Raw genomic sequence first — 55,611 nt, 5'->3', positions numbered from 1 at the left:
GGCGAGGTGTCGGGCAAGAGGATACCGAATTCATCGCCACCAAAACGACCGGCCAGGTCGCTGGTGCGGATGGTCCGGGCCAGCAGGCCGGAAAATTGCCGCAGCATCTCGTCCCCGGCCTGATGACCGAAGCGATCGTTGACCAGCTTGAAGTTGTCCAGGTCGATCATCACCAGGCTGGCCGTGGCGCCACTGCGCTTGCAGCGGGCGAATTCGCGCTGCAGCAGCTGATCCCAGTGGGTGCGGTTATGCAGGCCGGTCATGCCATCCTGCTTGCTGATCAGCTCCAGCTCCTGCTGGCGCCGCGACAGCTGCCGCGCCAGGCGAAAGCTCACCAGGCCCAGGGCCCAGGGATAGGCGACGATCATCGGCAGGCAGGCATAGATCTGCGCGGTGGAGGTCTCGAGGGCGACCGGATGGCGCAGCACCACCAGGCCGACCAGGATGCCCGCCAGCTGCGCGAGCAGACCCCGGCGCCAGAACGCCAGGCCCCCGGCGCCGAGCATGTTCATACCGGTCATGGCGAGCAGGGTCACGCTGGGCAGGAGATTGAAGCCCATGCTCGCCGCCCAGAAGCCGGCCGAGCCGCAATCCAGCAGCAGATTGCCCAGCTCGGCGCGATAGGGATCGCGCGCGCGGACGGCGCGCCAGTAGGCGAGCGGCGACCAGCACAGCGCATTGGCCAGCAGCAGCAGCCATAGGCCGATGGACACCGGCTGGGTAAGCTGCACCGAGACGATGCAACTGAGGCTGAGCAACAGACCTATCGCACGGGGTAGCCAGAGCCGCCGGGCAAAACTGCGGCCACGGGTGAGCACATCTGGCATTGACAATCCCCACTGCGACGGACGATGAGAGGTCGCGCATTATCAGTGGATAAGGGCAAAACGCCAGCGACCCGCGACTTGAGCGTCGTTTTTCGAAAGTTGCGACGCGCCTCAACACTGCCAGAAGGAAACATCGGGTGACACGCACAACGGACGAACAGCCTTGAACCTCGGCCTGACCGGCCTCATCCAATGGTCAGGCCCGTCAAAAAGAGGAAGCCGCATGCAAGTCCAAGTCAACAGTGATCACAACATCGAAAGCAGTGCCGGTTTGCAGAATTGGGTGGCGTCCGTGGTGGAAGACCGCCTGGATCGCTTCGACGAACTCCTGACCCGTGTCGAGGTGCACCTCAACGACGAAAACGCCGGCAAATCGGGTGCTCAGGACAAGCGGTGCCAAATGGAGGCCCGTATCAAGGGGCACCAGCCGCTCTCGGTAACTCACAAGGCCGATTCCCTCGACCTGGCAGTGGAAGGTGCAGCGGACAAGCTGCTGCGAGCCATTACCCACCTGTCCGGCAAACTGGAGAAAAAGCGTCTTTCCAGCGGCGAACTCAATGACCCCCTGGCCCTGGAGGACTCCGAGGAGTTCAAGGACTCCCTGCGGCAGGACGAATTCCTCGAAAGAGAGCAACTGGCTCACGATCACGAGTTGAAATAGGGCAACCTCTGGTTTCCGCGTTCAACCGAGGCCGCTCCCTAAGCGGCCTCGCTCTTTTTCACCCCGGCACAAGGATGCCTCATGCCCTCCCCCTTTCGCGTCGCCCTGATCGGTTACGGCTTCGTCGGTCAGACCTTCCATGGTCCCCTGCTGGGGTCGATTCCCGGTCTCAGCCTGGAGCTGGTGGCCTCACGGGATGCCGCGCGCGTACAGGCCGACCTGCCCAAGGTGCGCGTCACTGCGGACTACCTGGCCGCGGTGCAGGATCCGGCCATCGACCTGGTGGTGATCGCCTCACCCAACCAGACCCATGCGCCCCTCGCCAGCGCCGCCCTGGCCGCCGGCAAGCACGTGGTGGTCGACAAGCCCTTTACCGTTACCCTCGCCGAAGCCAGGCAACTGGCCGCGGAAGCCGAACAGGCCGGCCGGTTGCTGTCGGTGTTCCAGAATCGCCGCTGGGACAGTGATTTTCTAGGGCTGCAGGCGGTACTCGCCAGTGGCGCCCTGGGTGAGCTGACCAGCCTGGAATCGCGCATCGAGCGCTTTCGTCCCGAGGTACGCACGCGCTGGCGCGAAGCGGCACTCCCCGGCAGTGGCCTCTGGTTCGACCTCGGCCCCCACCTGCTGGATCAGGCGCTCTGCCTGTTCGGCCTGCCCGAGCGCCTGCAGGCGCAGCTGGTGCGGCAGCGCGCCGGCGCCCTCACCGACGACTGGTTCCAGGTGCAACTGGACTACGGCACCCGTCAAGTGACCCTGAGAGCCGGGATGCTGGCCGCAGGCGGTGTGCCGCGCTTTCTCGCCCAGGGTACTGCGGGCAGCTGGATCAAGCAGGGAGCGGATTGCCAGGAAGACGCGCTCAAGGCCGGCGTGCGCCCCGGTGGTCCAGACTGGGGCCAGGATCCGGATTCCGGCTGGCTCATCACCGGCGATGGCGAACGCCAGGCGTTGCCGACGCCGGCGGGCGATCACCGTCGCTACTACCTCGCCCTGGTCGAGGCCCTCGCCGGGCGCGCCGCCAATCCCGTCCCTCCGGCCCAGGCCTGCGCGCTGATGGCCCTGCTGGAAGCCGCCCAGCGCTCCTCGGCGGAAGGTCGGGCCCTGCTGCCCGAACTCACCGCCGCCGAACGCGCGTCCTACTGACCGGTCACCCACTGCGGACGCCGTCCCGCCAGGCGTTCGCCCAGCTGGCGCAGGGTGCGGGAGAGGCGTCGCTCGATCCATTCGTAACTCCCCCAGGCCAGCAGCAGGATCACCGGCAGACAGACCGCCAGGGTCTGGTAGGGGCTGAAACCCCACTGCTGGTGCAGCCAGTAGTCGCCCAGCCAGAGCACGATGACGTGCACCAGATAGACCGAATAGGACCAGTCCCCCAGCGCCTTGCACAGGCGCGAGCCGGCGAACCAGGGCTCGAGGATCACGCAGGCGCCCACCAGGACCGCACTGGGCACGCCCCAGGTCAGCAGGCGCCAGGGATGGTCGGCCGGAAAGGCCACCAGGCAGGTCAGGGCCGCCAGGGCCGCCGCCAGCGCCAGCGGCCGGGGTCCGCGCAGGGCGCCGCGGCGATAGAGCGCGGCCAGGCTCACGCCCAGCAGGAATTCGAAGATGATCGGATTGCGATAGAAGCTGCTGACAAAGGACTCGCGAGCCAGCACCAGGCTGACCAGGATCACCAGCAGGCTGACCACGCCGATGCGCCAGCGCTCGGCCACGCCAAAGGACAGGGCGAACAGCAGGTAGAACAGCATCTCGAAGTTGAGCGTCCAGCCCACCGGCAGGATCGGATAATGGCCGAAGCCCGCGGGGTTCTCGCTGGGAATGAAGAACAGCGAGAGCAGCAATTCACGGGCGGCGACGCCATAGATGGGCATCACGTCGCTGGCCAGATAGAGGATCAGCGCCGTCACCGCGGTGTACAGCCAATAGGCCGGGACGATACGGGCGATGCGGTGCCAGAGGAAGGTGCTGCGCCTGAGCGATCGGCCGGCGGTGGACAGGTAGATCACGAAGCCACTGAGCACGAAGAAGATATCGACCCCGACCTGTCCCCGGGTGGAGAGCAGATGACCGCCGAGGCTGTCGGCGTGGAAGTCGAAGAACACCTGCATGAAGTGATGAAAGACCACCAGCCAGGCGGCCAGGGCCCTGAGAGCCTGCAGTGAAACCAGCATTGTAGAACCTTTCCCTCCTCGTCCCGCCAGGCACGACCCAGCGCCGCGCCGTCATTGTGGACGGCATGGCGGGGTCGGGTGTTCCCGGGAAAAGGCTGGATTGCGCCGGATCACAGGCTGAACGGCTCGATGCCCGACCCGTTCAGCGGCAGTTCAGGCGGCGGACCTCATTGCAGGCTGAACCGCCAGGCGCGATGGATCTTGGGATTGCGCGCGAAGTCCGGATCCAGGGTGCTGGCGCTGATCTCTTCGACGCGATAACGCTCGGCGAGGCCTGCGTCCAACTCGAACTTGCGGAAGTTGTTGGAGAAGTACAGCACGCCATTGCGACTCAGGTGGGCCATGGCCGAGTCGATCAGGGCGACGTGATCGCGCTGGACGTCGAACACCCCTTCCAGACGCTTGGAGTTGGAGAAGGTCGGCGGATCGACGAAGATCAGATCATATTCGCCACGATCGTTTTCCAGCCAGTGCAGCACATCACCCTGCTCCAGGCGATGCCGCTCGGAGAAGCCGTTGAGGGCCAGGTTGCGCCGGGCCCAGTCCAGGTAGGTTCGCGACAGGTCGACGCTGGTGGTGCTGCGCGCCCCGCCTACTGCGGCCTGCACCGTGGCGGCACCGGTGTAGCAGAACAGGTTGAGGAATCTCTTGCCCTGGGCTTCCTGGCGCAGCCGCAGGCGCAGCGGACGGTGATCGAGGAACAGACCGGTATCCAGGTAATCGGTGAGATTGACCAGCAGCTTGGCACCCGCTTCTTCCACCTGCAGGAACTCACCCTGGGCGGCCTGGCGTTCGTACTGCTTGGTACCACTCTGTCGCTCGCGCCGCTTGACCACCACCATTGACGGATCGATGTCCAGCGCCTGGGGAATGGCCGCCAGGGCATCGAGCAGACGGGCCTGGGCCTTGTCCGGATCGATGGAGCGTGGCGGCGCGTATTCCTGCACGTGCACCCGATCGCCATAGAGATCCACCGCCACCGCATACTCGGGCATGTCGGCGTCATAGAGGCGATAGCACTGCACGCCCTGATTACGCGCCCACTTGCCGAGCTGCTTGAGATTCTTTTGCAGGCGATTGGCGAACATCTGTCCGCCTTCGCTGAGCTTGGCCGGCTCGGCCGCCTGGTCGGTGGTCGAACGCTCGCCGTTGCGGCTGCCAGTGACGAACTGACGGGTCTCGACCTCGAACATCAGCAGCTTGCAGGGCAAGGCGCCGTTCCAGAAGGCGTATTGCTTGTGGCTGCGTATGCCCATGCGCTTGCCCAGCTCGGGCGCGCCGGTGAAGACCCCCGCGCGCCAGCCAAGGCAGGCCTGACGCAGCCGCTCGCCGAGATTCTGATAGAGGTACAGCAGGCTGGCTTCATCGCCCAGGCGCTCGCCATAGGGCGGGTTGCAGATCACCAGGCCGGTCTGGCCCTTGTCCGGCCGCGGCTCGAAGCTGGCGACCTCGCCCTGGTAGACCTTGATCCACTCGGACAGCCCGGCCCGCTCGATGTTGTTGCGCGCCGGCTGGATCAGTCGCGGATCGGCTTCGTAGCCACGGATCCAGGTCGGCGCCTTGGCCAGACCCGCAGCGGCGCGGGCTTCAGCCTCCTGATGCAGCTGCTGCCAGAGCGCGGGCACGTGGCCCAGCCAGGCGGAGAAGCCCCAGCGCTCGCGGCGCAGGTTGGGGGCGATGTCCGCCGCCATCAGGCCGGCCTCGACCAGGAAGGTACCTACCCCGCACATGGGGTCGGCCAGCGCGCCGCCGGCCGCGGCCAGGGCCGGCCAGCCGGCGCGGATCAGCACCGCGGCCGCGAGGTTTTCCTTGAGCGGCGCGGCGCCCTGCTGCAGGCGATAACCACGCTGGTGCAGACTCTGACCGGAAAGATCCAGCGAGAGGATGGCCTGGCCGCGCTCCAGGTGCAGGTGGACGCGCAGATCCGGAGCGATCTTGTCCACCGTGGGCCGCTGCCCGGTGCGCTCGCGCAGGCGATCGACGATGGCGTCCTTGACCTTGAGGGCACCGAAATGGGTGTTGTCGATGCCGGCGCCCTGGCCACTGAAGCCCACCGCCAGGGTACCGTCGGGGGCCAGGTGTTCTTCCCATTCCACACCGTGCACGCCCAGGTACAGGCCCTGGGGATCTTCCACCGGGAAACGGGCGAGCACCAGCAGCACCCGGTTGGCCAGGCGCGACCAGAGGCACAGGCGGTAGGCGTCCGCGAGACTCGCCTCGCCGCGCACCGCCGCGGTCTGGCTGCGGGCTTCCTGCAGGCCGAGGCCCTGGGCCTCTTCCAGCAGCAGGGTCTCGAGCCCCTTGGGACAGGTGAGGATGAGTTGTTGCATCGCGGACATCGTTGAATCCATAGGTTAGCGCGAGGAGCTTTCTGCCTTTGGTCGGATTGACCGCCAAGGACAGCTCCTCGCGAGAAGGTTTGACTGCGTCTCAACAAGCCGCAGTGACGGCATTCCAGCGGCGGTTTATCGCCATTTCATTTCGATTTGATTACGGCTTATAGCGAAAAGGTCGTTCCCAGCCGGAGCCCCTTTGGTTAGTAATTGACCACCCGCAGCGCGAAGGTGCGGGGCGGATGTCAGGACGCCGGCTCTGGCATCCAGGCCTGCAACGGGCCATGGACAATCTGCAAGTCAACCTACGAGGGCACTACCCTATGAGAAGACTCAAGCGTGATCCAATGGAACGAGCTTTCCAGCGTGGTTATCAGCACGGCATTGTGGGCAAATCGCGGGACCTCTGCCCCTTCACCCAGGACGCCGTCCGGCAGGCCTGGCTCAATGGCTGGCGTGAGGGCCGTAGCGACCAATGGGACGGCTACGTAGGCACCGCCGGTCTTCAACGCATGAATCAACTTCAAGCCGCAGGCTAATTCGATTTCACTAGCGGAAGCCCCGGGCTTCCACAGCGTTCTGGCTTCTTTCCAGTCAGATCCTCTCCCGGGATCAGGGACCCGGTCCCACGGGGGCTCCCAGCGAGCCCCCTCCCCTCAAGGGCGCGCCGCGGCGATCGCATCCACGGCTTCCCGGATCAACGCCGGTCCGCGATAGATGAAGCCGCTGTAGAGCTGCACCAGACTGGCGCCCGCCGCGATCTTTTCTGCCGCATCTTCCCCGGACAGGATCCCACCCGCCGCGATGATCGGCAGTCGACCACCCAGCTCAGCGGCCAGCACCCGTACCACATGGGTACTCTTCTCCCGCACCGGAGCACCTGACAAGCCACCGGCCTCGGCGGCATAGGGCAGATTCTCCACCCCTTCCCGGCCCAACGTGGTGTTGGTGGCGATGATGGCGTCCATCCCGGCCTCGCGAATCGCCTGGGCGGTCAGCACGATCTCTGCATCGGTCAGGTCCGGGGCGATCTTGATGGCGATGGGCACCCGCCGGCCGTGCCGGACCGCCAGGTCTTCCTGACGCTGGCGCAGGGCTTCCAGCAGGCTCTTGAGCGCATCGCCGAATTGCAGGCTGCGCAGGCCGGGCGTGTTGGGCGAGCTCACGTTCACCGTGATGTAGCTGGCGTGGGCATAGACCCGCTCCAGACCGATCAGGTAGTCGTCCACCGCCCGTTCCACCGGGGTACTGGCGTTCTTGCCGATGTTGATCCCCAGTACGCCCTGGAAGCGGGCAGCCTTGACCCGCTCGATCAGGACATCCACGCCCGCATTATTGAAACCCATGCGGTTGATGATGGCGTCGGCCTGCTCAAGGCGGAACAGCCGCGGCTTGGGATTGCCCGGCTGCGGCCGTGGCGTCACGGTACCGATCTCGATGAAGCCGAAGCCCAGACCGGCAAAGCCGTCGATGGCGGCGCCGTTCTTGTCGAGTCCGGCGGCCAGACCCACCGGATTGGGAAACTCCAGACCCATGACCTGCACCGGCAGCCGGCCCGGCCGCCGACCGAGGCCCGTCAGGCCCAGCCGACCCGCGGCGCCGATCAGGTCCAACGCCAGATCATGCGATCCTTCGGGAGACATTTTGAAAAGCAGAGGACGGAGCGCGTCGTACATGGCGGACTCACAGGCAATTCGGAAAGCGCGCATTATACAGGCTTGCCACCCGCCATACGTCGCTCGCCCCGGACTCGAACGGTCACTCGCACAAAAGATCCTACCTTTCAGGAATCATTTGACGATAACGCTGTCTGTCCCACGCTAGAATCGGTCGTGCAGTTCCTATCCGCCCCGGAGACCTCATGAGCAACAGTGCCAACCTCCTGGGCAGCCCCTGGTCTTCACTGGCCTTGCATCTGCATCCCTCGCTGGCCAGTCGCCGCATTCAGCGTTGCCTGGAACGCCTGGCCGATGCCTTTCTCCCCCTGCCCGCGCCCAGCGCCAGTCTTTGGTGGGATGAAGGCCACCCCCTGCATCTGCTCCTTGGCCTGCCACGCGCCGCCCTGTCCGGTCCGACCCAGGAAATCAAGAGTCGCGCCCATGCCCTGCTCAGCCAGCTGGTGATCGCCGATACCCAGCAGGTCGCCGCCCTGGACCTGCGCGCCATCGAAGGCCTCTGCCAGCGGCTGGGCGACAGCGCCTCTGACTCCGCGGTGCAACTGGAAGAACTGGCCGCCCTGCCTGCGGCTCGCGAGCAGGTCCGGATCATCGGCTATCGGGATTTCCAGGCGGCGCTCTATCGCACCCTGCCGAATCTCTCTGCGGAGCAGCCCTTGCGCCTGCGCCAGGCCAGTTGGCGAGGTACGCGGCTGTTCCTGGAAAACGAGGCGGCCACCACCCTCGCTCTTGCCAGCATCATCGCCTACGCCCGCATCCGCGGTATCGCCGTGGAAGTGCCGGCGCAGATCCAGTGCCTGAGCCTGGATCAGGCGGCCATCAACCGCCTGCAGGAGGCCTTCGCGGTCTATGCCCTGCCCAATGCGGTCTGGAATCACCCGGACTTCGTCCAGGTGCTGCTGGGGTTGAAGCTCGACTATGCCCGCCTGCCGCTGCCCGCACCTGACCAGGATCTGGAGTGGTTGTTGCTACCCAATGAAGTGGCGACCACCCGCGTCCTCGCCGAGATTCTCGAACGCCTGGGTGCCGCCGAGGTGATCGGCTATCTGCAGGCGTTCTAGGCAAGCGTCTCAGCCGGCAGCGACCGCAGGCGCGTGACGCTGCCCCGCCGCCAGGAACACCTCGAAGGCCAGGCGCTGACCGGCCAGCATCGCCGGATGCAACTGCGCGTCGCTGCCCGCCTCGTCCAGTCGCTGCAGGAATCCCGGCCAGGCACCGGTGGGCGGCACATGTCCCAGATAGGCCCGGGCGTCGCGCACCGCTTCATCCGGACTCTCGCCGGCATGACGATCCAGCAGTCGCGAGCCCAATCGGGAACCCTCCAGCACATAGGCCACCCCCCAGCATTCCCCTTCGTCGAGCAGGCGCTCGAGGACGACGGGTTCGGGCCTGTCGGCGGCCAGACGCTGCAGATCCTCCGCCAGCACCCCGCGGCGGCGACGCTCTGCCCAGTCGGGCAACAGCCGCTGGATGCCGGAGCGCTCCAGCAACTCTTCGAGGCCGATCAGGGCCTGGGCATGGGCCTGGAGAAAGGCGGTGTAATGGGGTCGCGTCTGCAATGCATAGCGGCCAAAGGTGGCATCGACCTGCTGGTGCAGGGCACCGCCCTCGGCACGCAACATTTCACGGATGGTGGACACGCAAATACCTCGTAGTGACCGCGGTTTTCAGAGCGGCGAAGGCTGGGGCTTCTCGCCACGCAGGGCGGCCTGCAGCCGTGCGGCCAGATCCGCCTCGCGAAAGGGCTTGGGCACGATGAATGACTGTTCGGGATCGAGTTCGCCCAGTTCGGCGTAGCCGGTGATGAAGACCACCGGCAACTGCGGCAACCGCTTGCGCACCTGGCGAGCCAGCTCGGCACCATTCATGCCGGGCATGGCGAAATCGGCCAGCAGCAGATCGATCTGCGGATCGCGCTCCAGGGCGCTCAGGGCGGCGAAGCCGTTGCTGGCCTCTACCACCTGATAGCCGAGATCCGCCAGCAGCGCGGCGGTCACGTTGCGCACCGCATGATCATCGTCGACCAGCAGGATGCGTCGCTCGGCGGCCTGTTCGTCCCGCCCCGGGGTCGGTAACCCGACCGGATCCACGGCATCTTCCGCCTCGGTACGCGGCAGATAGACCAGCACCGTGGTGCCGCTGCCCATCTGCGTCTCGATGCGCACGCCACCACCGGACTGCTTGGCGAAGCCGAACACCTGGGCCAGGCCCAGACCGGAGCCCTTGCCCACCTCCTTGGTGGTGAAGAAGGGTTCGAAGGCCTTGGCCAGCACCTCTTCGCTCATGCCGGTGCCGGAATCCTGCACCGCCAGCAGCACGTACTCGCCCGGCTCGGGTTCTTCCGGGCGCTGGGGTGGCTCGCTGATGGTCTGGTTGGAGGTGCTCAGCCGCAGGGTGCCGCCGACCGCCATGGCATCCCGGGCATTGATCGCCAGATTGAGGATGATGAGTTCGATCTGGGTCGGGTCGACCAGGGCATGCCAGCAATCGGCGCGCAGGTGGGTCTCGATCCAGACGCTGCCACCCATGGTGCTGCGCAGCAGTTCGAGCATGCCTTCGACGGTTTCGTTGAGCTTGACCGGCTTGGGCGCCAGACGCTGACGGCGGGAGAAGGCCAGCAGCTGGGCGGTGAGCTTGGCGCCCCGCTCGCCCGCTTCGCGGATGTTCTGCACCCGCCCCTGGGTCTTGTCGCTCGCTTCGAGGCGCGTCAGATCCCGCTCGAGGAAGCTGGCACTGCTGAGCACCACGGTGAGCAGGTTGTTGAAGTCATGGGCCACGCCGGCGGTGAGCTGACCCACGGCCTCCAGGCGCTGCATCTGCTGCAGGGTGTCTTCCACCCGCTCGCGCTCGTCGATCTGCTCACGCAACTGGCGATTCGCCGCGGCCAGTTCTTCCATCGCCAGGACCTCCGAGGAGATGTCCCGTCCGGAGCAATAGGTCATGCCGGCATCCGGCACCGCCGTCCAGGAAATCCAGCGATAGCTGCCGTCGCGGTGGCGGATACGATTGACGAAACGCTGACTGGTTGCACCGGTGGCCAGCTGCTTGAGTTCGTTGTCGGTGATGAAGCGCTCGTCGGGATGCACCAGCGCCAGCAGCGAGGAATCGAGCAGCTCCACCCGCGACCAGCCCAGATTTTCTTCCCAGGCCGGGTTGAGCGCTACCAGGGTACCGTCGGGTTTGCACACCAGCAGCAGATCGCGGGTGAGATCCCAGGTCCGATCGCGCTCGCGGGTACGCTCCTCGACGCGCTCGCCGAGACTGACATTGAGTCGTTCGAGTTTCTCCGCGGCGTCGCGCTGCTGGGTGATGTCGAGCATCACGCCAAGGAAGCGGGTGCAGACGCCGGCATCGAAGAAGGGCTGGCCGCGGGTCTCGACCCAGCGTTGGGCGCCATCATCGAGGCGGATGCGGTATTCGCTGCGGTAGTCGTCGTCGCGCTCGTCGGCGCCCGCCTGGCGGACCGTATCGAGAAAGCGTTCGAGGCCATCGCTGCCGCACAGGCGGGCGAACACCTCAAGATCGACCACCGCATCGGCCGGCAGGCCGAACATGGCCTTGCAGCGCTCGTCCCAGACCAGCGTACGGCTGGCCGGCAGATACTCCCACATGCCCAGCCGGGAGGCGTCCATGGCCAGGCGGGACCGGACTTCCAGGCTGTGCAGGGCCTCTTCGGCGCGGCGCCGCTCGCGGCGCTCGTGCACCACCAGCAGTGCCCGCTCGACCGCCTTGGCCAAGAGCTCCATGCTCTGCTTGAGCACATAGTCGTTGGCGCCCAGGCGCATCATCTCCACCGCGTGCACTTCACCGAAGATGCCCGAGACGAAGATGAAGGGGGTTTCCGGCGTCAGCGCCCGCGCCACGCGCAGGGCCTCGGCACCGGAGAAGCCCGGCAGGATGATGTCGGAGAGAATGATGTCGTAGGTCTGCTGGCTCAGCGCCAGAGTCAGACCGGTACGTTCATAGACGATCTTGGATTGCAGCTCGAAGCCGTGCCTTTCCAGCTCGATCAGGATCAGCTCGGCATCGAGCTTGCTGTCCTCTACCAGCAGGATCTTGATCTGTTTCGAGAGCGGCATAAACGGACGTCGGCCTTGAATCTGTTCACTCAGGGAAGCCGGATCGCGCATATCGGCCGGTCGCGGATGACTGGATGCGGATGCACTGATCTTCACTCGCTAGCGGCCAATGCGCCTGGTGACACGACGCGATCCTGGCGGCGGCTCATTGAGCACGGCCCAGAATACGCCGAGGTCGCTGATCGCGGCGACGAAATCACGAAACTCGACCGGCTTGACCACGTAGGCGTTCACGCCCAGCTCGTAGGCCTTCTCCAGATCCGGCTCTTCCCGTGATGAAGTCAGCATGACCACGGGAATACTGCACAGCTCAGGCGTCCGACGAATCAGTTCGAGCACTTCCAGGCCATCGACCTTGGGCAGTTTGAGATCCAACAGCATCACGGCGGGATTGCCCGGCTCGCGATCGGCATGGGGTTCGCGCCTGAGCAGATAATTGACCGCTTCGGCACCGTCACGCAGGACCACGACATCGTTGGCCAGCTGGCTGCGCTCCAGAGCCACCAAGGTGAGCTCCAGATCGTGCGGATTGTCTTCGACCAGCACAATGGGTTTGAGCATGAACAGAACTACCTTTTGTGTACCGGGGACGGACGTTGTTTGGGAAGGGCGAAAAAGAAGGTAGCGCCCTCGCCGATGGCACCCTCGGCCCAGACCCGACCGTCATGACGCTCGATGATGCGTCTGACACTGGCCAGACCGATGCCGACCCCTTCGAATTCATCGGCATGGTGCAGGCGTTGGAAGACGCCGAACAGCTTGCCGACATAGTCCATGTTGAAACCGACACCGTTGTCCCGAACAAAGATGATGTCCTCGGAATCGCTCGGCAAGGTGCCGATCTCGATCACCGCCGGTTCTTCGTAGCGACTGTATTTGATGGCATTGGCCAGCAGGTTGCGCAAGGCGAGATGGACGAAGGCGGCATCGGCGATGACGACAGGCAGGGGGCCGATGTGCCACTCCACCTGCCGCTCGGCATAGTCCGGGGCCATCTCTTCGCGAATGGCTTCCACCAGGGCGGTCAGATTGACGTCGGAATAGCGGATCGCCGCCCGCCCCATCTGCGAAAAGCTCAGCAAGTTGTCGACCAGGCTGCCGGCGAAGCGCGCCGACGACCCGATGTTTTCCAGGAAGCGCCGCCCCCGGTCCGACAGCTTGCCGCCTTCGATGTCGCCCAGCAGCTCGGCGTAGCCGGCGATGTGGCGCAGCGGCGCACGCAGGTCGTGGGACACGCTGTAGGAGAAGGCCGCCAGTTCCTTGTTGCTGCGTTGCAGCTCCTCGGCCAGCTCGGCCATCTCCTCGGCCTTGCGCAGGACGATCCCGCGCACCGCATTGCGCAATTCGATGGCGCTTTCCAGCTCGAGCGGCGACCAGGGTAGCGACAGGCCGCGGACCGTCTCCTGCCAGAGCACGAAACTCTGTCGGGGCGACAGGCGTCCGTCGCTGCCTTCCTGCTTGGCTGGCCGCCCGGCCCAGTTGACCACCTGCACCAGCTCGCTGCGAAACCAGATCAGATAGTGGGAATGCAATTCGGAAATGGGTACGGCAAGCACCCCGGCCGCATACTGGGCCAGCTGTGGCAGCGCGGCGATGTCCTTGGCCAGGTTGTCGGTGACGTAGTGATCCTTGACGTTGACCGACAACCACTCGACCAGGCTATCCACCACGTCGCGCGGCGGCGCCTGGCCGATCAGCTCGGTGCCATCGGAGGAAATGATGGCGGCGCCCTGTGCCCGGGCGAAATCCAGATAGACCTGGGGCAGCTCCAGCAGTCCCTGGCAGACGCTGTCGCGGTCGGCCATGGTCGAGAGCATCTGCACCATGGCTTGACGCAGCGCCAGCCGACGATCGGATTCCGCGTGGGTCTCGGCGGCATCGATCTGCAGCGACAGCACCCGACCGAACAGCTCGCAGGCGGTCCGCGTCTGGAAGGATACCCGCTGCGGCTGGCGATCGTGGCAGAGCACCAGACCCCAGAGACGGCCGCCGACCACGATGGAAACCGACATGGAGGCCAGGGTGCCCATGTTTCTCATGTACTGCAGGTGCACCGGCGACACGCTGCGCAGTTGCGCGAAGCTGAGGTCGAGCGGCTGGCCGGTCAGCGGATTGGTCTGCGGCTGCAGCGGCGACGGCTGGTAGTAGGCGTTGCCGATCACCCGGATGCGGTTGGCCAGGTACAGGCGGCGGGCCTGGGCCGGGATGTCCGAGGCGGGAAATCTCAGCCCCAGATAGCTGGGTACGCCGGGATCGCACTCCTCGGCCAGCACCTGTCCGTGACCTTCTTCGTCGAAGCGATAGATCATGGTGTGGTCGAAGCCGGAGATGCGCTTGGCTTCGCGCACCGCGAGCGTGGCGATGGCATCCACGGTTTCGGCCTGGTGCAGTTGTTCGATGAACACCCGCACCATGGGATAGAGGGTATTGAGGCCGAGCCGGCTGTCCACCGGCGCCTCGAATTCGACGATCAGCACCCCACCGAAGCGATGCATGAACAGCGCGAAGGTCTGCCGCTGCGGCCCCAGGGTGACGTCGCCCTGATAGATGGGATTCTGCTCTTCCTGGGTCAGGGCCCCGAGCATGGCCGGCAGATCGCACCCCGGCAGCAATTCGCCAAGCGTGCGACCCAGTACATCCTCCACGGCGACGCCAAGGTACTCGCGCACGTTGGCGCTGGCCTGGACAATGCGCAGATCCGGCTCTTCCACGGCGAACAGGAAGCCATGTTCCTGGATACTGCCGGGAATGTGGATCGGCTCATTGGCACAATCGGCCAGAGCGTCGGGCTGCGTCTTGGAAGGTGACTCGAGCGCCAAACCGGGAACCTCGTGTGATCGGGAAGAAGCGCAGGGAAAGCGGTGCGCCGAATTGGAAACAAAGGTCATCCAGACTATCAGACCCGGGGCGGGAGGCGAAGCGAAACGGCCCGCAGCCCGGACACCCGCAGCAAGGCCGACAGGGTTCGAGGCGCGATCCGGAATCTTCTCCACCGGCGTCCGGTCGGAACTGGTTTAGCCCCAGGATCCTGCCCATGTCCCTGCGCCTCGCCCTCCCCCTGGCCGCCCTGCTGCTGAGTCCGCTCAGCCAGGCGGCGCCCGTCTATGGCGAACGTCTCGAAGGCTTCGCCTACGACTACCCGGTCAGGACCTTCAGCTTCGACTCCCAGCGACAGCCTCTGGAAATGGCCTATCTCGACGTCGCGCCGAGCGGAAAACCGAACGGGCGGACCCTGGTCCTGCTGCACGGCAAGAACTTCTGCGCCGGTACCTGGGCGCAAAGCATCCAGGTGCTGAGCGCTGCCGGCTATCGGATCGTGGCGCCGGACCAGATCGGCTTCTGCAAGTCGAGCAAACCGGCGCACTATCAATACAGCTTCCAGCAACTGGCCGCCAACACCCGCGCCCTGCTCGACCACTTGGGCGTCGCCCGGGCGACCCTCATCGGTCATTCGACCGGCGGCATGCTCGCGACCCGCTACGCCCTCCTCTATCCCGAGGCCACCGAGCAGCTGGTATTGGTCAATCCCATCGGCCTGGAAGACTGGAAGGCGCTGGGCGTGCCCTATCGCAGCGTCGACCAGTGGTATGCCCGGGAGCTCAAGACCTCGGCCGCCGCCATCCGCGACTACGAGCGCAGCACCTATTACGCCGGCCAATGGTCTCCCGCCTACGATCGCTGGGTGGACATGCTCGCGGGCCTCAACGAGGGACCGGGCAAGGAGCGGGTGGCGTGGAACTCCGCCCTGATCTACGACATGATCTACAGCCAGCCGGTGGTCTACGAATTCGAGCGGCTGCGCATGCCGACCCTGCTGCTGATCGGCCAGCGCGATACCACCGCCATCGGCAAGGATGCGGCGCCGGCCGCCCTCAAGGCGCAGCTGGGCCACTATCCCGAACTGGGCAAGGCGGCGGCGCAGCGCATTCCCCAGGCGACCCTGGTGGAATTCCCGGACCTGGGCCATGCGCCGCAGATGCAGGCACCGGAACGCTTTCACCAGGCGCTCCTGCAAGGGCTGAGCGCCCTCAAGGCACCCTCGACCCAGCCGAAACCCTGAGCTGATCCAGGCACAAAGAAGGCGGCGTTCCTAGGGGCACGCCGCCTTTTTTGTCGCTCTAGCGGATCAGGGCAGCCGCGCCAACCGCTCGCGCCTGCCCGTCACCTCAGACACTGCTGCTGGCGAGATCCGCCAATTCACGACTGGCGACGCTGTACATCGCATAGTCCTGACCGCTGGCATTGCGCAGATCCACCAGCAGACCGCGCCAGCGTTCCACCGCCGCCCGGTGACGCTCCAGCCATAGCGACAGCCGGGCTTCCGGATCGCTGGGCGCCTCGCTCAAGTTGAGCATGCCGATGGTGATGGTGCGTTGCTGGAGATCCACCTCGTCGCGGAAGGCCTCGCGGGCCAGGGCCTGCCAGGCATTGGCGACCGGCAACTGGTTGAGCTGCTGCTGATACCAGGCCAGATCCAGCACATCACCCGCGGCGAACCAGGTGGCCGCCACTTCCAGCGGATCCTGGGCGGTGACCTCTGCGGCCTGGATCACCGGCAACAGGGTATAGATGTGGTTGGTCCCGGCGACGACCCGTGCCAGCAGTTCAGGCACGCCCGCCTCGGTGTAGGCGCGGAAGCGCTCTTCCCAGTCCTGGCGCGGTTCGCCCTGCAGCAGCTCGTCCAGCCGTACGCCCAGCGCGGCGATGCGTGGCCCGAAGAAGGCCGCCACGGCGCCCGCGTCCAGGCCACTGCGATGGCTGCGCAGGAACCAGCGGGTCGCCCGCCGCCCCAGGCGCATCAGCTCGCTCATCAGGCGCAACTGCAATTCGGCCGGCACCTGATGATCCAGGGCCTCCACCTGACGCCACCAATGCGGCAGGTGCAGCACATCGCGCATCACCACATAGGCGCGGGCGACATCGGCCGCGCTCATGCCGGTGGACTCGCACAGGCGCTGCACGAAGGTAATGCCCATGTGGTTGATCAGGTCATTGGCGATCTGGTTGGCAACGATCTCGCGCTTGAGGCGGTGGCGTGCCATTGCCTCAGGGAATTGCTCGGTCAGGCGCTGCGGGAAGGCGCCCTGCATGTCCCGAGCGAGGTATTCGTCGTCCGGCATCGAAGAGGCCAGCAACTGTTCCTTGAGGTCGATCTTGCTGTAGGAAATCAGCACCGACAGCTCGGAACGGGTCAACCCCTGCCCCTTGGCGGCGCGCTCGGCAAGCACCTCGTCGCTGGGCAGGAATTCCAGCGTACGATCCAGCTTGCCGCGACCCTCGAGATCCACGATCAGCCGCTGGTATTCGGCCAGGTGGGTCCGCGCCCGATATTCCGCCAGGGACAGGGCCCCGGTCTGCATGTAGTTGTTGGCGACCACCAGCTCGCCGACCTCGTCGGTCATCTCGCCCATCAGCGTGTTGCGCTGCTTGACGGTCATGTCGCCGGCGGAGACCACGTCGCCCAGCAGGATCTTGATGTTGACCTCGTGGTCGGAGCAGTCCACGCCACCGGCGTTGTCGATGAAGTCGGTGTTGCAGGCGCCGCCGTGCAGGCCGAATTCCACCCGTGCCAGCTGGCTCATGCCCAGGTTGCCACCCTCGCCGATCACCTTGGCGCGCAGGTCGCAGCCGTCCACGCGCAGACCGTCGTTGGCCTTGTCGCCGATATCGGCATGGGTTTCGAAGCTGGCCTTCACGTAGGTGCCGATGCCGCCGTTCCAGATCAGATCGACCGGTGCCTTGAGCAGCGCGTTGATCAGCTCGTTGGGCGTCAGGTGATCGGCCTGCAGATCGAAGCGCGCCTTCATCTCGGGGCTGATGGCAATGCGCTTGGCACTGCGCGGGAAGATGCCGCCGCCCTGGGAGATCAGGCTGGTGTCATAGTCGGTCCAGCTCGAACGTGGCAGGTTGAACAGCCGCTCGCGCTCGACATAGCTGCGTTCGGCATCCGGATTGGGATCGGTGAAGATGTGCAGGTGGTTGAAGGCCGCCACCAGCTCCAGGCTGCGCGAACGCAGCAGACCGTTGCCGAAGACGTCGCCGGCCATGTCGCCGATGCCCACCACGGTGACCGGATCGGTCTGCACATCGATGCCGCGCTCACGGAAGTGGCGCTGCACGCTGACCCAGGCGCCCCGTGAGGTGATGCCCATCTTCTTGTGGTCATAGCCCGCCGAGCCACCGGAGGCGAAGGCGTCGTCGAGCCAGAAACCGTAGTCCTGGGCGATACCGTTGGCGATGTCGGAGAAGGTCGCGGTGCCCTTGTCGGCCGCCACCACCAGGTAGGGATCGTCGCCGTCGTAGCGCACCACCGCAGCCGGCGGGACCACCTCGCCATCCTTGAGGTTGTCGGTGATGTCCAGCAGGCCACTGATGAAGATGCGGTAGCAGGCGATGGCTTCGGCCTGGATATCGTCACGGGAGCCACCGGTCGGCAGACGCCGCGGCACGAAGCCGCCCTTGGCACCCACGGGGACGATCACCGAGTTCTTGACCTGCTGCGCCTTGACCAGGCCCAGCACCTCGGTGCGGTAGTCTTCCTCGCGATCCGACCAGCGCAAGCCGCCGCGGGCGACGTTGCCGAATCTCAGGTGCACCCCTTCCACGCGCGGGCTGTAGACGAAGATCTCGTAGCGCGGCACCGGGCGCGGCAGCTCGGGAATGGCCTTGGGATCGAGCTTGAAGCTGAAGTAGGCCTTGGGCTTGCCGGCGGCGTCGGTCTGGAACACGTTGGTTCTCAGGGTCGCCTTGATCAGGTCCAGATAGCGCCGCAGGATGCGGTCTTCGTTGAGCACCGCCACATCGTCGAGGGCGCTGAGGATGGCCTGCTCCAGACGCTGCTGCTTGTCGTCCAGGTCCTCGCTGGTCATGCGCCGTGCCAGGTAGAACTTCATGCGGAACAGCCGCACCAGCTCCCGGGCGATGTCGACGTGGGCATTGAGGGTGGCGGCGATGTAGCCGATGTCGAAGCCGATGCGGATCTGCTTGAGATAGCGCGCATAGGCACGCAGCACCGCGACGTCCCGCCAGGGCAGCCCGGCAGTCAGTACCAGGCGGTTGAAGCTGTCGTTTTCCGCCTGGCCGTCCACCACCTGGACGAAGGCGTCCTGGAAGGTGTCGTTGAGTTGCTGCAGGTCCAGCTCCAGGCCGGCCACGGTGGTGAAGGCGAAATCGTGGATCCAGTAGCGGCGGCCATTGCGATGACGCAGCTCGTAGGGGAATTCGCCGAGCACGCGCAGACCGAGATTTTCCAGGATCGGCAAGACGTCCGACAGCGCCAGGGGCGTATCGGCGTGGTAGAGCTTGCAGTGCAGGATGTTGTCGCCGGTCTGGGTCAGCGGCTGGTAGAAGCCCATGGCCAGACGGCGATCGTCCTTCAGGTCCAGCAGGTGACGCATGTCCACCACGGCCAGGTGTGGCGCGAAGCGCTCGCGATAGCCGGCCGGGAAGCCCAGCGGATAGTCGGCCAGGATGGAAGTGCCCTGGGCTTCGCCGAAGCTGTCCACCATCAGGCTGGCGAAGTCGTCCTTCCAGCTGCGACAGGCCTGCACCATCTCCTGCTCCAGGCGCGCCGGATCGACGTCCTGCGGCTGCAGCGGATCGACCCTCAGGATGAACTGCACCCGCGCCAGCACGGATTCGGAGAAGAAGGTCCAGAATTCGCAGTCAGTGCCATGCAGGCGATCCATGAGGATCTGCTGCATGCGCTGGCGCACTTCGGTGGAGTAGATGTCGCGCGGCACATAGGCCAGGCAGTAAAAGAACTGACCATAGGGATCGCGGCGCAGGAAGACGCGGACCTTGCTGCGTTCCTGGATCTGCACGATGGCCATGGCCGTGCTGAACAGATCGTCCACCGGGGTCTGGAACAGATCGTCCCGCGGCAGGCCTTCGAGGACCTGGGCCAGTTCCTTGCCGAGGTGGGCGCTGCTGTCGAAGTCGGCGCGGCGACGCACCTCGTCGACCTTGCGGCGGATATAGGGAATCTCCCGCACGCTGTCGTTGTAGACGCTGGAGGTATAGAGGCCCATGAAGCGGTGCTCGCGCACCACCCGGCCGCTGGCATCCACCTCGCGCAGGGAAACGAAATCGAGATAGGCCGGGCGATGCACCCGGCTCGGGTCGGCCGCCTTGGCGAAGGACAGCAGCACCGGCTCGCGCAGATAGCGCAGCGGATCACCGGACAGGGTGATCTCGGCGGTCTCGGGCCGGCCACGCAGGCGGCGCGACAGCCCCAGCAGGGAATCAGGCACATAGCGCTGAATCGCCGTCTCGCCATCGCCTTCGACAGTGAATTCCTCGTAGCCGAGGAAGGTGAATCTGTCGTTGCGCAGCCAGTCGAGGAAGGCCTTCACCTCGGCCAGTTCACCCTCCTCCACACCGGCCGGACGCCGATCCAGCCAGGTCAGCAGATCGGCGACCTTGGCCTTCATGGCCGCGAAGTCACCAACGGTCAACCGGACCTCGCCGAGAATCTCCTGCAGCGCCGCCTCCAGGGTGCGCAACTCGGTGGCGGCCGCACAGCGGTCGATCTCGAGGAACATCAGGGCTTCGCGGGTGACCCCTTCGCCCTGCTGGCCCTTGGGCAGCAACTCGAGCAGGCGACCCTGGGCATCCCGGCGCACGCTGAGGACACTGTTCTGCAAGGTATGGACGCTATAGCCCTGGCGGTTGAGCTCCATCCGCACCGAATCCACCAGGAAAGGGGAATCGGCGTGCAGCACCTCGACCACGGTGTGGCTCGATTGCCAGCCGTGCCGCTCGTAATCCGGATTGAAGACCTGCACCCGCGGCTCGGCCGGATCGAAGACGTCCAGCAGGCGCCAGGCCGACAGCACGCAGCCGACCAGATCGGACAGCCGACGCTGGGTGAGTTCTTCCAGCGGGACGATGCCGAAGAACTGGGCGGTGAAGCGATCCAGTTGTTCGAGGGTATCCCCTTCGACATGGGCCGCGAGGGCATTCTTGAGTTGTTGTTGGAAATCCGCTTGGCTGGCAGCGGTGAAAAACGCCATAACCGTACTCCGTCCTGAAGGTGCTGTGGGCTTCGCTCCGCAGAGGACAGGCCTCTCCCGGAGCGAGTTCCACAAGGGACGAGGCCGGACTGCACCAAAAAAGTGCAAGGATGCAGTGCCGCTAGAGTAGCCGGCAAAGCCGCCTGCGCACGTACGTCAGGGCGACAACAAGATTCAGCTGCGGAACGGATCTCAATAGTGTGGCGGCGGGGCTTCGTCCGGCATGCCGCCACCGCCTGCGCTCTGCAACTCCGCCTGGCGTTCGGCCAGCATGCGGATCTGCGCCGCGCAACGGTCCAGGGTCCGCTGCTGCTCAACGATGATGTCGTTGAGGGTCTGGATGGTGTCGTCCTGGAAAGCCTGGCGCATCTCCAGATCGGCGATACGTTCTTCGAGAGTCATGCCTGTGCCTCCTGTTCGAGCTGCATCCGCCAGAGCTCGGCGGCGGCATGGCCAGCCTCGGCGGCATAGGGCTCGCGTGGCGAGTGCCCCCACACCGGGCCGGGCCAGGCCGGATCACCTTCCTGCCGCAGCAGGACATGCAGGTGCAACTGCCGGACAACGTTACCCAGGGCGCCGATGTTCAATTTGCAGTCAGGGTGAGCGTTACGCAACACCTGGGCAACAAGTGTCACCTCTCGCCACAGTTGCACCTGGTCCTGGGGTGACAGGTCGAGGACCTCGGTAACACCTTCGCGCCGCGGCACCAGCACCAGCCAGTCATAGCGGCGATCGTTCAGCAGCAATACCTGGCACAGCGTCAAGGACGTCACTTCCAGGGAATCGCCGGCCAGTCGTGGATCTATTTGGAACATCTCATCTCCTGCTAACACCAGTCAGCACTAAAAGTGTGCACGGCTTGGGGAACGTGAAACCTTTGGTGTCACAAAGGTGCAATCAACCCGCCCGAAACTGCCCGTCACCCGGGGAATGGCCTAGTGATAGACAGGTGGGCTCGGCGTTTGGGGATTTGTGCACGCTTTTTGCTATCACGATCCGGGTACGACGATCGGACGGGAACTCTTAAAGAGCTTTCTTAAGAGTCACGGTTAATCCGCTCATCACACGCAAAATTTTGATGAAGCCTATCGCCCCTCCGAGAGAGGTGCTATATGTGCCGCTATTAGAACAAACAGCCACGGCTGACACGATGGCTGACTTTCAACCCAAAGGAGCATTTCTGATGCAAGCGATGAAGTGGAGCATTCTCGCCCTGGCCGTAGCCGCAGGGACCACTCAACTGGCTTTCGCCGACCAGCAGTCCGAATCCAAGGGCTTTGTCGAAGACAGCAAGCTGACCCTGTTGAACCGCAACTACTACTTCAACCGGGATCGTGATGGCGGCTCGAACGACCGTCGCGACTGGAGCCATGGCTTCCTGCTGAACTACGCATCGGGCTTCACTCAGGGCACCGTAGGCGTCGGTGTGGATGCCTTCGGCTACCTCGGCATCAAGCTCGATGGCGGCAAGGGTTATGCCGGCACCGGCAACCTGCCGATCGGCAACGATGGCAGCCCGAACGATGAGTACTCCACTGCTGGCGCCGCGGTCAAACTGCGCATCTCCAACACCGTGCTGAAGTACGGCAACCTGCAGCCGACCTCGCCCGTGTTCGCCGTGGGTGGCAGCCGCCTGTTCCCGCAGACCGCTACCGGCTTCATGCTGACCAGCGAAGAAATCCAGAACCTGTTCCTGGAAGCGGGCCACTTCACCGCCGGTCGCGACAACATCAACACCTACCACGACGGCAACCTGGGCGCTGCCTACGCTTCTGTTACCACCAAGTCGGGTGACTATGCAGGCGGCAAGTACAAGTTCAACGATCAACTGAGCGCGTCGCTGTACTACGGTCGCCTGGAAGACCTGTGGAACCAGTACTACGCGAACGTTAACTTCGTTCAGCCGCTGAGCGCCAACCAGTCGCTGACCTTCGACGCCAACTACTACTACACCAAGGACACTGGCAGCGCCAAGCTGGGTGACATCAGCAACAACACCTTCTCGCTGGCAGCTGCCTATAGCATCGACGCCCACACCTTCACCCTGGGCTTCCAGAAGGTCAACGGTGATACCCCGTTCGATTACGTCGGTGCAGGCGGTAAGGGCAACGCCCTGGGTAGCGGTGGCGACAGCATCTTCCTGGCCAACTCCATCCAGTTCTCCGACTTCAACGCCCCGGGCGAGAAGTCCTGGCAGGCTCGCTACGACCTGAACATGGCCACCCTGGGTGTACCCGGCCTGAGCTTCATGACCCGCTATGTGCGTGGTACCGGCATTGACGCTACCAGCAACGCCGCCTATGCCGGCATTGGCTATCAAGATGGCGACAAAGAGCACGAGACCAACCTCGAAGCTAAGTACGTTCTGCAGAGTGGCCCGGCCAAGGACCTGTCCTTCCGCATCCGCCAGACCTGGCACCGTGGCGATGTCAGCACTGGCTCGGGTAACAGTGGTAACGTCAACGAGTTCCGCCTGATCACCGAGTACCCGCTGAGCATCCTGTAAGGGACAGCGTCACTCGCACGATCCAGCAGCCCGGCATTCGCCGGGCTGTTCTTTTCCGACCCTTAGTCGGTGCCACCCGCGTCCCTGTACGCCCTGCCCCACCCCGCCGTACAATGCCGGTCCCGTCTCGATGCCGACAGACCGCCTAGCCATGCGTACCAGCCAGTTCCTGCTGTCCACCCTCAAAGAAACCCCTTCCGATGCCGTGGTGATCAGCCACCAGCTGCTGCTGCGTGCCGGCATGATCCGCAAGCTGGCCTCCGGCCTCTATACCTGGCTGCCGCTGGGCCTGCGCGTGCTGCGCAAGGTGGAAGCCGTGGTGCGCGAGGAAATGAACGCCACCGGCGCCCTGGAGGTGCTGATGCCGGCGATCCAGCCCGCCGAGCTGTGGCAGGAATCCGGTCGCTGGGAGCAGTACGGCCCCGAGCTGCTGCGCCTGAAGGATCGCCATCAGCGCGATTTCTGCGTGGGCCCGACCCACGAGGAAGTCATCACCGATCTGATGCGCAATGAGTTGAACAGCTACAAGCAGCTGCCGATCAATCTGTACCAGATCCAGACCAAGTTCCGTGACGAGATCCGCCCGCGCTTCGGCCTGATGCGCGGCCGCGAATTCGTGATGAAGGACGCCTACTCCTTCCACCTGAACCAGGCGTCGCTGCAGCAAACCTACGACGCCATGTACCAGGCGTACTGCAACGTCTTCAGCCGCCTGGGCCTGAACTTCCGTCCGGTGCAGGCCGACAACGGCTCCATCGGTGGCAGCGGTTCCCACGAATTCCATGTGCTGGCCGGCTCCGGTGAAGACGACATCGCCTTCAGCGACAGCTCCGACTACGCCGCCAACATCGAGAAGGCCGAGGCCCTGCCGCGGGAAACCGCGCGCGGTGCCGCCAGCGAAGAGTTGCGTCTGGTCGATACCCCCGACACCAAGACCATCGCCGATCTGGTGGAGAAATTCGGTCTGGCCATCGAGAAGACCGTGAAGACCCTGGTGGTACGCGGGGCCGAGGAAGGCAGGCTGGTCGCCCTGGTGGTGCGTGGCGATCACGAACTGAACGAGATCAAGGCGGCCAACCTGCCGGAAGTCGCCAGCCCCCTGGTGTTCGCCACCGAGCCCGAGATCCGCGCGGCCATCGGTGCCAGCCCTGGCTCCCTGGGCCCGATGAATCTGTTGATTCCCTGCATCGTCGATCGCTCGGTCGCCCTGATGAGCGACTTCGGCATCGGCGCCAACCAGGAAGACAAGCACTACTTCGGCGTCAACTGGGAGCGCGATCTGCCGCTGCCCCAGGTCGCCGACCTGCGCAATGTGGTGGCGGGCGATCCGAGCCCGGATGGCCAGGGTACCCTGGTGATCAAGCGCGGCATCGAAGTGGGCCATATCTTCCAGCTGGGCACCAAGTACAGCGAGGCCATGAAGCTGTCGGTCCTGGGCGAGGAAGGCAAGCCTACCCTGCTCACCATGGGTTGCTACGGCATCGGCGTGTCCCGCGTGGTCGCCGCCGCCATCGAGCAGAACCACGACGAGCGTGGCATCCGCTGGCCGGCTGCCCTGGCACCGTTCAATATCGCCCTGGTGCCGATGAAGTACGAGAACGCCGCGGTGAAGGAGGCGACCGATCGCCTCTATGCCGAACTGAAGGCCGCTGGCTTCGATGTGCTGCTGGACGACCGTGACAAGAAGACCAGCCCTGGCGTGAAGTTCGCCGACATGGAGCTGATCGGCATCCCCCACCGCCTGGTGGTCGGTGAGCGCGGCCTCAATGAAGGTCTGGTCGAATACAAGGGCCGTACCGACAGCGACAGCCAGAACATCGCCCTGGCCGAGATCGTCGACTTCCTCAAGGCCCGCTGAGGACTACCGCTTCAGGTCAGGCGTCCGTGCGCCTGACCTGGAAGTCGGTGAAGCCTTCACCGCCCACCTCCTCCAGCACCACCCCGGTCACCCGGGCCGCTGCCGGCCCCTGCCAGAGCCAGCGTTCCAGCTGGGCCAGTGCCTCGACCGAACCCTCCAGGTGGCACTCCACCCGGCCATCCGCCAGATTTCGCACCCAGCCGGTGATGCCCAGGCGCTGCGCTTCCTGCCGCGTGCTCTCGCGGTAGTAGACGCCCTGTACGCGACCACTGATCAGGCCGTGACGCGCCGCTCCATCCATCATCGCGGGGCGCTCCTTTCTTCCAGCGCCGGCGCGACCTTGAGCCAGTGGGCCACGCTCCCGGCGAGTAGCTCATGACGCTGTGCCTGCAGCCGGGCGAAGGCGTCCCGCAGCTGCGGATACCAGTCACCGGAAAAGCGTTCGGCGGGCGGCCAGCAGTCCGGTGCGGGAGGCGCCCAGGGCGCGCGATCCAGCAGGTCCAGTAGCGCATAGCCATGCAGATCGCGGCAGAGCACCCAGTGGCCGCTGTCGTTCTGGCATACCAGGCGTTCCTGCTGCAGGAAGGCCAGCACCGCGTGCCATTCATGCTCCGGCAGCTTCCAGCCGGCCTGGTGCAGCCGCCCCAGGTGCAGGCTGGAGCCGCTCTGCTGGCGCTCCAGAAAAGCCCGCAGCACGGCGAGCAGGATGAAGAAGGCCGGCAAGGGGGCGCGGCGCCAGTGATGGGTGGTGGACAGGCTGCATACCACCTCCGCGCCCAGCAGCACGATCAGCCAGCAGACATAGATCCAGACCAGGAACAGCGGCACCGTGGCGAAGGCGCCATAGATCAGCTGATAGCCGGGGAAATAGAAGACATAGAGACCGAACAGGCTCTTGGCCGCCTCGAACAGCACCCCGGTCAAGGCCCCGCCGATCAGCGCGTGGCGCAGCGGGACCCGGGTGTTGGGCACGGCCGCGTACATCAGGGTGAAGGCGGCGATGCTGAACAGCAGCGGCGTGACCTTGAGCAGCGCCTGGGCGCCGGACATGCCGTAGGAGCCGAACACCAGAGCCACCGAGGCCAGGTAGGTGCTCATGGCAAAACCGGCGCCCAGCAGCAGGGGCCCCAGGCTGAGCACGGCCCAGTAGAGCAGGAAGCTGGAGACCCCGCGCCGCGGAATACGCACGCGCCAGATGTCGTTGAAGGTCTTTTCCACCGTCACCAGCATGAAGAAGGACGTCACCGCCAAGAGGGCCACGCCCAGCCAGGTCAGGTGCCGCGCCTGCTCGATGAAGTTGCGCAGGTAATCTTCCAGAGTCGCCCCGGTGGAGGGCACGAAATTGCGGAAGATGAAGGCCTGGATCTGCACCTCGGTGCCCTGGAAGGCGGGTATCGCCGAGAGCATGGCGAAGGTCACGGTCATCACCGGAACCACGGCGAACAGCGTGGTGTAGGTCAGGGCCGCGGCGTTGTTGGGCGCGCGATCCTCGATGAAGCGGTCGGCGAGGTAGCGAACAAAGGACAGCAGTTCACGCAAGCGGGCCGGCATTGGCGGTTCCTCGAAAGGCACGGTCAAGGGCTGGCGCGGCAGTCCTCGCCAACCCGCTACAATGGGCATCTTACCTTCTATGGATCAGCCCATGAGTGAAATCGTCCTCTATCACAACCCACGCTGCTCGAAATCGCGGGCAGCGCTTGAGCTGCTGCAAAGCCGCGAGCTAGCCGTGTCGGTGGTGCCCTACCTGGAGACGCCGCCGGATGCCAGCGCCTTGCGCGAGTTGCTCGGCAAGCTGGGCCTGGAGGCGCGCCAGTTGCTGCGTACCGGCGAGGAGGCCTATCGCGAATTGAACCTGGCCGATCCGGCGCTGGACGAAGAAGCCCTGATCGCGGCCATGGCCGCCCATCCCAAGCTGATCGAAAGACCCATCGCCGTGTGCGGCGAACGCGCCGTCGTCGGTCGTCCCCCCGAGCGTGTCCTGGAGATCCTGCAATGACCCCCGAAGCCTATGTCCTGGTGCTCTACTACAGCCGCCATGGCGCCACCGCCGAGATGGCTCGCCAGGTTGCACGCGGGGTCGAGATGGCCGGCATGGCCGCGCGCCTGCGTACCGTGCCGGCGGTGTCCGCCGAGTGCGCTGCTGTCGCCCCGGCAGTGCCCGAGCAGGGTGCGGTCTATGCCACCCTCGATGATCTGCGCGACTGCGCTGCACTCGCCCTGGGCAGCCCGACGCGCTACGGCAACATGGCCGCCGCGATGAAGTATTTTCTGGATGGAACCAACAGCCTCTGGCTGACCGGCGCCCTAGTGGACAAGCCCGCCGGCGTCTTCACCTCCACCGCCAGCCTGCATGGCGGCCAGGAGAGCACCCTGCTGTCCATGGCGCTGCCGCTGCTGCACCACGGCATGCTCATCACCGGTCTGCCCTACAGCGAGAGCGCCCTGCTGGAGACCAAGGGCGGCGGTACGCCCTATGGGCCGAGTCATTTCGCCGGGGCGGATGGCAAGCGCGCACTGGACGAACAGGAGACGGCGCTGTGCCGGGCCCTGGGCAAGCGCCTGGCGACCCTGGCGGGTCGCTTGCAGAAGAAGTAGGAGCCGGCGCGGCTACCAGCCCATGATTTCCTTGACGAAGGGAATGGTGAGCTTGCGTCGCGCCTGCAGTGACGCCTGATCCAGACGTTCGAGCATGTCGAACAGGGCGTCCATGCTGCGGGTATTGCGTGAGAGGATGAAGCGGCCGACCTCGTCGGTCAGGTGCAGGCCACGGCGGGAAGCGCGCAGCTGCAGGGCGCGCAGCTTGTCTTCGTCGGACAGCGGGCGCAGCTGGAAGACCAGCGCCAGGGTCAGCCGCGACTTGAGATCGGCCAGCTGCACCGGCAATTGCCGCGGCGCAGCAGTACTGGAGATCAGCAGCCGCTTGCCGGCGTCGCGCAGGCGATTGAACAGGTGGAAGAGCGCCTCTTCCCAACGCCGCTGGCCGGCCAGGGCGTCGAGATCATCGAGGCAGACCAGTTCGCACTGCTCGAGGTTGTCGAACAGCTCGACGCCGTAGTCCGCCAGTTCGCCCATGGGCAGGTAGATGGCGCGCTCGCCCAGTTCCTCCAGGCGGTGACAGGCGGCCTGCATCAGATGGCTGCGACCGGCACCCGCGCCACCCCAGAGATAGATCAGACTTTCCGTCCAGCCGGCGTCCGCATCACAGAGACGCTCGACATAGCCAAGCGCCGCGGCATTGGCGCCAGGGTAGTAATTGACGAAAGTGGCGTCGTCACGCAGACGAATACCCAGGGGCAGCTGTAAAGGCATCATGCCAGCTCGAACGGCTCTTGGCAGTTTCGCGAGGGCGCCAAGTCTAACCAAATCCCGGGTCCCTCGCAGCAGCCGCTTCAGTCTTGGGTGTCGGCCCTCATGGCCAGCGGAAATACAGGGTGGTATGTGCCGGCTGAGCGGATGGGGCCGGCTGGGCCGCAGGCGCGTTCGGCGTGGCCGTGGCGTCGACGGGCGTGCCCGGGGTCGCAGCTGGCGGAGTGGCAGGCGCAGCATTGGCGGCCGGCGCCGAGGCGGGCTGCAGCCCGGCAAGACCGAGTTGCGCCTGCAACTGGTCCGGATTGGCAGTGAGGTCGTAGGTCAGCTGAGTCCCCTCGACCTTGACCAGGCGGCTCGACAGGGGCTCCAGGACTTTCTGCAGCTGGGCATAGCGCTCGAAGTTGGAATTGTCGGCCACCAGGGTCAGCGGCTGGGTGGTGCCCGGACGGGAAACGAATTTCTTCGACAGGCGCGCGGCCACATCCTGCAATACCGCAGCCGCCAGGGCGTCCTGATCGGCCGCCTGGCTGCTGCCCTGCTCCGCGGCGCCGTTGTTCCACAGGCGCCACTGGGCCTGCCAGCCATTGCCCTGGGGCTTGGCGTGCACCGCCAGCAGGGCATTGGCGCCATAGCGCTCGGAGGCCTGGCGCAGGGCGGTCGGGTCGCTGGCGTCGATGTTGGCGGCGGTGCCGGCCAGTTGCTCGTTGAGATCGGCCAGCGGCAGGCGGATCGGCAGGCCGGCGCGCTGGGCGCCACGCTGGACGCCGGTGCTGGCGGGCTGGCCATCACCCACCAGGGTCGCCCCGCTGTCGGCGTCGTTGAGCCACCAGATCATCACCACCGGACGATTGGCGCCCCATACCGAGAGCCCCGCCTGGCCCAGGGCACGCTCGGTAGCGGCCGGGTCGAAGTTGGCCACCAGCACCTCCGGCGGGCCGGCGTCATAGCTGTACTGGCTGATCAGGGATTCGGGCGCCGCCAGGGCACTGGCAAGACCCGGGGTCTGGCCGGCCTGGGGATTGCCGGTCAGGCGTCCGGCCAGCACCTGCAGGGCGCGCTTGAGGGCGGCATTGCGCTCGTCCGGTTGTTGCGAGGTCACCGGCTCGCGGACCTGGTAGAGGTTGTCCACCACCTCGGCGCGGGCGAGCGGACTCAGGACCAGCAGCGAAGCGAGCAACGGAAGGACGAGACGGCGCATGGCGATTCCATAGAAAGGGCAAGGGGCATACCTTAAAAGCCGCCCGATCCGCGAGCAAGGGCACTGGGTCGCGGGCTGCGCAGAAGGTAGCGACGGAGACTGCCCGCCCGGCGAACGGACGGGCGACCAGGCTCAGACCACGGCAGGCTGGCCGGGTGCCATCGCCGCCCGGACCGGAGGCCGCGGCCGGCCGCGTGCTTTGGCACGGCTTCTGGTAAAATCGCCCGCCTCATTGCCGGCTGGCGCCAGCCGGCTCGTTTCGCCATTAGCCAAAGGCCAGGATTCATGAGCAAACAACCCCAGCTGAGCTACAAGGACGCCGGTGTAGACATCGACGCCGGTGAGGCTCTGGTAGAACGCATCAAGGGCGTCGCCAAGCGCACCGCCCGCCCGGAAGTCATGGGCGGCCTGGGGGGCTTCGGTGCCCTGTGCGAGATCCCGGCAGGCTATCGCCAGCCGGTACTGGTCTCCGGCACCGACGGCGTCGGTACCAAGCTGCGCCTGGCCATGAACCTGGCCAAGCACGACAGCATCGGCATCGACCTGGTCGCCATGTGCGTCAACGACCTGGTGGTCTGCGGTGCCGAGCCGCTGTTCTTCCTCGACTACTACGCCACCGGCAAGCTCAATGTCGACGTCGCCGCCCAGGTGGTGACCGGCATCGGTACCGGTTGCGAACAGGCCGGCTGCTCCCTGGTGGGCGGCGAGACCGCCGAGATGCCCGGCATGTACGAAGGCGAAGACTACGACCTGGCCGGCTTCTGCGTCGGCGTGGTGGAAAAGTCCGAGATCATCGACGGTTCCAAGGTGGCCACCGGCGACGCCCTGATCGCCCTGCCCTCCTCCGGCCCGCACTCCAACGGCTATTCGCTGATCCGCAAGATCATCGAGGTGGCCGGTGCCGACATCGAGAACATCCAGCTCGACGGCCAGCCGCTGACCGAACTGCTGATGGCGCCCACCCGCATCTATGTGAAGCCGCTGCTCAAGCTGATCAAGGACACCGGCGCGGTCAAGGCCATGGCCCACATCACCGGTGGCGGCCTGCTCGACAACATCCCGCGCGTGCTGCCCGAGGGTGCCCAGGCGGTGCTCGACGTGGCCAGCTGGCAGCGTCCGGTGGTGTTCGACTGGCTGCAGCAGCAGGGCAACGTCGACGAGACCGAGATGCACCGCGTGCTGAACTGCGGCGTGGGCATGGTCATCTGCGTGGCCCAGGATCAGGTCGAAGGCGCCCTGCAGGCGCTGCGTACCGAGGGCGAGCAGCCCTGGGTCATCGGCCGTATCGAACAGGCCGCCGAGGGCGCCGACCAGGTCGTGCTGAACAATCTGAAACAGCACGGATGAGCCCTGCCGACTGCGCCGTGGTGGTGCTCATCTCCGGCCACGGCAGCAACCTGCAAGCCCTGCTCGACGCCGCGACGCCGCCCGTGCGGATCGCGGCGGTGATCGCCAACCGCGCCGAGGCCTATGGCCTGGAGCGGGCCCGCCAGGCCGGGATCGCCACCCGGGTGATCGATCACCGCGAACACGGCGATCGCGACAGCTTCGATGCGGCCCTGGCGGCCGCCATCGACGCCCAGGGCGCCGATCTGGTGGTCCTGGCCGGCTTCATGCGCATCCTCACGCCCGCCTTCGTGCGGCGCTACCAGGGTCGCCTGATCAATATCCATCCCTCGCTGCTGCCCCTGTACAAGGGCCTGCACACCCACCAGCGCGCCCTCGATGCCGGCGATGCCTGGCACGGCTGCAGCGTGCACTTCGTCACCGAAGAACTGGATGGCGGTCCGGTCGTCCTGCAGTCGCGGGTGCCGGTACGGGCCGAAGATACGGCGGAGAGCCTCGCGACACGGGTACACGCCGCCGAGCACCTCCTTTATCCTGTGGCCGTGCGGTTGTTCGCCGAAGGTCGTCTGCGGCTGGGTACCCTGGGTGCCGAGCTCGATGGCGAGGCACTGCCGCCTACCGGGGCCACATTGCCGTCGCTGACGGCCGCGGCCTCCCTTTCCTGATCCAAGGAGAAACTGATGCGACGTCTGTTGTTCCTATTGGCCACCCTCTGCAGTGCCTCGGCCTTCGCCTTCGACCTGCAGCCGTTCACGGCCAGCTACACCGCCGACTGGAAGCAGATGCCGGTCAGCGGCTCGGCCGAACGCTCGCTGGAGAAAGAAGCCGATGGTCGCTGGGAGCTGAAGTTCGAAGCCTCCATGCTGGTCGCCGGCCTCAACGAGTCCAGCACCTTCCGCCACGAAGGCGAAGCCTTCCTGCCGGACACCTACCAGTACAAGCGCAGCGGGCTGGGCAAGAGCCGCGAGAGCGAGCTGACCTTCGACTGGGCCGCCAAGAAGGTCACCGGCAAGGACAAGGACGATCCGGTCAGCCTGCCCCTGGATCGCGGTCTGCTGGACAAGTCGACCTATCAGCTCAAGCTGCAGCAGGACGTGGCCGACGGCAAGAAGAGCATGAGCTACCAGATCGTCGACGGCGACAGCATCGACACCTACGACTTCCGGGTCATCGGTCCGGAGCGCATCCGCACCCCGCTGGGCCTGTTCGATGCCATCAAGGTGGAGCGCGTGCGTGATCCCACCAAGAGCAGCCGCAAGACCGAACTGTGGTTCGCCAAGGACTGGGACTATCTGCTGGTGCGTCTCTACCAGCAGGAGAGCGACGGCAAGGAATACCAGACCAGCCTCAAGGAAGGCTCGGTCAACGGGCGCACGGTGAAAGGCGCCAACTGATCAGGTCTGCAGGCAAAACGCCCTCTTCGGAGGGCGTTTTCCTTTATCCACCAAGCGGGCGTGGTTGCTGTCTTAGCAGGAAGGCGGTGCGTATCCAGCAGCCCTCTTCTGGCGTTTTACAGAGGTGCCTATCGCGGCCATGGGCCGCTCCTACACCCTTGTTGATCCTGCAGGAGCGGCCCAAGGCGATGATGCCGCCGCCGGACGACAACCGCAGGCGCGACAGATTGTCGCAGAAGTTGTAACGACTTGTTGCCGAGATACGCCTTGGTCCTGAAGCGAAACGCTCTAGTATGGGTTTTCAAGCCCTGCCGTAGTGCGGGCTCGACCAAGGAGATACAGCATGACCATTACCGTAACCGAACGTGACGAAGACCATATGTCCCGCGAAGCCCGTGGCCTGGGCATGCATCTGTGGGACGTGAAACAGGAAGGGGAATTGGTCGGCGTCTACCAGAGCGAAGCCGATGCCCTGGAGTACAAGGAGCAGATCGAACACGAAGGCGCGTCGCACGCCGAGTGAGTCGAAAGACCTTTTTACCGACTGCCTGAAAAAGGCCCGTCTCTTGGAGGCGGGCCTTTTTCGTTTCACGGCGGAGCGAGGGGCTGCGGTAGGATGGATTGAACATAGCCAAGCCCAACATCACCTGGCCCAACGGTGTGCTCGGCATCCCTAACCCCAGCCCTCTCCCAGGGGGAGAGGGGGTGGACTGGCATAGGTCAGTGTCCCGTAGGTTGGGCTGAGACGGCTTTATCGTCGAAGCCCAACATGGCCCCAACCTCGCCCCTAGTGCAGCAGCTCGTCAGCGAAGACCTTGTCCAGGGTGATGGGCAGATCCCGGACCCGCTTGCCGGTGGCGTGGAAGATGGCGTTGGCGATGGCTGCCGCCACCCCGACGATACCGATCTCGCCAATGCCCTTGGCGCCCAGCGGATTGACGATCTCGTCGTGCTCCTCGACGAAGATCACCTCCAGCTGCTGGATATCGGCCTGCACCGGGAAGTGGTATTCGGCGAGGCTATGGTTCATCCAGCGACCTTCGTGGGTGTCCATCATCCCCTCTTCCTGCAGGCCCATGCCGATGCCCCAGACGATCCCACCGGCTACCTGGTTCTCGCCGGTCTTGAGATTGAGGATGCGGCCGGCGGCCACCGCGGTGACCACGCGACTTACCTGGACGCTGCCGAAGTCTTCGTCGACCTTGACCTCGACGAACACCGCCGAGTGGGTACCGGTGGCGTAGTTGTCGCGCTCTTCCGCCGGCTCGGCGCTGGCCAGGGTTTCCATGGACGGCGAACCCGAAGCCTTGAGGATGGCGGTGAAGTCGACGCGCTGGGCCGGATCGGTCTTGAGACTGATGCCGCCATCGGCGAACACCACCTGCTCCAGTTCGGCCTTGGCCAGCGGGGAGTCGTCCATCTCCTTTGCCGCATCCAGCAGTTGCTGACGCAGCTGGTCGCAGGCCAGTTTTACGGCGGTGCCCACCGAAGACACTGTAAAGGAACCGCCTTCGAGGGGTGCCTTGGGCAGAGTGGAATCACCGAGTTTGAAGGTCACCTTGTCCAGCGGCAGACCGAGGTTCTCGGCGGCGATCTGGGTCATCACCGTATAGGTGCCGGTGCCAATGTCGGCCGTGGCACTGGCCACCACCAGGCTGCCGTCGATGTTCATCACCGCCTTGGCGGTGGCAGGTTGCTGCATGGCTTCCCAGACCCCGGTGGCCATGCCCCAGCCCACCAGCTGGTTGCCGTCGCGCATGGAACGCGGCGCCATGCTGCGCTGTTCCCAGCCGAAACGCTCGGCCGCCTGGCGATAGCATTCCAGCAGTTCCTTGCTGGAATAGGGCTTGCCCTTGGCCGGATCCGTGTCGGTGAAGTTGCGGACGCGCAATTCCAGCGGATCGATGTCGGCGGCATAGGCCAGTTCGTCCATGGCGCTTTCCAGCGCATAGACACCCAGCACCGCGCCGGGGGCGCGCATGTCCAGCGGGGTGTAGACGTCCAGCGCGGCCAGTTGATAGGCCAGCTTGACGTTGGGACAGGCATAGAGCGACGCCGACCAGACCAGCACCATTTCGGTGAAGTCTTCGAAGCGCGAGGTGATGCCGAGGGCGCTGTGGTCGATGGCCTGCAGCTTGCCGTCGCTGTCGCAGGCCAGCTTGATCTGCTGATAGGTCTCGGGACGATAGCCGAAAGTAAACATCTGCTGGCGGGTCAGGGTCACCCGCACCGAGCGCTTGAGCTGCAGCGCGGCCATGGTCGCCAGCACCAGCTGGTATTGCGGACGCAGACCGGAACCGAAGGCGCCACCGACGAAGGGTGAGATGACCTTCACGTCGCCTTCGCCCAGACCGAAGATGCTGCTGACGAACTGGGCGCTGTTCTGCACACCCTGGGTCTTGTCGTGCACCGTCAACTTGCCGTCCTTGTGGTAGATGACGGTAGAGGCATGCATCTCCATGGGGTTATGGAATTCCGCCGCGGAGTGGTATTCGGCTTCGATGCGGGTAGGCGCCGCGGCCCAGGCTGCCGGGGCGTTACCCCGATTCTCCGGCAACTCCATGGGCGCTTCGTGGGCCTGGTCGCGAGCCTGGGCCAGGTCGGTGGCGTGCTCCTCTTCGCTGTATTGGGCACGGATCAGCGCGGCAGCGTGGCGCGCGGCCTCGAAGGTCTCGGCCACTACCAGGGCAATGGGCTGGCCACTGTAGAGGATGCGGTCGTTGTACAGCGGCCGGAAAGGCTTGCCGTCAGCCGCATCCATGTCGGTATAGCTCTCGTCATAGCTGGCCATCTTGGGTCGATTGAGGTGGCTGAGCACCTCGATGACACCGGGCTGGGCCAGGGCTTCGCTGACGTCCAGGCCGAGCAGGCGACCCTTGGTGATGGTGGCGTTGACCACGAAACCAAAGGCCAGATCCGGCACGCTGAATTCGCCGGCATACAGTGCCTGGCCGGTGACCTTGAGCGGACCGTCGACGCGGGGAACGGCTTTTTGCAGATGGACGACGGTCATTGCAGGGTACCTCCGGCGGCTTCGGTAAGGGCACGCACGATGGCGCGCCGTGCCAGTTCGATCTTGAAGCTGTTATGGGCGAAGCCCTGGGCGCCTTGCAGCAGGCGATCGGCCAGCTGGCCGAAGGCCGCCTTGTCCGCCACCTGGCCGATCAGTGCCTGTTCGGCCTCCGGCAGCCGCCAGGGCTTGTGGGCCACGCCGCCCAGGGCGACACGGACCTGCTTGATGCGCTCGCCATCCAGTTCCAGGGCTGCCGCGACCGAGACCAGAGCGAAGGCATAGGAGGCGCGGTCGCGGATCTTCAGGTAGGCGCTGTGGGCGGCCAGGCTCTCGGCGGGCAGAGTCACGGCGGTGATGAGTTCGTCGGCGGCGAGGTGGGTGTCGCGCTCGGGAGTGTCGCCGGGCAGGCGGTGGAAATCAGCGAAGTCGATGACCCGCTCGCCGTTCGGACCGCTCACCTCGACCCGGGCTTCCAGGGCAGCCAGGGCCACGCACATGTCCGAGGGATGGGTGGCGATGCACTGCTCGCTGTGGCCAAGGATGGCGTGGATGCGATTCTGCCCTTCACGAGCGCCGCAGCCGGAGCCGGGTTCGCGCTTGTTGCAGGGGGTGCCCACGTCATAGAAGTAATAGCAGCGGGTGCGCTGCAGCAGGTTGCCGCCGGTGGAGGCCATGTTGCGCAATTGCGGGGAAGCGCCGGCGAGGATGGCCTTGGCCAGCAGCGGATAGCGACGCTGCACCTCGGGGTGGTAGGCCACCTCGGCGTTCTTGACCAGGGCACCGATGCGCAGACCGCCCTCGGTGGTGGTCTCGACCTCGCGCAGGGGCAGGCCGTTGACGTCGATCAGTTGCTCGGGGCGCTCGACGTTTTCCTTCATCAGGTCCAGCAGATTGGTGCCGCCGGCGATGAAATGGGTCTGGGGGCCATGTTGGCGGATGGCATCGGGCACGGCGTTGGGCTTGGCATAACCGAAGCGGTTCATTCGCGGCCCTCCCCTTGCTGGCAATCCGGACGCGCCCGCTCGATGGCGGCGCGGATGTTCCGATAGGCTCCGCAGCGGCAGAGGTTGCCGCTCATCTGCTCGGCCACCTCGGCCTCGCTGTGGGCGTGGCCCTCCTTGAGCATGCCGATCGCCGAGCAGATCTGCCCGGGGGTGCAATAGCCGCACTGGAAGGCGTCTTCGGCAACGAAGGCGGCCTGCATGGGGTGCAGCTGGTCGCCCTGGGCCAAGCCCTCGACGGTGGTGACCTCGGCGCCGTCCTGCATGACCGCCAGGGCCAGACAGCTGTTGATGCGGGTGCCATTGACCAGCACGGTGCAGGCGCCGCACTGACCATGATCGCAACCCTTCTTGGTGCCGGTCAGGTCGAGGTGGTCGCGCAGCAGATCGAGCAAGGTAGTCCAGGGCTCGACCGCCAATTGCAGCTGCTTGCCATTGAGGGTCAGGGCGATGGTATGGGACTCGGGTTCGGCCAGGGGCTGAACCTGGCGCGCGGGGGTGGCGTTCATGGCGGACCTCACGGTTAAAGCCGCGGGGTGCAGATTGCCCCCGTGGTCGGAATAGGCGGTGGCAGCGAAGGGCCACCTCAGGTAAGGGACTGTCCCCGACCGGAACCGGTTCAGCACCCCTGCCCAGCGGTATTCAACGTAACGTTGAAAGCCGCTCAGCGATACGGTGAGAGTCCCGATCCAGAGCCTTTCCTCGGCGTCAGGACATATTCGGTATGGCGCCTGTCCATGCCAGCAGCCCAGTGGCCTGAACCCCACTGCCACCGGGGTAGTCATCAGAACTCCCGTGATGTGCCCTAACGATGAGAATCCGACCATGGCTTCCGACTCCGATGCACGCTGGCGCCTGTCGCGGCGGCAGTTTCTCGGCACCTCCGCGGTGCTGGTGGCGACCAGCGCCATTCCCGGCTACACCTTCGCCCAGGCCAGTGGTGGCGCGCCCCTGACGCCCCAGGCCATCGCCGCGCGGCTGCCGCAACTGCTGCCGCTGACCCTGCAGATCAATGGCGAGGCGCGCAGGCTCAAGGTCGACAGCCGTACCACCCTGCTCGATGCCCTGCGCGAGAACCTGCACCTCACGGGCACCAAGAAGGGCTGCGACCATGGCCAGTGCGGCGCCTGCACGGTGCTGGTCAATGGCCAGCGCATCAACAGCTGCCTGAGCCTGGCGGCCATGCACGAAGGCGACACCATCACTACCATCGAAGGCCTGGGCAACGCCGAGCGCCTGCATCCCATGCAGGCGGCCTTCCTGGCCAAGGACGGCTTCCAGTGCGGCTATTGCACCCCGGGGCAGATCTGCTCGGCGGTCGCCCTGCTGGACGAGGTCAAGGCCGGCATGCCCAGCCACGTCTCGACGCGCCTCGACGGGCCGATGCGGCTGAGCGAAGAAGAAATCCGCGAGCGCATGAGCGGCAACCTCTGCCGCTGCAGTGCCTATCCCAACATCGTCGCGGCCATCCAGATGGCGGGGGGCCAGGCATGAGGGTCTTCGACTATCAACGCGTGCAGACCGAAGCCGATGCCAGCCGCCAGGGCGCCCAGGCCGGCAGCCGCTTCATCGCCGGGGGCACCAATCTGCTGGACCTGATGAAGCTGGAGATCGAAACGCCCAGCCAGGTGCTGGACATCAATCGCCTGCAGCTGGACCAGATCAGCGCCACCCAGGAGGGTGGCCTGCGCATCGGTACCCTGGTGCGCAATTCCACCCTGGCCGCCGACTCCCGGGTACGGGAGCGCTATCCGGTGCTCTCCCGTGCGCTGCTGGCCGGCGCCTCGGCGCAATTGCGCAACAAGGCCACCACCGGCGGCAACCTCCTGCAGCGCACCCGTTGCTCCTACTTCTACAACACCGCCATGCCCTGCAACAAACGCCAACCCGGCAGCGGTTGTGCGGCTCTGGGCGGCTTCAATCGGATGAACGCGGTGATCGGCGCCAGCGACCAGTGCATCGCCGTGCATCCCTCCGACATGGCGGTGGCCATGCGGGTGCTGGACGCCACGGTGGAAACCCGGGAAGCCACTGGCCGCACCCGGCGCATTCCTATCGCCGACTTCCATCGCCTGCCTGGTGACACCCCGCAGATCGAGACGGTGCTGCAACCCGGCGAACTCATCACCGCCGTCACCCTGCCGCCGCCACCGCCCGGCATCCAGGTCTATCGCAAGGTGCGCGATCGCGCTTCCTATGCCTTTGCCCTGGTGTCCATGGCGGCCATCGTCGAGCTGGACGGCACGCGTATTCGCAGCGGTCGCGCGGCGTTCGGCGGCCTGGCGCACAAACCCTGGCGGGTGGCGGCGGCCGACCGGGCCTTTGCCGGCCAGACCCTGGACAGCGATCTGGCGGCCGTGGGCGATGCCCTGCTCGCCGGAGCCCGTGGCTATGGCCACAACGATTTCAAACTCGAGCTGACCCGTCGCATCCTGCGCGCCGGGGTGGCCGACGCTCGCCAACAGGCCTGAGGACAGCAGCATGGAAATGAATGAACCCGCTGGCCGCAACCTGATCGACGAGAATCGCGGCGGCCTGATCGGCAAGCCCATCGATCGCGTCGACGGCCTGCTCAAGGTCACCGGCCAGGCGCCCTACAGCTTCGAATTCCGCAACGATCGCGTCGCCTACGGCTTCATCGTCGGCGCCACCATCGCCAAGGGCCGCATCCGGCGCCTGGACACCTCGGCTGCGGAGAGCGCGCCCGGTGTGCTCAGCGTGCTGACCTATCGCAATGCGCCGCGCCAGGCCGCCCGCGAGCCGGACAACAGCGGCCGCTTCACCCGGCCCAAGCCCTACCTGGACAGCGACCAGGTGCGCTATTTCGGCGAACCCGTGGCCTTCGTGGTGGCCGAGACCTTCGAGGAGGCGCGCCTGGCGGCGGCCCTGGTGGAGATCGACTACGTGGCCGAGCCGGGCGTCTTCGACCTGGCCGCCAATCTCGGCCAGGCGGTGAAGCCGCCGGATGCCGATCAGCCCACCGACACCGCCTCGGGCGATGTGGATGCCGCCTTCGCCCGGGCGCCCGTCAAGCTCGACGAGCGCTACACCACGCCCTACCACATCCATGCGCAGATGGAGCCCCACGCCAGTCTCGCCCAGTGGGATGGCGACCGGGTGACGATCTATTGCTCCACCCAGTTCGTCGAGCAGGCGCAGAGTTGCGTGGCCAATACGCTGCAGCTGCCCAAGGACAAGGTACGCATCGTGGCGCGCTATATCGGTGGCGGCTTTGGCGGCAAGTTGCCGATCTATGCCGATGCGCTGATCGGCGCCATGGCCGCCCGGGCCATCGGCCGGCCGGTCAAGGTCACCCTCACCCGCCAGCAGATGTTCCAGATCACCGACCATCGCTCGGCCACCGTGCAGCGCATTCGCCTGGGTGCCGACCGCGATGGCCGTATCCAGGCGATGGCCCACGAGGGCTGGTCCCATTCCGCTCGTGGCCTGACCTACTACGAACCCACCGGCCTGTCCTCGCGTACCCTCTATGCCGGCGATGACCGCCTGGTAGCGCACCGCATGGTCGAGCTGGATCTGCCCGAGTCCGGCTCCTGCCGGGCGCCCGGCGAAGCCGTGGGGATGCTTGCCAGCGAAAGCGCCATGGACGAGCTGGCGGTCATGCTCGCGCTCGATCCCATCGAGCTGCGCATCCGCAACGAACCCAGCCAGGACCCGGAAAAGCACATCCCCTTCTCCTCCCGCAAGCTGGTGGAATGCATGCAGGACGGCGCCCGCCGCTTCGGCTGGACCAAACGCAATGCCAAGCCCGGTCAGGTGCGCGACGGCGACTGGCTGATCGGCATGGGCATGGCCGCGGCCAGTCGCGCCAACATGCTCAGGCCGTCCCAGGCCGGGGTCCGCCTGGAGGCCGATGGCACGGCCACGGTGAAGACCTCGATGACCGATATCGGCACCGGGACCTACACCATCCTGGCGCAGATCGCCGGCGAGTCGCTGGGCTTGCCGGTGGAGCGAGTCAAGGTGCTGCTGGGCGACAGCGACGATCCGGCCGGGGCCGGCTCCGGCGGCTCCTTTGGCGCGGCCAGTTCCGGCTCCTCGGTCTATGTCGCCTGCGAGAACCTGCGCCTGAAGGCGGCGCAAGCGGCGGGCCTCGATCCGGCCAGCGCCCGCTTAGTCGGTGGCCGGCTGATCGCCGACAATGGCAGTCGCGACCTCGCCGAACTGGCGCGCGAGCACGATCTCCAGGCCATCGGCGAGATCAAGCCGGGGCAGACGCTCAAGGACTATTCGCAGCAGGGCTACGGGGCCTTCTTCGCCGAGGTGGGGGTGCACGCCCTCACCGGCGAAATCCGCCTGCGGCGCATGCTCGGGGTGTTCGCTGCGGGGCGCATCCTCAACGAGAAGACCGCCCATTCGCAGATGCTTGGCGGGATGATCTGGGGGGTGGGCAGCGCCCTGCACGAAGATGGGGTGATCGATACCCGCCACGGCCACTTCGTCAACCACGACCTGGCCGACTACCACTACCCCTGCCATCTGGACATCCCGGCCATCGAAGCCCATTTCCTGCCGGAAGTGGATGACAAGGCCAATCCGCTGAAGATCAAGGGTGTCGGCGAACTGGGCATCTGCGGCGCCGGGGCCGCCCTCACCAACGCCGTCTACAACGCCTGCGGGGTGCGCATCCGCGACTATCCGCTGACGGTGGACAAGGTGCTGGCCGGACTCAAGACGGCCTGACGCCGGGCGGCGCGGTTCAGCGCGCCGCCTTGCTTCCCGCCCGCGTTGCCAGCAGCACCCCACCGATGGCGATGACCATGGCCACCCAGGCCAGGGGCGGCAGGGTTTCGCCCAGCAGCAGCCAGGCGCTCAGGGCGGCGCCCGGCGGCACGCAGAAGAACAGCGCACTGACCCGCGCCGCCTCGCCGGCGCGGATCATCCACACCAGCAGGCTGATGGCCAAGAGCGAGTTGGCCAGCACCAGATAGGCCAGGGCACCGATGAAGGCCGGCGCCCAGTGCACCGGGCTGTGCTCGAACAGCAGCGCCAGGGGCGCGCAACACACCAGGCCGACGCTGTACTGCACCAGGTTGTTGGTGACCGGATGCTGGGCCACGCCCAGGCGCTTTTCGTAGAGCACGGCACTGGTCATGCCCAGCAAGGCGCCTACCGCCAGGCAGATGCCGAACAGGGATTCCACGGCGACGCTGGCGCGCGCCACTATCACCCCGATGGCGCCGAGCAGTCCCAGGGCCAGTCCCAGCCACTGCAGCGGCGCCACCCGCTCGCCCACCAGCAGGGGCGCGCCCAGAGCCACCAGGATGGGTTGCAACGAGGCGACCATGGCCACCACGTTGGCCGAGGCGCCCATCACCAAGGCGCCATAGCTCATGCCGAAATAGACGCCCTGGATGAGAAAGCCCACCACCGCCAGATTCGCCCATTCCCGCCGGGTGCGCGGCAGCGGCGGACGCAGGACCAGGAAGGCGATCAGCAGCACGCTGAAAGCCAGGGCATAGCGCATCGCCAACAGGGTGAAGGGGGGCGCATAGGCCAGGCCCACCTTGGACACGGCGAATCCGGCGGACCACAGGGCCAGGAACACCAAGGGGATGAGGCGCAGCAACCAGGGATTCAGCGGAGTGGACGACATCGGACGCTCAGGGCCAGGCGAGTCAGCGGGACGCGACTCGCGAGCGGGAAGGATAGCTGACGATCAGCAGGCCGCTGAGCACCAGGGCCGCGCCGGCGAGAAATCCCGGTCCCGGGGTCTCGCCCAGCAGCCAGACGCCCATCAGTACACCGAACAGCGGCGTCAGCAGGGTCAGCACGCCCAGGGGCGCCGCGCGATAGCGACTGAGCAGCACGAACCAGCCGAGCAGGCTGATGCCGGCGACGATGAACACCTGGAAGGCCAGACTCGACCAGGCCAGGGAGTCCAGCCCGGCCAGATCCAGGCGCTTGCCGAGCGGCAGGGCCAGCGCCAGCAGCACCACCCCGGTCACCCCGAGTTGATAGAACAGGGTGCGCAGCGGCGGCGCCTCGGCCAGGGCGCTGCGGCGGATCAGCACCGTGGTGGCGCCCCAGGCGGCACCGCCGACCAGGCCGATCAGGTCGCCCTGCCAGCTGGTGCCGCCGCTCGGCTTGCCGATCAGGAAGGCGCAGGCCACGCCACTGGCCGCCAGCACCATGCCCAGCCACTGGCGCCCCGACAGCCGCTCGCCCGGCACCAGCCAGTGCAGGCCACAGGCGGCGAACAGCGGCGCCGTGTAGATGAACACCACCATGTGCGCGGCGCTGGTGTACTTCAGGCCCACCGCCATGCAGAGGAACTCCAGGGCGAACAGCGAACCGGCGAGCAGCCCGGGAATCAGCGTCCGGTCACGGCCCAGGCAACGGATGCCGCGCCAGCGCGCCAGGCCATAGAGCAGCCCGGCCGCCAGCAGCGAACGCCAGCCGATCTGCAGCAAGGGGTCCACCTGCTCGGCGATGGCCTTGATCGCCGTCTGCTGCAGGCCCCAGACCAGGCAGAGCACCAGCATGACCAGCACGGCGGGGAGGTCGAGCTCCTTGCGCATGAGCGTCGTTCCAGGAAAAAAGTGAGCCTGCAGGATGACCGTGGCTGAACAGGTCGGACAAACGATGTTTAATGGGCGTCAGGCTCAGGAAAACTAAGGCTCAGCGTGACCACCGCCCTCCCCCTCAACGCCCTGCGCGCCTTCGCCGCCGCTGCGCGACACCAGCACTTCGCCAAGGCCGCGGACGAGTTGCATGTCACGGCCGGCGCCATCAGCCGGCAGATCCGCCTGCTCGAAGCCGAACTGGGACAGCCGTTGTTCGAGCGCCTGCCCCAGGGCGTACGGCTCACCGCCCAGGGTCGCGCCTTGGCCGGGGAGATCGCGCCGCACCTCGATGGCCTGACCCGCGCGGTCGCCCGGGCCCGGATCAAGAGCAGTGTCCTGACCGTCAGCGCGCCCCCCACCTTCGGCCAGGAATGGCTGTTGCCGCGGCTGGAAGACTTCCAGCGCCAGCATCCGGATATCGAGGTCTTTCTCGACGCTTCGTCCGCCATCGTGCCCCTGGGCACCGAGGGCGGTGCCCAGGCGGCGATCCGCTATGGCCGCGGCGACTGGCAGGACGGCGAGACGCGCCTGCTGCTGCGCGAATGGATCTTTCCGGTGTGCAGCCCGGCGCTGATCCCGGCGCCGCTGGCAGGGCCCGCCGCCTTGCTGGACTATCCGCTGCTGCATGCCGAATGGCCCGGTGGCTGGCGTTCGGGTCGCCCCAGCAGCCGGTCCAATGCCTGGCAGGACTGGTTCGCCAGCCAGCAGGTGCCCCTGGGCGACAGCCTGCGCGGTCCGCGCTATTCACTGAGCGGCATGGCCCTGCAACAGGCGGCCGCCGGCAAGGGCGTGGCGCTCGGCGGCGGCGTGCTGGCCCAGCGCCTGCTGGCCAGCGGAGCCCTGGTCCGCCCGCTGCCGGATCGGTTCGACCAGCTGTCGGCCCAGGCCTACTTCCTGGTGTTGCCCAAGGGCGCGGTGGACGCGCCGGTACAGCGCTGGATCGACTGGCTGCTGGTGCAGATCCGCCAATTCCGCGAGACCCAGGGCGAGCCGCAGGAGACCGGCGGCGCCTGGTGAGCGCCGCGCTTTTACTGCAGTCTAGGCGGCCTGCCCTTGCAATAGTCAGCCTGCATGATCACCTGTCGCCTGTCCGCCCTGCTCGCCCTGCTGCTCTCGACCGCTGCCCTGGCCGCCGAACAGGCCCCGGCCACCTGCGATCGCCAGGGTAGCGAGGCGCAGCTGGCGGCCTGCGCCAGCCAGGACCTGGCCGTGGCCGAAGCCCGGCTGGCCGACGTCTACGGTCGACGGATGGCGGGTCTCTCCACTGAACAACGACCTGCTTTCGAACGCCTGCAACGACTCTGGCAGGACGATCGCGCCCCCCGCTGCGCTACCGCGACGCGGGGTTTCCAGGGCGCCATGCAGCAGCTGCAGTATCTGAGTTGTCTGAAGTCGGTGACCCTGCTGCGGCTGGACGATCTGCAACGGCAACTACCGCGGCGCGACTGACGCTTCGTCGCCACCGCTGCTGTCCTGCGCCGGAACTCACTATCATGGCGCCCCGCTGTTGGAGTTCGAGATGTACGAGCGTTACCTGCCCCTGCTGGTCCCGGCCGGACTGCTGCTTCTGGGGGCGCTGTGGTGGTGGCAGCGCCGGCGCCAGGCCGCCTTTCCCTATCGCCAGGTCGAAGCCCTCTTCACCCCCGCCGAACAGGCCTTTCTCGCCGTGCTCGACGAAGCCGTGGGCGACGACTATCGGGTATTCGGCAAGGTGCGCATCGCCGATGTGGTCCAGACCCTGCCGCTGCGCGACCGCCGCCGCTATCTGATCGCGCAGAACCGTATCAACTGCAAGCACTTCGACTTCGCCATCTGCCGGCGTGACGACCTCGCCGTGCACGCCGTGGTCGAACTCAACGACAGGTCGCACCTGCAGCGCCATCGCCAACAGCGCGATCGCTTCGTGAGGTCGGTGTGCGAGGCCGCCCAGTTGCGCCTGGTGGAGATTCCCGCGGCGGCGCGCTATTCCGCCACCGCCGTACGCGATGCCGTGTTCGGCGGGCGCCGTCCGCGCACCCGGGTAGCGCCCCCCAGCCAGGCGCTGGCGCCGGAATGCCCGGAGTGCCAGGCGCCCATGGTCCGCCGTCGCGCGCGCAGCGGTCGCCACCAGGGGCGGGAATTCTGGGCCTGCTCGAACTACCCGGATTGCCGCGCCCTGCTTGACATCGACGACTGACCAAGGGGCCCCTGCCATGCGTTATCCCACCACCCCGGACGGACGCTACTTCGTGGTCAGGGGCCGGCTCTGGCGCTGCACTGATCCCAGCCTGCCCGCCGATCGCCGCGACGCCCTGACCCATGAGCTGATGGATGCGCGCCGCCAGGTGGACGCAGCCAAGCGCCAGGGTGACGAGGCCGCCCTGCGCAGCGCACGCGCCGCGGTGGACGCCGCCAAGCACGCCCTGGGCGAGCGCGGACCGGTCTGGTGGACCGATGGCGCCCCCGACTACAACCGGCGGATGGCCCGGAACACCCCCTATGCCGACTGGTACCGGCAGCTGGATGTCGAGACTTCCTGAGCCGCACCATGCGGCGTAAGGTGAACGGCTGAATCCTCTTGCGAGCACCGCTCTTGCGTATCCGCCCCGCCTTCGTCACCGACCTCGCCGCCATCTGCCGGCTGGCCGAACAACTCGCCGAGCAGCATCACCGGCAGGCCCCGGCGACCTTTGCCAAGCCCTCCGGCGGCTGGCGCGACCAGGACTACTGGGCCGCCCAGCTGGAGCCGGAAGACGGGGTGCTGTTCGTCGCTGACGCCAGCGACGAACTGGTTGGCTTCGTTACCGCTCGACTGTCCGACACCCGCTCGATTTCCTTTCTGCAACCGCTGATCCTCTGTCGGATCGGCACCCTGGTGGTGTCTGCCAGCCACAGACGGCTGGGCGTGGGCGCACGGCTACTGGAAGCCGTGGAAGCCTGGGCTCGGAACAACGATGTCGACGAATTGCGCCTGGAGGTGATGGAGTTCAACGAGGACGCCCAGGCCTTCTATGCCCGCCAGGATTTCCAGGGGCAGTCGCGGATTCTGGCCAAGGCGTTGCGGTAGGGTTGGCTGCCGCGCGATCGCGGCCATGAGTGCGATGGACCAGCACCCTCACCCCAGCCCTCTCCCAGGGGGAGAGGGGGTTAGCGGAGCGGTCGGCGGCCACCGCGCAGGACTTTGTAGCTTGGGCTGAGCGCAGCGAAGCCCAACAGACCCCATCGCCGGCCTGAAGCTTCGACGAGGGTCCCTACACGCTCTCGCGGCTCACCAACTCGAATCCCAGATCCACGCAGCGCCGTAGCGTGGAAAACGGCGTAGCCTTTTCCACGAGTAGCCCGCCACGAGGGCTTGCCTCACACCCGCCCTTCCCAGGAGGGAGAGCAGGCGCTTGGAGCGGATGCTCGTTTTCGATGGCTCAGGCGATAAGAAAGCTGCTCCCAATAGAGACATCGACACCTACTGCGAGTAACTGTCCTATCGAGGCCATGGGCCGCTCCTACAGAAGAGATCGGTACCTGTAGGAGCGGCCCATGGCCGCGATGATCCGACGCGAGCGACTAGCCCTACACACTCTCGCGACTCACCAGCTCGAATCCCAGATCCACGCAGGTCGGTTGGCTGCGGCCGTCGAGCAGCCCCAGCAACAGGGTCGCGGCCTGGCGCCCTACCGCGGCGCGGGGGGTCTGGATGGAGGTCAGCCGGGGCACGGTATGCGCCGAGCCGGGCAGGTCGTTGAAGCCCAGCACCGAGATCCGTTGAGGTATGGCAATGCCCAGCCGCTGGGCTTCGAACAGCGCGCCCTGGGCCAGGTCATCGTTGCAGAAGAACAGGCCGTCGACCTCAGGCCGGCGGGCCAGCAGTTTGCGGAACTGGCGGGCGCCCAGGCCCACGGATGACGGCTGTGGATCCAGCACATCCAGACTCGGGTCATAGCAGCCCGCCGCGCGCAGCACCTCGCGAAAGCCCTCGCCCCGGGCCAGCGCCCGCGGGTCGAGCTGGGCCGCGACATAACCCAGGCATTTGCGCCCCGCCGCCAGCAGATGCCGCGCCGCCGCGGCGCCGGCGGCGTGCTGGGAAAATCCGACGCTGGGCACCGACCCCGCCGGATCCAGCTCCATCATGTGCACTCGCGGCACCCCGCTAGCAGCCAGCAGCTGGCGTGCGGCGTCGGTACGGTCGAAGCCGGTCAGCAGCAGTCCCCGGGGCTGATAGGCCAGGTAGTTGCGGATCAGCTTCTCCTCTTCCACGGGATCGTAGTGGTAGTTGCCGATCAGCACTTCCAGGCCACGGGGACGCAGCACCTCGTGGATGGCCTCCAGCGGCTCGATGAACAGATGGTTGGACAGCGAGGGGACCAGCACCACCACCGAATGCCCCTGGGCGGAGGCCAGGGCGCGGGCGGCCGGATTGGTGACATAGCCAAGGCGCGCGGCAGCTTCTTGCACGCGGGTGACCAGCTCGGGCGCCACGCTGGCGACACCGCGCAGGGCACGCGAGGCCGTGATGGGGGAAACACCGGCCTGCAGCGCCACCTCGGTAAGGGTGGGCCGACCGGAACTACGAGAACCCGTTCGATTCATTGTTATGGTTTCAGGCTTGTCAGAGACGGAGAACGCGCCTAAGGTAGCGCTGTCTCACCAGACACTACAAGCCTGGCGTGCCCTTCCAGGACACGTCGGCATTCGGCCTAACAAGATCGACAAGAACTGGAAGCCGCTACCTTTTTCCTTTTTCGAGGTAGCGCTGTCTCCAGACCGGAGGTGACGATGGACACTCCCATTCCCGCGCTGGTGGTCATGGGCGTCGCAGGCTGCGGCAAGAGCAGCGTCGGCGCGGCCATTGCCGAGCAGGACGGTGGCCGCCTGATCGAAGGCGATGCCTTCCACCCCGCCGCCAACATCGCCAAGATGAGCGCCGGCATTCCCCTCGACGATGAAGATCGCGCTGGCTGGCTGACCCGCCTCGGTGAGGAACTGGCCGCCGCCGTGGCCGCGGGCGAACGCCCGGTACTCACCTGCTCCGCGCTCAAGCGCCGCTACCGTGACCAGTTGCGCCAGGCCGTGCCCGGTCTCGGCTTCGTCTTTCTCGAACTGACCCGCGAGACCGCCGCCCAGCGCGTCGCCAATCGTCCGGGGCACTTCATGCCCGCCAGCCTGATCGACAGCCAGTTCGCCGCCCTCGAAGCACCCCACGGTGAACCGGCTACGCTGGTAGTGGATGCACGCGACAGCCTGCCCGCCATCGGCACCCAGGTGTCGGCCTGGTGGACCACCTCGGCGCGCCTGGCCCAGCCGGCCTAACGAGACAGCGCTACCCATTCCAATCCAATCACCCGCAACGCCCACAACAACAATAGGAGAGGCGCCATGTTCGGCATGGACCACAACAGCTTCCTTCTGCTCGACGCCCTGGTCACCATCATCGGCCTGGTGCTGCTGATCACCAAGTTCAAGGTCCATCCCTTCATCGCCCTGACCATCGCCTCGGGCTTTCTCGGCCTGACCTCCGGCATGCCGGTGGAAAAGGTCATGAAATCCTTCCAGGACGGCTTCGGCGGCGTACTCGGCTTCGTCGGCATCCTGCTCGGCCTGGGCACCATGCTCGGCAAGCTGATGGCCGATTCCGGCGGCGCCGACCAGATCGCCCAGACGCTGATCCGCGCCTTCGGCATCAAGCGCGTGCACTGGGCGATGATGTTCGCCGCCTTCCTGGTGGGCATCCCGCTGTTCTTCGAGATCGGCTTCGTGCTGCTGGCACCCCTGGTGTTCATCGTCGCCCGCCGTACCGGGCTGTCGCTGGTCAAGCTGGGCATCCCGCTGCTGGCCGGCCTGTCCGCCGTGCATGGCCTGGTGCCGCCGCACCCGGGTCCGCTGCTGGCGGTCGGGGTGTTCGGTGCCGACATCGGCAAGACCATCTTCTATGGCCTGCTGGTCGGCCTGCCCACCGCCATGATCGCCGGTCCCCTCTTCGGTGCCTGGATCTCCAAGCGTATCCCCGGTTCGGCCAACCCCGAACTGGTCGCCCAGATCGCCCAGGAGACCGACAACCGCAATCTGCCGGGCTTCGGCATCACCGTCTTCACCGTGCTGCTGCCGGTGATCCTGATGCTGCTCAAGGCCTTCGCCGACATCTTCTTCGCCGCCGACAACCACTTCCGCATCTGGATGGACTTCATCGGCCACCCCATCACCGCCCTGCTCGCCGCCCTGCTGCTGAGCTTCTACAGCTTCGGCACCGCCTGCGGCTTCTCTCGCGAGAAGATCGTCAAGCTGCTCGACCAGAGCCTGGCGCCAGTGGCGGCCATCGTGCTGATCGTCGGCGCCGGCGGTGGTTTCAAGCAGATGCTGGTGGCCAGCGGCGTGGGTGAGGTGATCGGCAACCTGGCGGTGCAGACGCAGATCTCGCCGATCCTGCTGACCTGGCTGGTGGCGGCGGTGATCCGCGTGGCCACCGGTTCCGCCACCGTGGCGACCATCACCGGCGCCGGCATCGTCGCCCCCGTGGTGGCGCTGATCCCCGGTGTGAACAAGGAATTGCTGGTACTGGCCGCCGGTGCCGGTTCGGTGATCCTCTCCCACGTCAACGACGCCGGCTTCTGGCTGGTGAAGCAGTACTTCAACATGACCGTGGCCGAAACCTTCAAGACCTGGTCGATGATGGAAACCATCCTCTCGGTGGTGGCCCTGGCCTTCATCATGCTGCTGTCGCTGTTCGTCTGAGCCCCGCAGAGCCTGTTCCAAGGCTAGCGAGCTAGAGCCAAGCAAGGCCTAGGCGGCCCCGCGAAAATAGCTGAGGAAGCGGAGTTTATGTAGGGTAAATGAGCATTCCGAAGCCATTTTCAACGCAGATTGGCCGACGCGCAGCAGCTTTGGAGCAGGCTCTCAGGCAGGGACGGCCCCTGGCCGCCCCGCCTCCACCACAAAGCTTGCCCGGGTGCCGCGTCCGGCATCCGGGCGCGTTCGATCACTGATGGTGCGCAGGTCCACCTGCAACCGTTCCCGCGTCAGCTCCAGGGCCAGATAGCCACGCTCCCGGCTGTCGAAGAAGCGCACCTGGGGATTCTCCGGCAACAGCGCCTGGAAACGGCGGTAGTCCGGTCCGTCCGAGGTGATGGAGGTGCCGACGAATTCGCTCGCCACTACAGGACTCCGCTCGTCTTCCGGCTCGCGGTGCAGGTCCGTCACCCAGAAGGAATGGATGTCCCCGCCCAGGGTTACCGGATTAGCCAGGCGGCTGTCAGCCATGGCCGCGAGCAGCCGCTCGCGAGTCGCCGGGTAGCCGTCCCAGCCATCGGTCCAGCGCGCCGGATCGCCCTCCGGCAGGCGCTGCCGCAGGGGTGCCAGCAGGAGATCCTGGGCGATCAGATTCCAGCGGGTGGCATTGTGGCGAAAGCCATCCAGCAGCCAGCGCTCCTGCGCCTGCCCGAGCATGCTGCGCGCGGCGTCGCGCAGACCCGGGCAATCCGGGGCGACCAGCTGGCCACCGCGGGTCCTGGGCGTCGTGCAGGCCGGTTCGCTGCGGTATTGCCGACCATCGAGCAGATGGATCTCCGCCAGGTCACCGAAGCGCCACCGGTCATAGAGGCGCAGCGCGCTGCCCTGGGTCCGCCACCCGCGCAGCGGCGCATGTTCGCGAAAAGCCTGGTAGGCAGCCTGCCGCCGCGCGGCGAAGGCAGCCAGACTGACCCTGGGGTCCGCCGCCCAGGGACCGGAATAGTCGTTCTGCACCTCGTGGTCGTCCCAGGTCATGAGACTGGTGACATTGGCGTGCAGGTACTGCAGATCGGGATCGGTGCGGTACAGCGCATGGCGCCGGCGGTAACTGGCCAGGTCCCGGGCTTCCGGCAGGCCATGCCGACGCACGGCCGGCAGCAGCAGGGGCACGTTGGCCTCGTAGATATAGTCCCCGAGGAACAGCGCCAGATCCGCCTGTTCGTCCGCCATGTGCCGATAGGCGCTGAAGAAGCCCTTCTCATAGTGGGAGCAGGAAGCGGCCACCAGCTTCAGGCGCTGCGGAGCGCTGGCTGACGGCGGTAGCGTAGTGGCGCGCCCGATACGACTCTGGTGGCCCAGCGCGGTGAAACGGTACCAGTAGGGCCGTCCCGGCAGCAGACCGGTCAGGGGGATGGACAGGCAGAAAGCAGACTGTGGCTGTGCCTGGATCACTCCGCGCTGCACCACCTGGCGCAGCCCCGGATCCAGGGCCACTTCCCACCCAGCCTTGACCGGACCATGCAGACCGCCCAGGCCGTCCTCGGCCAGCGGATCGGGCGCCAGGCGGGTCCAGATGACGAAGCCGTCGGTAGCAGGATCACCACTGGCGACGCCCAGGGTGAAGGGATCCGGCTGTGGCGTGCGAGCGCTGCAACCGGCGAACCAGGGTGCGCTCAGACCCAGGCCGAGCAGGCCCAGCGCTTGACGTCGAGAGGTACTCATCCAGGCCTCCAGGAAAAGAGGCCAGGGTGGCTCAGGCAGGTGACAACGGCATGTCGGCGGCTCAGGCCAGCGGCAATTCCTCGAGGATCATGACCTGCGGCGTGTCGACGAGCAGACCGTCCAGATCGCTCAGCAACTGCTTGAAGTGAGGGGTTTGCTCGTGCTCGGCCAGGGCTTCGCGACTGGCCCAGCGTTCGACGAAGACATAGCGACCTGCATGGCTCGGATCGCGGTGCGGGGTATAGAAGTGACAGGCGGCTTCGGCGCGGGACGGCGCGACGATGGCACGCATGGCGTTTTCGACAGCCTCGGCCTGACCGGGTTTGGCCTGCAGGATGGCGACGACACGGATTTCACTGGTCATGCAAAAACTCCAGAAGGGGTGCTTCAGCCTGGCGACTGGACACCCCGAATGCCACCGGGGCCGAGGGCCGGCCCCGGTCATGGTGGATCACTGTTTGGCTTTGACGATCTTGTCGATCACCGCATTGCTGCGCTTGATCAGCACATAGTCGGAGCCGATCTTGACCCATTGGCTGTCTTCGCCCGGCTGCTCCAGACCATGCTTCTTGAAATCCTTGATCACGTACTCGTCACGGATGTACTTGCGCGGCGCCCGGCCACCCTCTTCGAGTTCAAAGGTAGGATGATCAGGGTCGTGGGTGACCGCCTCATCGCTCTGACTGGCGTCCTTCTTGTTGACCTTGTTCTGGTACTGCGAGCTGGTGGGCTCCGAAGCGGCCTTGTCGGCGGCCGGCTTGGTCGGGGTCATGGATTCGGGCGCGGCCTGGACATGCAGGGCCCCGGTCAGGACGACGGCGCCCAGCGCCAGGGAGAGCAGTGATTGCTTGGTCATGGGGTGTTTCTCCTCTGCGTTCGAGGTTTTGACCCCGGGGCCGGAGAAAAAGCTCCACGAATACCTACGGTTGCGCTGCTGGCCTTACAACCGTTCGTCCCGGTCGGCCTTTACCAGGGTCAGCACCCGCGGCAACTGGCGCGAGCGCTCGGTGGAAAAGGCGTCCAGCGCGCAGCTCAGCCGATAGGACTGCTGACTGAGTCGCGAGGCTTCCTGGCGCAAGGTGAGGAAGTTGAGGAAATAGCGCTGGTGCTGACGCTTGGCCTGGCTACCCCGTTCAAGCAGGCGCCGGGCTTCCGCCATGGCCACGATGTGGCTGTCGGTCACGTCCTTCATGCAACGGTTTCCTCGTGGCGATGACAATTATCGAACCTGTTTCTTCTCGACTTTAGCAGCCCGTCCGAACAGGGTGGTGAATCCTTTGACTTTTTATCGGCAAGCCAGGGCTGGCGCGCCTTGCGACACCTCAGGCAGAGTAGCCCACCCCCCTGCCCAGAGGTGCAGCCCTTGGAACGCTGGAAGCTTCTCGCCGGCCTGGTGAGCTTCACCTTTTTCATGGAAAACCTGGACGCCACGGTGATCGCCACGGCGCTGCCGCAGATGGCCCTGTCCTTCGGCCGCGATCCGGTGGACCTCAACCTGGGCATCAGCGCCTATCTGCTGGCGATCGCCGTGGGCATTCCGGTGAGTGGCTGGATCGCCGAGCGCTTCGGTCCCCGCCCGGTCTTCACCCTGGCCATCGGCGTCTTCACCCTGGCCTCGCTGCTCTGTGGCATGGCCCTGTCCCTCGAACACTTCATCGCCGCGCGCATCCTCCAGGGGCTCGGCGGCGCCCTGATGGTGCCCGTGGGGCGCCTGGTGGTGCTGCAGGTCACCGAAAAGCACGAGTTGGTGCGCGCCATCGCCCTCATCACCTGGCCGGGCCTGGTGGCCCCTGTGCTCGGCCCGCCCCTGGGCGGCCTGATCACCACCTATGCCGACTGGCGCTGGATCTTCTACCTCAACCTGCCGCTGGGCTTGATCGCCCTGCTGCTGGCCTGGCGCCTGGTGCCCGCCGACCTGCCGACCCAGCGCCATCCGCTGGACTGGCGCGGCTTCCTGCTGCTGGGCGGCGCCTGCGTGGCCTTCATGTGGGGCGTGGAGCGCCTCGGCCAGAACCATGGCAGCTTGGGCGCCAACCTGGCCTGGATGGGCATAGGGCTGATCCTCGGCACCAAGGCGGTGCGCCATATGACCCGGATCGAACGCCCGCTGATCGATTTTGGCACACTGCGCATCCCCACCTACCGCGCGGCCATTCTCGGTGGCGGCCTGTTCCGCGTCACCATCGCCACGGCGCCCTTCCTGCTGCCCCTGCTGTTCCAGCTGGCCTTTGGCCTGGACGCCTTCCAGGCCGGCCTGCTGCTCCTGGCACTGTTCGCCGGCAACCTGGCGGCCAAGCCCTTCACCACCGCCACCATGCGCCGCTTCGGCCTGCGCACCATCCTGACCGTCAACGGCCTGCTCAGCGCGTTCAGCCTGCTGGCCTGTGGCCTGCTCACTCCGGACTGGCCCTTGCCGGCGATCCTGCTCCTGCTGTTCTTCAGCGGGGTGTTCCGCTCGCTGCAGTTCACCGCCAGCAATGCCCTGGCCTTCGCCGACATCCCCAAGTCGCGGCTGAGCCATGCCTCCACCCTGTTCAGCACCAATTTCCAGCTGGCCATGGGCCTGGGCGTGGCCATCGCCGCCCTGCTGCTACGCGCCTCGATGGACTGGCACGGCCACCTCGACCCGCAACTGGCGGACTTTCGGCTAGCCTTTTGCATAGTGGCCGTGCTCGGCATCCTGAGCACCCTGGATGCCTTCCGCCTGGCCCGCAACGCAGGCGATTCGGTCAGCGGCCATACCTCTGGAAGTTGACCAGGCGGACAGGGCTCCAGGCGATGTCGATTGGGGGTTAGGGCTTAGCGTCTTACCCGTGTTTACCGACCTGTTATGATGCGCGCCTTTTTCCGATCAGACCGGCGCGCACGAGGCATCCCATGCTGGAAAGACTCTTCCAACTCAAGGCCCACAACACCTCTGTCCGCACCGAACTGCTGGCCGGGGTCACCACCTTCCTGGCCATGGCCTACATCCTGTTCGTCAACCCGAGCATCCTCGGCGCCACCGGCATGGACAAGGGCGCGATCTTCGTCGCCACCTGCCTGGCCGCCGCCATCGGCTCGGCGCTCATGGGACTCATCGCCAACTACCCCATCGCCCTCGCCCCGGGCATGGGCCTCAACGCCTTCTTCACCTACACCGTGGTCCTGCACCTGGGCCATACCTGGCAGGTGGCCCTGGGCGCGGTATTCCTCTCGGCGCTGATGTTCTTCCTGCTGTCGATCTTTCGCATCCGCGAATGGATCATCAACAGCATCCCGCTCCCGCTGCGCTCGGGCATCGCCGCCGGCATCGGCCTGTTCCTGGCGCTGATCGCCCTGCAGACCGCCGGCATCGTGGTGGGTAATCCGGCGACCCTGGTGGGCCTGGGCGACCTGTCCAAGCCGGGTCCGCTGCTGGCCATCCTCGGCTTCTTCCTGATCGTCGTGCTCGAAGCGCGCAAGGTCACCGGCGCGGTGCTGATCGGCATCCTGGTGATCACCGTGATCGCCATCGCCCTGGGCGTCAGCGCCTTCGGCGGCCTGGTCTCCATGCCGCCGTCGCTGGCACCGACCTTCCTGCAGCTGGACATCCGGGGCGCCCTGGACGTCGGCCTGATCAGCGTCATCTTCGCCTTCCTGTTCGTCGACCTGTTCGACAACTCCGGCACCCTGATCGGCGTGGCCAAGCGCGCCGGCCTGATGGGCAAGGACGGCCATCTGCCGAAGATGGGCCGCGCCCTGATCGCCGACAGCTCCGCCGCCATGTTCGGCTCGCTGCTGGGCACCTCCACCACCACCAGCTACATCGAATCCGCCGCCGGCGTTTCCGCGGGCGGGCGTACCGGCCTCACCGCCGTGGTGGTCGCGGTGCTGTTCCTGCTGGCGCTGTTCTTCGCTCCCCTCGCGGGTAGCGTGCCAGCCTTCGCCACCGCCCCGGCGCTGTTCTTCATCGCCGTGCTGATGACCTCGGGCCTGGCCGAGATCGAGTGGGACGACCTGACCACCGCCGCCCCGGTGCTGGTCACCGCCCTGGCCATGCCGCTGACCTATTCCATCGCCAACGGCATCGCCTTCGGCTTCATCACCTGGACGGTCATCAAGCTGCTCTCCGGCCGTACCCGCGAGCTGAATTCGGCGCTGATCGTGCTGTCGATCCTGTTCGTCATCAAGCTGGGCTGGTTCAACGCCTGACCCCTCCCCTCGGGGCTCCGGCCCCGAGGGGAGGGGTCAGGCGTTGAAC

Annotated in this window: 50 protein-coding genes (1 of these 50 only partly in view); 25 read left to right on the top strand and 25 right to left on the bottom strand. The window is 66.1% G+C overall.

What is annotated here, in order from left to right; genetic code table 11:
* On the bottom strand, window positions 1–827 hold the 5' portion of the coding sequence (locus OMP44_RS04890; protein ID WP_187978782.1) for a diguanylate cyclase. It extends 238 nt beyond the left edge of the window; the window shows 827 of its 1,065 coding nt (coding positions 1–827); the start codon lies at window positions 825–827; its stop codon lies off the left edge, out of view.
* A 223-nt stretch (window positions 828–1,050) separates the two neighbouring features.
* Between OMP44_RS04890 and OMP44_RS04885 the strand changes: the two genes are divergently transcribed.
* Both OMP44_RS04885 and OMP44_RS04880 read left to right on the top strand, forming a co-directional pair.
* Window positions 1,051–1,488 (top strand): HPF/RaiA family ribosome-associated protein, encoded by a 438-nt coding sequence (locus OMP44_RS04885; protein ID WP_133859703.1) that lies wholly within the window; start codon window positions 1,051–1,053, stop codon window positions 1,486–1,488.
* Between the two features lie 81 nt (window positions 1,489–1,569).
* The gene (locus tag OMP44_RS04880; RefSeq protein WP_133859704.1) at window positions 1,570–2,628 is read left to right on the top strand and encodes an oxidoreductase; all 1,059 of its coding nucleotides are present in this window, start codon (window positions 1,570–1,572) and stop codon (window positions 2,626–2,628) included.
* On the opposite strand, the gene OMP44_RS04875 is transcribed toward OMP44_RS04880, so the two are convergent.
* Both OMP44_RS04875 and rlmKL read right to left on the bottom strand, forming a co-directional pair.
* Window positions 2,622–3,656, bottom strand: a complete 1,035-nt coding sequence (locus OMP44_RS04875) for an acyltransferase family protein (RefSeq protein WP_280306832.1) — start codon at window positions 3,654–3,656, stop codon at window positions 2,622–2,624. The two genes, OMP44_RS04880 and OMP44_RS04875, sit on opposite strands and share 7 nt — an antisense overlap.
* 167 nt (window positions 3,657–3,823) lie before the next feature.
* Window positions 3,824–5,995, bottom strand: coding sequence for a bifunctional 23S rRNA (guanine(2069)-N(7))-methyltransferase RlmK/23S rRNA (guanine(2445)-N(2))-methyltransferase RlmL (gene rlmKL / locus OMP44_RS04870; RefSeq protein WP_133859706.1), 2,172 nt, complete (start codon window positions 5,993–5,995; stop codon window positions 3,824–3,826).
* A 317-nt stretch (window positions 5,996–6,312) separates the two neighbouring features.
* On the opposite strand from rlmKL, the gene rmf reads away from it, so the two are divergent.
* Window positions 6,313–6,528 carry a ribosome modulation factor gene (gene rmf / locus OMP44_RS04865; RefSeq protein ID WP_059232223.1) on the top strand — a complete coding sequence of 72 codons (216 nt, stop codon included), beginning with the start codon at window positions 6,313–6,315 and terminating at the stop codon, window positions 6,526–6,528.
* A 117-nt stretch (window positions 6,529–6,645) separates the two neighbouring features.
* Here rmf and OMP44_RS04860 read toward each other — a convergent pair whose 3' ends face one another.
* Window positions 6,646–7,665 (bottom strand): quinone-dependent dihydroorotate dehydrogenase, encoded by a 1,020-nt coding sequence (locus tag OMP44_RS04860; protein ID WP_133859707.1) that lies wholly within the window; start codon window positions 7,663–7,665, stop codon window positions 6,646–6,648.
* Window positions 7,666–7,850: 185 nt separating this feature from the next.
* On the opposite strand from OMP44_RS04860, the gene OMP44_RS04855 reads away from it, so the two are divergent.
* Window positions 7,851–8,726 (top strand): DUF6685 family protein, encoded by an 876-nt coding sequence (locus tag OMP44_RS04855; protein WP_280306828.1) that lies wholly within the window; start codon window positions 7,851–7,853, stop codon window positions 8,724–8,726.
* 9 nt (window positions 8,727–8,735) lie between these two features.
* On the opposite strand, the gene OMP44_RS04850 is transcribed toward OMP44_RS04855, so the two are convergent.
* The 4 genes from OMP44_RS04850 to OMP44_RS04835 form a co-directional block, all read right to left on the bottom strand.
* Window positions 8,736–9,305 carry a biliverdin-producing heme oxygenase gene (locus OMP44_RS04850; protein WP_187978777.1) on the bottom strand — a complete coding sequence of 190 codons (570 nt, stop codon included), beginning with the start codon at window positions 9,303–9,305 and terminating at the stop codon, window positions 8,736–8,738.
* 27 nt (window positions 9,306–9,332) lie between these two features.
* Window positions 9,333–11,744 carry a response regulator gene (locus OMP44_RS04845; RefSeq protein WP_133859709.1) on the bottom strand — a complete coding sequence of 804 codons (2,412 nt, stop codon included), beginning with the start codon at window positions 11,742–11,744 and terminating at the stop codon, window positions 9,333–9,335.
* Between the two features lie 99 nt (window positions 11,745–11,843).
* A complete protein-coding gene (locus OMP44_RS04840; protein WP_133859710.1) occupies window positions 11,844–12,305 on the bottom strand; it encodes a response regulator in 462 nt (153 codons plus the stop codon).
* 8 nt (window positions 12,306–12,313) lie between these two features.
* On the bottom strand, window positions 12,314–14,563 hold the full coding sequence (locus tag OMP44_RS04835) for an ATP-binding protein (protein ID WP_187978775.1): 2,250 nt from the start codon (window positions 14,561–14,563) through the stop codon (window positions 12,314–12,316).
* 215 nt (window positions 14,564–14,778) lie between these two features.
* On the opposite strand from OMP44_RS04835, the gene OMP44_RS04830 reads away from it, so the two are divergent.
* A complete protein-coding gene (locus tag OMP44_RS04830; protein WP_187978774.1) occupies window positions 14,779–15,804 on the top strand; it encodes an alpha/beta fold hydrolase in 1,026 nt (341 codons plus the stop codon).
* A gap of 106 nt (window positions 15,805–15,910) precedes the next feature.
* On the opposite strand, the gene OMP44_RS04825 is transcribed toward OMP44_RS04830, so the two are convergent.
* From OMP44_RS04825 to OMP44_RS04815, 3 genes are all read right to left on the bottom strand, one after another.
* Window positions 15,911–20,758 (bottom strand): NAD-glutamate dehydrogenase, encoded by a 4,848-nt coding sequence (locus OMP44_RS04825; protein WP_280306824.1) that lies wholly within the window; start codon window positions 20,756–20,758, stop codon window positions 15,911–15,913.
* 192 nt (window positions 20,759–20,950) lie between these two features.
* A complete protein-coding gene (locus tag OMP44_RS04820) occupies window positions 20,951–21,160 on the bottom strand; it encodes a SlyX family protein (RefSeq protein ID WP_064306679.1) in 210 nt (69 codons plus the stop codon).
* Window positions 21,157–21,573: an HIT family protein gene (locus tag OMP44_RS04815; protein ID WP_280306821.1), complete on the bottom strand. Its 417-nt coding sequence runs from the start codon at window positions 21,571–21,573 to the stop codon at window positions 21,157–21,159. Before OMP44_RS04815 ends, OMP44_RS04820 begins: the two co-directional genes overlap by 4 nt.
* Before the next feature lie 368 nt (window positions 21,574–21,941).
* Here OMP44_RS04815 and OMP44_RS04810 point away from each other — a divergent pair, with 368 nt between their 5' ends.
* Complete coding sequence (locus OMP44_RS04810; RefSeq protein WP_280306820.1) at window positions 21,942–23,264, top strand: OprD family porin; 1,323 nt, start codon at window positions 21,942–21,944, stop codon at window positions 23,262–23,264.
* 151 nt (window positions 23,265–23,415) lie between these two features.
* A complete protein-coding gene (locus OMP44_RS04805) occupies window positions 23,416–25,122 on the top strand; it encodes a proline--tRNA ligase (protein WP_280306818.1) in 1,707 nt (568 codons plus the stop codon).
* Window positions 25,123–25,138: 16 nt separating this feature from the next.
* Here OMP44_RS04805 and OMP44_RS04800 read toward each other — a convergent pair whose 3' ends face one another.
* Window positions 25,139–25,426 (bottom strand): acylphosphatase, encoded by a 288-nt coding sequence (locus OMP44_RS04800; RefSeq protein WP_280306817.1) that lies wholly within the window; start codon window positions 25,424–25,426, stop codon window positions 25,139–25,141.
* Window positions 25,423–26,673 carry a YihY family inner membrane protein gene (locus OMP44_RS04795; RefSeq protein ID WP_280306816.1) on the bottom strand — a complete coding sequence of 417 codons (1,251 nt, stop codon included), beginning with the start codon at window positions 26,671–26,673 and terminating at the stop codon, window positions 25,423–25,425. Before OMP44_RS04795 ends, OMP44_RS04800 begins: the two co-directional genes overlap by 4 nt.
* Before the next feature lie 91 nt (window positions 26,674–26,764).
* On the opposite strand from OMP44_RS04795, the gene arsC reads away from it, so the two are divergent.
* Together arsC and wrbA are read left to right on the top strand one after the other, a co-directional pair.
* Window positions 26,765–27,118: an arsenate reductase (glutaredoxin) gene (gene arsC / locus OMP44_RS04790; protein WP_280306814.1), complete on the top strand. Its 354-nt coding sequence runs from the start codon at window positions 26,765–26,767 to the stop codon at window positions 27,116–27,118.
* The gene (gene wrbA, locus OMP44_RS04785; RefSeq protein WP_273809074.1) at window positions 27,115–27,717 is read left to right on the top strand and encodes an NAD(P)H:quinone oxidoreductase; all 603 of its coding nucleotides are present in this window, start codon (window positions 27,115–27,117) and stop codon (window positions 27,715–27,717) included. The genes arsC and wrbA overlap by 4 nt, the downstream gene beginning before the upstream one ends.
* 12 nt (window positions 27,718–27,729) lie before the next feature.
* On the opposite strand, the gene hda is transcribed toward wrbA, so the two are convergent.
* Together hda and OMP44_RS04775 are read right to left on the bottom strand one after the other, a co-directional pair.
* Entirely contained in the window at window positions 27,730–28,434 is a 705-nt protein-coding gene (gene hda, locus OMP44_RS04780) for a DnaA regulatory inactivator Hda (protein ID WP_064306685.1), read from the bottom strand.
* Between the two features lie 97 nt (window positions 28,435–28,531).
* Window positions 28,532–29,629 (bottom strand): DUF2066 domain-containing protein, encoded by a 1,098-nt coding sequence (locus OMP44_RS04775; RefSeq protein ID WP_280306811.1) that lies wholly within the window; start codon window positions 29,627–29,629, stop codon window positions 28,532–28,534.
* Window positions 29,630–29,914: 285 nt separating this feature from the next.
* On the opposite strand from OMP44_RS04775, the gene purM reads away from it, so the two are divergent.
* The 4 genes from purM (at window position 29,915) to OMP44_RS04755 (ending at window position 32,893) form a co-directional block, all read left to right on the top strand.
* Window positions 29,915–30,976: a phosphoribosylformylglycinamidine cyclo-ligase gene (purM, locus tag OMP44_RS04770; RefSeq protein ID WP_280306810.1), complete on the top strand. Its 1,062-nt coding sequence runs from the start codon at window positions 29,915–29,917 to the stop codon at window positions 30,974–30,976.
* Window positions 30,973–31,641 carry a phosphoribosylglycinamide formyltransferase gene (gene purN, locus OMP44_RS04765; protein WP_280306808.1) on the top strand — a complete coding sequence of 223 codons (669 nt, stop codon included), beginning with the start codon at window positions 30,973–30,975 and terminating at the stop codon, window positions 31,639–31,641. Before purM ends, purN begins: the two co-directional genes overlap by 4 nt.
* Before the next feature lie 15 nt (window positions 31,642–31,656).
* The gene (locus tag OMP44_RS04760) at window positions 31,657–32,370 is read left to right on the top strand and encodes a DUF3108 domain-containing protein (RefSeq protein ID WP_017638949.1); all 714 of its coding nucleotides are present in this window, start codon (window positions 31,657–31,659) and stop codon (window positions 32,368–32,370) included.
* Window positions 32,371–32,713: 343 nt separating this feature from the next.
* Entirely contained in the window at window positions 32,714–32,893 is a 180-nt protein-coding gene (locus OMP44_RS04755; RefSeq protein WP_133859723.1) for a hypothetical protein, read from the top strand.
* A gap of 264 nt (window positions 32,894–33,157) precedes the next feature.
* On the opposite strand, the gene OMP44_RS04750 is transcribed toward OMP44_RS04755, so the two are convergent.
* The 3 genes from OMP44_RS04750 to OMP44_RS04740 are packed head-to-tail and all read right to left on the bottom strand — an operon-like array spanning window position 33,158 to window position 36,893.
* Window positions 33,158–35,383, bottom strand: coding sequence for a xanthine dehydrogenase family protein molybdopterin-binding subunit (locus OMP44_RS04750; RefSeq protein ID WP_280306804.1), 2,226 nt, complete (start codon window positions 35,381–35,383; stop codon window positions 33,158–33,160).
* Complete coding sequence (locus OMP44_RS04745) at window positions 35,380–36,366, bottom strand: FAD binding domain-containing protein (protein WP_280306802.1); 987 nt, start codon at window positions 36,364–36,366, stop codon at window positions 35,380–35,382. The genes OMP44_RS04750 and OMP44_RS04745 overlap by 4 nt, the downstream gene beginning before the upstream one ends.
* Window positions 36,363–36,893, bottom strand: a complete 531-nt coding sequence (locus OMP44_RS04740) for a (2Fe-2S)-binding protein (protein ID WP_133859726.1) — start codon at window positions 36,891–36,893, stop codon at window positions 36,363–36,365. Before OMP44_RS04740 ends, OMP44_RS04745 begins: the two co-directional genes overlap by 4 nt.
* A 316-nt stretch (window positions 36,894–37,209) precedes the next feature.
* Here OMP44_RS04740 and paoA point away from each other — a divergent pair, with 316 nt between their 5' ends.
* The 3 genes from paoA to OMP44_RS04725 are packed head-to-tail and all read left to right on the top strand — an operon-like array spanning window position 37,210 to window position 41,088.
* Entirely contained in the window at window positions 37,210–37,878 is a 669-nt protein-coding gene (gene paoA / locus OMP44_RS04735; protein ID WP_133859727.1) for an aldehyde dehydrogenase iron-sulfur subunit PaoA, read from the top strand.
* A complete protein-coding gene (locus tag OMP44_RS04730) occupies window positions 37,875–38,855 on the top strand; it encodes an FAD binding domain-containing protein (RefSeq protein WP_273861238.1) in 981 nt (326 codons plus the stop codon). The genes paoA and OMP44_RS04730 overlap by 4 nt, the downstream gene beginning before the upstream one ends.
* 10 nt (window positions 38,856–38,865) lie before the next feature.
* The gene (locus tag OMP44_RS04725) at window positions 38,866–41,088 is read left to right on the top strand and encodes a xanthine dehydrogenase family protein molybdopterin-binding subunit (protein WP_280306799.1); all 2,223 of its coding nucleotides are present in this window, start codon (window positions 38,866–38,868) and stop codon (window positions 41,086–41,088) included.
* 16 nt (window positions 41,089–41,104) lie between these two features.
* Here OMP44_RS04725 and OMP44_RS04720 read toward each other — a convergent pair whose 3' ends face one another.
* Together OMP44_RS04720 and OMP44_RS04715 are read right to left on the bottom strand one after the other, a co-directional pair.
* Window positions 41,105–42,001 (bottom strand): DMT family transporter, encoded by an 897-nt coding sequence (locus OMP44_RS04720; RefSeq protein WP_187978758.1) that lies wholly within the window; start codon window positions 41,999–42,001, stop codon window positions 41,105–41,107.
* A 22-nt stretch (window positions 42,002–42,023) separates the two neighbouring features.
* Window positions 42,024–42,926: a DMT family transporter gene (locus tag OMP44_RS04715; RefSeq protein WP_280306797.1), complete on the bottom strand. Its 903-nt coding sequence runs from the start codon at window positions 42,924–42,926 to the stop codon at window positions 42,024–42,026.
* A gap of 105 nt (window positions 42,927–43,031) precedes the next feature.
* Between OMP44_RS04715 and OMP44_RS04710 the strand changes: the two genes are divergently transcribed.
* From OMP44_RS04710 to OMP44_RS04690, 5 genes are all read left to right on the top strand, one after another.
* On the top strand, window positions 43,032–43,988 hold the full coding sequence (locus tag OMP44_RS04710; protein WP_280306795.1) for a LysR substrate-binding domain-containing protein: 957 nt from the start codon (window positions 43,032–43,034) through the stop codon (window positions 43,986–43,988).
* A gap of 54 nt (window positions 43,989–44,042) precedes the next feature.
* Window positions 44,043–44,420, top strand: coding sequence for a lysozyme inhibitor LprI family protein (locus OMP44_RS04705; protein WP_280306793.1), 378 nt, complete (start codon window positions 44,043–44,045; stop codon window positions 44,418–44,420).
* 70 nt (window positions 44,421–44,490) lie between these two features.
* Window positions 44,491–45,147 (top strand): DUF2726 domain-containing protein, encoded by a 657-nt coding sequence (locus OMP44_RS04700; protein WP_187978754.1) that lies wholly within the window; start codon window positions 44,491–44,493, stop codon window positions 45,145–45,147.
* Between the two features lie 16 nt (window positions 45,148–45,163).
* Entirely contained in the window at window positions 45,164–45,490 is a 327-nt protein-coding gene (locus OMP44_RS04695; protein WP_280306790.1) for a hypothetical protein, read from the top strand.
* Between the two features lie 53 nt (window positions 45,491–45,543).
* On the top strand, window positions 45,544–46,017 hold the full coding sequence (locus OMP44_RS04690; protein ID WP_280306789.1) for a GNAT family N-acetyltransferase: 474 nt from the start codon (window positions 45,544–45,546) through the stop codon (window positions 46,015–46,017).
* Between the two features lie 500 nt (window positions 46,018–46,517).
* On the opposite strand, the gene gntR is transcribed toward OMP44_RS04690, so the two are convergent.
* Window positions 46,518–47,534, bottom strand: coding sequence for an HTH-type transcriptional regulator GntR (gene gntR / locus OMP44_RS04685; RefSeq protein WP_273861246.1), 1,017 nt, complete (start codon window positions 47,532–47,534; stop codon window positions 46,518–46,520).
* Window positions 47,535–47,720: 186 nt separating this feature from the next.
* Here gntR and OMP44_RS04680 point away from each other — a divergent pair, with 186 nt between their 5' ends.
* Both OMP44_RS04680 and OMP44_RS04675 read left to right on the top strand, forming a co-directional pair.
* Window positions 47,721–48,254, top strand: coding sequence for a gluconokinase (locus OMP44_RS04680; RefSeq protein WP_273861247.1), 534 nt, complete (start codon window positions 47,721–47,723; stop codon window positions 48,252–48,254).
* A gap of 66 nt (window positions 48,255–48,320) precedes the next feature.
* On the top strand, window positions 48,321–49,673 hold the full coding sequence (locus OMP44_RS04675; protein ID WP_133859739.1) for a GntP family permease: 1,353 nt from the start codon (window positions 48,321–48,323) through the stop codon (window positions 49,671–49,673).
* 162 nt (window positions 49,674–49,835) lie between these two features.
* On the opposite strand, the gene OMP44_RS04670 is transcribed toward OMP44_RS04675, so the two are convergent.
* The 4 genes from OMP44_RS04670 to OMP44_RS04655 form a co-directional block, all read right to left on the bottom strand.
* A complete protein-coding gene (locus tag OMP44_RS04670) occupies window positions 49,836–51,389 on the bottom strand; it encodes an alkaline phosphatase D family protein (RefSeq protein ID WP_280306785.1) in 1,554 nt (517 codons plus the stop codon).
* Between the two features lie 61 nt (window positions 51,390–51,450).
* Window positions 51,451–51,753, bottom strand: coding sequence for a putative quinol monooxygenase (locus OMP44_RS04665; protein ID WP_280306783.1), 303 nt, complete (start codon window positions 51,751–51,753; stop codon window positions 51,451–51,453).
* 87 nt (window positions 51,754–51,840) lie between these two features.
* A complete protein-coding gene (locus tag OMP44_RS04660) occupies window positions 51,841–52,245 on the bottom strand; it encodes an RcnB family protein (protein WP_133859742.1) in 405 nt (134 codons plus the stop codon).
* An 84-nt stretch (window positions 52,246–52,329) separates the two neighbouring features.
* A complete protein-coding gene (locus tag OMP44_RS04655; protein WP_133859743.1) occupies window positions 52,330–52,581 on the bottom strand; it encodes a hypothetical protein in 252 nt (83 codons plus the stop codon).
* Window positions 52,582–52,752: 171 nt separating this feature from the next.
* Between OMP44_RS04655 and OMP44_RS04650 the strand changes: the two genes are divergently transcribed.
* Both OMP44_RS04650 and OMP44_RS04645 read left to right on the top strand, forming a co-directional pair.
* Complete coding sequence (locus OMP44_RS04650) at window positions 52,753–54,144, top strand: MFS transporter (RefSeq protein WP_273861250.1); 1,392 nt, start codon at window positions 52,753–52,755, stop codon at window positions 54,142–54,144.
* A gap of 122 nt (window positions 54,145–54,266) precedes the next feature.
* Window positions 54,267–55,562 (top strand): NCS2 family permease, encoded by a 1,296-nt coding sequence (locus OMP44_RS04645; protein ID WP_187978748.1) that lies wholly within the window; start codon window positions 54,267–54,269, stop codon window positions 55,560–55,562.
* Window positions 55,563–55,611 lie beyond the last annotated feature (49 nt).

It is taken from the genome of Pseudomonas flavocrustae, assembly GCF_029872515.1.
Classification (GTDB): Bacteria; Pseudomonadota; Gammaproteobacteria; order Pseudomonadales; family Pseudomonadaceae; genus Chryseomonas; species Chryseomonas aestiva.
Note: the sequence above shows the minus strand (reverse complement) of the source record. Positions and strands in the feature narration are given on the sequence as shown.

What these genes read in the sequence shown, in the direction of transcription:
- OMP44_RS04885 (WP_133859703.1), top strand. Translation starts at nt 1,051, where the DNA reads ATGCAAGTCCAAGTCAACAGTGATCACAACATCGAAAGCAGTGCCGGT.
- OMP44_RS04880 (WP_133859704.1), top strand. Translation starts at nt 1,570, where the DNA reads ATGCCCTCCCCCTTTCGCGTCGCCCTGATCGGTTACGGCTTCGTCGGT.
- OMP44_RS04875 (WP_280306832.1), bottom strand. Translation starts at nt 3,656, where the DNA reads ATGCTGGTTTCACTGCAGGCTCTCAGGGCCCTGGCCGCCTGGCTGGTG.
- rlmKL (WP_133859706.1), bottom strand. Translation starts at nt 5,995, where the DNA reads ATGTCCGCGATGCAACAACTCATCCTCACCTGTCCCAAGGGGCTCGAG.
- rmf (WP_059232223.1), top strand. Translation starts at nt 6,313, where the DNA reads ATGAGAAGACTCAAGCGTGATCCAATGGAACGAGCTTTCCAGCGTGGT.
- OMP44_RS04860 (WP_133859707.1), bottom strand. Translation starts at nt 7,665, where the DNA reads ATGTACGACGCGCTCCGTCCTCTGCTTTTCAAAATGTCTCCCGAAGGA.
- OMP44_RS04855 (WP_280306828.1), top strand. Translation starts at nt 7,851, where the DNA reads ATGAGCAACAGTGCCAACCTCCTGGGCAGCCCCTGGTCTTCACTGGCC.
- OMP44_RS04845 (WP_133859709.1), bottom strand. Translation starts at nt 11,744, where the DNA reads ATGCCGCTCTCGAAACAGATCAAGATCCTGCTGGTAGAGGACAGCAAG.
- OMP44_RS04840 (WP_133859710.1), bottom strand. Translation starts at nt 12,305, where the DNA reads ATGCTCAAACCCATTGTGCTGGTCGAAGACAATCCGCACGATCTGGAG.
- OMP44_RS04830 (WP_187978774.1), top strand. Translation starts at nt 14,779, where the DNA reads ATGTCCCTGCGCCTCGCCCTCCCCCTGGCCGCCCTGCTGCTGAGTCCG.
- OMP44_RS04825 (WP_280306824.1), bottom strand. Translation starts at nt 20,758, where the DNA reads ATGGCGTTTTTCACCGCTGCCAGCCAAGCGGATTTCCAACAACAACTC.
- OMP44_RS04820 (WP_064306679.1), bottom strand. Translation starts at nt 21,160, where the DNA reads ATGACTCTCGAAGAACGTATCGCCGATCTGGAGATGCGCCAGGCTTTC.
- OMP44_RS04815 (WP_280306821.1), bottom strand. Translation starts at nt 21,573, where the DNA reads ATGTTCCAAATAGATCCACGACTGGCCGGCGATTCCCTGGAAGTGACG.
- OMP44_RS04810 (WP_280306820.1), top strand. Translation starts at nt 21,942, where the DNA reads ATGCAAGCGATGAAGTGGAGCATTCTCGCCCTGGCCGTAGCCGCAGGG.
- OMP44_RS04805 (WP_280306818.1), top strand. Translation starts at nt 23,416, where the DNA reads ATGCGTACCAGCCAGTTCCTGCTGTCCACCCTCAAAGAAACCCCTTCC.
- OMP44_RS04800 (WP_280306817.1), bottom strand. Translation starts at nt 25,426, where the DNA reads ATGATGGATGGAGCGGCGCGTCACGGCCTGATCAGTGGTCGCGTACAG.
- OMP44_RS04795 (WP_280306816.1), bottom strand. Translation starts at nt 26,673, where the DNA reads ATGCCGGCCCGCTTGCGTGAACTGCTGTCCTTTGTTCGCTACCTCGCC.
- arsC (WP_280306814.1), top strand. Translation starts at nt 26,765, where the DNA reads ATGAGTGAAATCGTCCTCTATCACAACCCACGCTGCTCGAAATCGCGG.
- wrbA (WP_273809074.1), top strand. Translation starts at nt 27,115, where the DNA reads ATGACCCCCGAAGCCTATGTCCTGGTGCTCTACTACAGCCGCCATGGC.
- hda (WP_064306685.1), bottom strand. Translation starts at nt 28,434, where the DNA reads ATGATGCCTTTACAGCTGCCCCTGGGTATTCGTCTGCGTGACGACGCC.
- OMP44_RS04775 (WP_280306811.1), bottom strand. Translation starts at nt 29,629, where the DNA reads ATGCGCCGTCTCGTCCTTCCGTTGCTCGCTTCGCTGCTGGTCCTGAGT.
- purM (WP_280306810.1), top strand. Translation starts at nt 29,915, where the DNA reads ATGAGCAAACAACCCCAGCTGAGCTACAAGGACGCCGGTGTAGACATC.
- purN (WP_280306808.1), top strand. Translation starts at nt 30,973, where the DNA reads ATGAGCCCTGCCGACTGCGCCGTGGTGGTGCTCATCTCCGGCCACGGC.
- OMP44_RS04760 (WP_017638949.1), top strand. Translation starts at nt 31,657, where the DNA reads ATGCGACGTCTGTTGTTCCTATTGGCCACCCTCTGCAGTGCCTCGGCC.
- OMP44_RS04755 (WP_133859723.1), top strand. Translation starts at nt 32,714, where the DNA reads ATGACCATTACCGTAACCGAACGTGACGAAGACCATATGTCCCGCGAA.
- OMP44_RS04750 (WP_280306804.1), bottom strand. Translation starts at nt 35,383, where the DNA reads ATGACCGTCGTCCATCTGCAAAAAGCCGTTCCCCGCGTCGACGGTCCG.
- OMP44_RS04745 (WP_280306802.1), bottom strand. Translation starts at nt 36,366, where the DNA reads ATGAACCGCTTCGGTTATGCCAAGCCCAACGCCGTGCCCGATGCCATC.
- OMP44_RS04740 (WP_133859726.1), bottom strand. Translation starts at nt 36,893, where the DNA reads ATGAACGCCACCCCCGCGCGCCAGGTTCAGCCCCTGGCCGAACCCGAG.
- paoA (WP_133859727.1), top strand. Translation starts at nt 37,210, where the DNA reads ATGGCTTCCGACTCCGATGCACGCTGGCGCCTGTCGCGGCGGCAGTTT.
- OMP44_RS04730 (WP_273861238.1), top strand. Translation starts at nt 37,875, where the DNA reads ATGAGGGTCTTCGACTATCAACGCGTGCAGACCGAAGCCGATGCCAGC.
- OMP44_RS04725 (WP_280306799.1), top strand. Translation starts at nt 38,866, where the DNA reads ATGGAAATGAATGAACCCGCTGGCCGCAACCTGATCGACGAGAATCGC.
- OMP44_RS04720 (WP_187978758.1), bottom strand. Translation starts at nt 42,001, where the DNA reads ATGTCGTCCACTCCGCTGAATCCCTGGTTGCTGCGCCTCATCCCCTTG.
- OMP44_RS04715 (WP_280306797.1), bottom strand. Translation starts at nt 42,926, where the DNA reads ATGCGCAAGGAGCTCGACCTCCCCGCCGTGCTGGTCATGCTGGTGCTC.
- OMP44_RS04705 (WP_280306793.1), top strand. Translation starts at nt 44,043, where the DNA reads ATGATCACCTGTCGCCTGTCCGCCCTGCTCGCCCTGCTGCTCTCGACC.
- OMP44_RS04700 (WP_187978754.1), top strand. Translation starts at nt 44,491, where the DNA reads ATGTACGAGCGTTACCTGCCCCTGCTGGTCCCGGCCGGACTGCTGCTT.
- OMP44_RS04695 (WP_280306790.1), top strand. Translation starts at nt 45,164, where the DNA reads ATGCGTTATCCCACCACCCCGGACGGACGCTACTTCGTGGTCAGGGGC.
- gntR (WP_273861246.1), bottom strand. Translation starts at nt 47,534, where the DNA reads ATGAATCGAACGGGTTCTCGTAGTTCCGGTCGGCCCACCCTTACCGAG.
- OMP44_RS04680 (WP_273861247.1), top strand. Translation starts at nt 47,721, where the DNA reads ATGGACACTCCCATTCCCGCGCTGGTGGTCATGGGCGTCGCAGGCTGC.
- OMP44_RS04675 (WP_133859739.1), top strand. Translation starts at nt 48,321, where the DNA reads ATGTTCGGCATGGACCACAACAGCTTCCTTCTGCTCGACGCCCTGGTC.
- OMP44_RS04670 (WP_280306785.1), bottom strand. Translation starts at nt 51,389, where the DNA reads ATGAGTACCTCTCGACGTCAAGCGCTGGGCCTGCTCGGCCTGGGTCTG.
- OMP44_RS04665 (WP_280306783.1), bottom strand. Translation starts at nt 51,753, where the DNA reads ATGACCAGTGAAATCCGTGTCGTCGCCATCCTGCAGGCCAAACCCGGT.
- OMP44_RS04660 (WP_133859742.1), bottom strand. Translation starts at nt 52,245, where the DNA reads ATGACCAAGCAATCACTGCTCTCCCTGGCGCTGGGCGCCGTCGTCCTG.
- OMP44_RS04655 (WP_133859743.1), bottom strand. Translation starts at nt 52,581, where the DNA reads ATGAAGGACGTGACCGACAGCCACATCGTGGCCATGGCGGAAGCCCGG.
- OMP44_RS04645 (WP_187978748.1), top strand. Translation starts at nt 54,267, where the DNA reads ATGCTGGAAAGACTCTTCCAACTCAAGGCCCACAACACCTCTGTCCGC.